At 64.7% G+C, this 49947-nt stretch carries 47 protein-coding genes and 1 pseudogene; 22 read left to right on the top strand and 26 right to left on the bottom strand.

What is annotated here, in order from left to right; genetic code table 11:
* Together HPA01S_RS17520 and HPA01S_RS17515 are read right to left on the bottom strand one after the other, a co-directional pair.
* Positions 1-250 (bottom strand): annotated as a pseudogene (locus HPA01S_RS17520) (enoyl-CoA hydratase/isomerase family protein); the annotation flags it as partial.
* A 64-nt stretch (positions 251-314) separates the two neighbouring features.
* Positions 315-950 carry a glutathione S-transferase family protein gene (locus HPA01S_RS17515; protein WP_066272061.1) on the bottom strand — a complete coding sequence of 212 codons (636 nt, stop codon included), beginning with the start codon at positions 948-950 and terminating at the stop codon, positions 315-317.
* A 99-nt stretch (positions 951-1049) separates the two neighbouring features.
* On the opposite strand from HPA01S_RS17515, the gene HPA01S_RS17510 reads away from it, so the two are divergent.
* Positions 1050-1937: a LysR family transcriptional regulator gene (locus tag HPA01S_RS17510; RefSeq protein ID WP_066272060.1), complete on the top strand. Its 888-nt coding sequence runs from the start codon at positions 1050-1052 to the stop codon at positions 1935-1937.
* 670 nt (positions 1938-2607) lie between these two features.
* Here the strand turns inward: HPA01S_RS17510 and HPA01S_RS17505 are convergent.
* The 12 genes from HPA01S_RS17505 to HPA01S_RS17450 all read right to left on the bottom strand — a co-directional run bounded on the left by HPA01S_RS17505 (position 2608) and on the right by HPA01S_RS17450 (position 14129).
* Positions 2608-3804, bottom strand: a complete 1197-nt coding sequence (locus HPA01S_RS17505) for an acetyl-CoA C-acetyltransferase (protein WP_066272059.1) — start codon at positions 3802-3804, stop codon at positions 2608-2610.
* Between the two features lie 19 nt (positions 3805-3823).
* Positions 3824-5041 (bottom strand): acetyl-CoA hydrolase/transferase family protein, encoded by a 1218-nt coding sequence (locus tag HPA01S_RS17500; protein WP_084360782.1) that lies wholly within the window; start codon positions 5039-5041, stop codon positions 3824-3826.
* 73 nt (positions 5042-5114) lie between these two features.
* The gene (locus HPA01S_RS17495) at positions 5115-6008 is read right to left on the bottom strand and encodes a MaoC/PaaZ C-terminal domain-containing protein (protein ID WP_066272058.1); all 894 of its coding nucleotides are present in this window, start codon (positions 6006-6008) and stop codon (positions 5115-5117) included.
* Positions 6009-6033: 25 nt separating this feature from the next.
* Positions 6034-6855 carry an enoyl-CoA hydratase/isomerase family protein gene (locus HPA01S_RS17490; protein WP_066272057.1) on the bottom strand — a complete coding sequence of 274 codons (822 nt, stop codon included), beginning with the start codon at positions 6853-6855 and terminating at the stop codon, positions 6034-6036.
* 53 nt (positions 6856-6908) lie between these two features.
* Positions 6909-7340 (bottom strand): Zn-ribbon domain-containing OB-fold protein, encoded by a 432-nt coding sequence (locus HPA01S_RS17485; RefSeq protein WP_066272056.1) that lies wholly within the window; start codon positions 7338-7340, stop codon positions 6909-6911.
* Positions 7337-8536, bottom strand: coding sequence for a thiolase family protein (locus tag HPA01S_RS17480; RefSeq protein ID WP_066272055.1), 1200 nt, complete (start codon positions 8534-8536; stop codon positions 7337-7339). The genes HPA01S_RS17485 and HPA01S_RS17480 overlap by 4 nt, the downstream gene beginning before the upstream one ends.
* 109 nt (positions 8537-8645) lie before the next feature.
* A complete protein-coding gene (locus tag HPA01S_RS17475; protein ID WP_066272054.1) occupies positions 8646-9428 on the bottom strand; it encodes a maleate cis-trans isomerase family protein in 783 nt (260 codons plus the stop codon).
* A complete protein-coding gene (locus HPA01S_RS17470) occupies positions 9425-10189 on the bottom strand; it encodes an SDR family NAD(P)-dependent oxidoreductase (protein WP_066272053.1) in 765 nt (254 codons plus the stop codon). Before HPA01S_RS17470 ends, HPA01S_RS17475 begins: the two co-directional genes overlap by 4 nt.
* On the bottom strand, positions 10186-11829 hold the full coding sequence (locus HPA01S_RS17465; RefSeq protein WP_066272052.1) for an AMP-binding protein: 1644 nt from the start codon (positions 11827-11829) through the stop codon (positions 10186-10188). The genes HPA01S_RS17470 and HPA01S_RS17465 overlap by 4 nt, the downstream gene beginning before the upstream one ends.
* Positions 11830-11854: 25 nt before the next feature.
* Complete coding sequence (locus HPA01S_RS17460) at positions 11855-12340, bottom strand: NIPSNAP family protein (protein ID WP_218005358.1); 486 nt, start codon at positions 12338-12340, stop codon at positions 11855-11857.
* A gap of 11 nt (positions 12341-12351) precedes the next feature.
* On the bottom strand, positions 12352-13290 hold the full coding sequence (locus HPA01S_RS17455) for an electron transfer flavoprotein subunit alpha/FixB family protein (protein ID WP_066272050.1): 939 nt from the start codon (positions 13288-13290) through the stop codon (positions 12352-12354).
* Between the two features lie 89 nt (positions 13291-13379).
* Positions 13380-14129, bottom strand: a complete 750-nt coding sequence (locus HPA01S_RS17450) for an electron transfer flavoprotein subunit beta/FixA family protein (RefSeq protein WP_066272049.1) — start codon at positions 14127-14129, stop codon at positions 13380-13382.
* A 274-nt stretch (positions 14130-14403) separates the two neighbouring features.
* Between HPA01S_RS17450 and HPA01S_RS17445 the strand changes: the two genes are divergently transcribed.
* Positions 14404-15558: an acyl-CoA dehydrogenase family protein gene (locus HPA01S_RS17445; RefSeq protein ID WP_066272064.1), complete on the top strand. Its 1155-nt coding sequence runs from the start codon at positions 14404-14406 to the stop codon at positions 15556-15558.
* Between the two features lie 60 nt (positions 15559-15618).
* Here HPA01S_RS17445 and HPA01S_RS17440 read toward each other — a convergent pair whose 3' ends face one another.
* From HPA01S_RS17440 to HPA01S_RS17430, 3 genes are all read right to left on the bottom strand, one after another.
* Positions 15619-16776 carry an acyl-CoA dehydrogenase family protein gene (locus tag HPA01S_RS17440; protein ID WP_281193148.1) on the bottom strand — a complete coding sequence of 386 codons (1158 nt, stop codon included), beginning with the start codon at positions 16774-16776 and terminating at the stop codon, positions 15619-15621.
* A 66-nt stretch (positions 16777-16842) separates the two neighbouring features.
* Complete coding sequence (locus HPA01S_RS17435; protein WP_066272047.1) at positions 16843-17829, bottom strand: Bug family tripartite tricarboxylate transporter substrate binding protein; 987 nt, start codon at positions 17827-17829, stop codon at positions 16843-16845.
* Positions 17830-17987: 158 nt separating this feature from the next.
* On the bottom strand, positions 17988-18737 hold the full coding sequence (locus tag HPA01S_RS17430; protein WP_066272046.1) for a beta-ketoacyl-ACP reductase: 750 nt from the start codon (positions 18735-18737) through the stop codon (positions 17988-17990).
* 256 nt (positions 18738-18993) lie between these two features.
* Between HPA01S_RS17430 and HPA01S_RS17425 the strand changes: the two genes are divergently transcribed.
* From HPA01S_RS17425 to HPA01S_RS17400, 6 genes are read left to right on the top strand one after another with little or no spacing between them, the layout of a single operon-like run.
* Complete coding sequence (locus HPA01S_RS17425) at positions 18994-20187, top strand: CaiB/BaiF CoA transferase family protein (RefSeq protein WP_084360780.1); 1194 nt, start codon at positions 18994-18996, stop codon at positions 20185-20187.
* A gap of 20 nt (positions 20188-20207) precedes the next feature.
* The gene (locus HPA01S_RS17420; protein ID WP_084360779.1) at positions 20208-21200 is read left to right on the top strand and encodes an IclR family transcriptional regulator; all 993 of its coding nucleotides are present in this window, start codon (positions 20208-20210) and stop codon (positions 21198-21200) included.
* Between the two features lies 1 nt (position 21201).
* Positions 21202-22026, top strand: a complete 825-nt coding sequence (locus tag HPA01S_RS17415) for an IclR family transcriptional regulator (RefSeq protein ID WP_066272044.1) — start codon at positions 21202-21204, stop codon at positions 22024-22026.
* A gap of 2 nt (positions 22027-22028) precedes the next feature.
* Positions 22029-23993, top strand: a complete 1965-nt coding sequence (locus HPA01S_RS17410) for an AMP-binding protein (RefSeq protein ID WP_066272043.1) — start codon at positions 22029-22031, stop codon at positions 23991-23993.
* Positions 23994-24003: 10 nt separating this feature from the next.
* Positions 24004-24786 carry an SDR family oxidoreductase gene (locus HPA01S_RS17405; RefSeq protein WP_066272042.1) on the top strand — a complete coding sequence of 261 codons (783 nt, stop codon included), beginning with the start codon at positions 24004-24006 and terminating at the stop codon, positions 24784-24786.
* Between the two features lie 20 nt (positions 24787-24806).
* Positions 24807-26006: a CaiB/BaiF CoA transferase family protein gene (locus tag HPA01S_RS17400; protein WP_066272041.1), complete on the top strand. Its 1200-nt coding sequence runs from the start codon at positions 24807-24809 to the stop codon at positions 26004-26006.
* On the opposite strand, the gene HPA01S_RS17395 is transcribed toward HPA01S_RS17400, so the two are convergent.
* Genes HPA01S_RS17395 through HPA01S_RS17385 form a run of 3 tightly spaced genes read right to left on the bottom strand, consistent with a single transcriptional unit; the run spans position 25943 to position 28684 of the window.
* On the bottom strand, positions 25943-26518 hold the full coding sequence (locus HPA01S_RS17395) for a peroxiredoxin (protein WP_084360778.1): 576 nt from the start codon (positions 26516-26518) through the stop codon (positions 25943-25945). The two genes, HPA01S_RS17400 and HPA01S_RS17395, sit on opposite strands and share 64 nt — an antisense overlap.
* A gap of 30 nt (positions 26519-26548) precedes the next feature.
* Positions 26549-27475 carry an NAD(P)-dependent oxidoreductase gene (locus HPA01S_RS17390; RefSeq protein ID WP_066272040.1) on the bottom strand — a complete coding sequence of 309 codons (927 nt, stop codon included), beginning with the start codon at positions 27473-27475 and terminating at the stop codon, positions 26549-26551.
* A 39-nt stretch (positions 27476-27514) separates the two neighbouring features.
* Positions 27515-28684, bottom strand: a complete 1170-nt coding sequence (locus HPA01S_RS17385; RefSeq protein ID WP_066272039.1) for an acyl-CoA dehydrogenase family protein — start codon at positions 28682-28684, stop codon at positions 27515-27517.
* Positions 28685-28934: 250 nt separating this feature from the next.
* On the opposite strand from HPA01S_RS17385, the gene HPA01S_RS17380 reads away from it, so the two are divergent.
* From HPA01S_RS17380 to HPA01S_RS17370, 3 genes are all read left to right on the top strand, one after another.
* Entirely contained in the window at positions 28935-29729 is a 795-nt protein-coding gene (locus tag HPA01S_RS17380) for a FadR/GntR family transcriptional regulator (protein WP_066272038.1), read from the top strand.
* Positions 29730-30074: 345 nt separating this feature from the next.
* Complete coding sequence (locus HPA01S_RS17375) at positions 30075-31154, top strand: porin (protein WP_169801550.1); 1080 nt, start codon at positions 30075-30077, stop codon at positions 31152-31154.
* A 90-nt stretch (positions 31155-31244) separates the two neighbouring features.
* The gene (locus HPA01S_RS17370; protein ID WP_066272036.1) at positions 31245-32165 is read left to right on the top strand and encodes a tripartite tricarboxylate transporter substrate binding protein; all 921 of its coding nucleotides are present in this window, start codon (positions 31245-31247) and stop codon (positions 32163-32165) included.
* 66 nt (positions 32166-32231) lie between these two features.
* Here the strand turns inward: HPA01S_RS17370 and HPA01S_RS17365 are convergent, their stop codons facing one another.
* From HPA01S_RS17365 to HPA01S_RS17350, 4 genes are all read right to left on the bottom strand, one after another.
* A complete protein-coding gene (locus HPA01S_RS17365; RefSeq protein ID WP_066272035.1) occupies positions 32232-33740 on the bottom strand; it encodes a class I adenylate-forming enzyme family protein in 1509 nt (502 codons plus the stop codon).
* A gap of 64 nt (positions 33741-33804) precedes the next feature.
* Positions 33805-34656, bottom strand: a complete 852-nt coding sequence (locus HPA01S_RS17360; protein WP_066272034.1) for an HpcH/HpaI aldolase/citrate lyase family protein — start codon at positions 34654-34656, stop codon at positions 33805-33807.
* Between the two features lie 54 nt (positions 34657-34710).
* Positions 34711-35880: an acyl-CoA dehydrogenase family protein gene (locus HPA01S_RS17355; RefSeq protein ID WP_066272033.1), complete on the bottom strand. Its 1170-nt coding sequence runs from the start codon at positions 35878-35880 to the stop codon at positions 34711-34713.
* Positions 35881-35884: 4 nt separating this feature from the next.
* On the bottom strand, positions 35885-36769 hold the full coding sequence (locus HPA01S_RS17350) for an HTD2 family dehydratase (RefSeq protein ID WP_066272032.1): 885 nt from the start codon (positions 36767-36769) through the stop codon (positions 35885-35887).
* Positions 36770-36859: 90 nt separating this feature from the next.
* Between HPA01S_RS17350 and HPA01S_RS17345 the strand changes: the two genes are divergently transcribed.
* Positions 36860-37774, top strand: coding sequence for a LysR substrate-binding domain-containing protein (locus HPA01S_RS17345; protein ID WP_066272031.1), 915 nt, complete (start codon positions 36860-36862; stop codon positions 37772-37774).
* Positions 37775-37872: 98 nt separating this feature from the next.
* Here the strand turns inward: HPA01S_RS17345 and HPA01S_RS17340 are convergent, their stop codons facing one another.
* Positions 37873-38646, bottom strand: coding sequence for an IclR family transcriptional regulator domain-containing protein (locus tag HPA01S_RS17340; RefSeq protein WP_245638690.1), 774 nt, complete (start codon positions 38644-38646; stop codon positions 37873-37875).
* A 152-nt stretch (positions 38647-38798) separates the two neighbouring features.
* Between HPA01S_RS17340 and HPA01S_RS17335 the strand changes: the two genes are divergently transcribed.
* From HPA01S_RS17335 to HPA01S_RS17290, 10 genes are all read left to right on the top strand, one after another.
* Positions 38799-40058, top strand: coding sequence for an aromatic ring-hydroxylating oxygenase subunit alpha (locus tag HPA01S_RS17335; protein ID WP_066272030.1), 1260 nt, complete (start codon positions 38799-38801; stop codon positions 40056-40058).
* Positions 40055-40531 (top strand): aromatic-ring-hydroxylating dioxygenase subunit beta, encoded by a 477-nt coding sequence (locus HPA01S_RS17330; RefSeq protein WP_066272029.1) that lies wholly within the window; start codon positions 40055-40057, stop codon positions 40529-40531. Before HPA01S_RS17335 ends, HPA01S_RS17330 begins: the two co-directional genes overlap by 4 nt.
* Positions 40528-41592, top strand: coding sequence for a 2Fe-2S iron-sulfur cluster-binding protein (locus HPA01S_RS17325; protein WP_066272028.1), 1065 nt, complete (start codon positions 40528-40530; stop codon positions 41590-41592). The genes HPA01S_RS17330 and HPA01S_RS17325 overlap by 4 nt, the downstream gene beginning before the upstream one ends.
* A complete protein-coding gene (locus tag HPA01S_RS17320; RefSeq protein WP_066272027.1) occupies positions 41589-42809 on the top strand; it encodes a cytochrome P450 in 1221 nt (406 codons plus the stop codon). Before HPA01S_RS17325 ends, HPA01S_RS17320 begins: the two co-directional genes overlap by 4 nt.
* 28 nt (positions 42810-42837) lie before the next feature.
* Positions 42838-43161, top strand: coding sequence for a 2Fe-2S iron-sulfur cluster-binding protein (locus HPA01S_RS17315; RefSeq protein ID WP_066272026.1), 324 nt, complete (start codon positions 42838-42840; stop codon positions 43159-43161).
* The gene (locus HPA01S_RS17310) at positions 43161-44336 is read left to right on the top strand and encodes an NAD(P)/FAD-dependent oxidoreductase (RefSeq protein ID WP_066272025.1); all 1176 of its coding nucleotides are present in this window, start codon (positions 43161-43163) and stop codon (positions 44334-44336) included. The genes HPA01S_RS17315 and HPA01S_RS17310 overlap by 1 nt, the downstream gene beginning before the upstream one ends.
* Positions 44337-44388: 52 nt before the next feature.
* Positions 44389-45144, top strand: a complete 756-nt coding sequence (locus HPA01S_RS17305) for an SDR family NAD(P)-dependent oxidoreductase (protein WP_066272024.1) — start codon at positions 44389-44391, stop codon at positions 45142-45144.
* Positions 45145-45158: 14 nt separating this feature from the next.
* The gene (locus tag HPA01S_RS17300; RefSeq protein WP_066272023.1) at positions 45159-46607 is read left to right on the top strand and encodes an NAD-dependent succinate-semialdehyde dehydrogenase; all 1449 of its coding nucleotides are present in this window, start codon (positions 45159-45161) and stop codon (positions 46605-46607) included.
* A 65-nt stretch (positions 46608-46672) separates the two neighbouring features.
* Positions 46673-47725: a TRAP transporter substrate-binding protein gene (locus HPA01S_RS17295; protein WP_066272022.1), complete on the top strand. Its 1053-nt coding sequence runs from the start codon at positions 46673-46675 to the stop codon at positions 47723-47725.
* Positions 47722-48663, top strand: coding sequence for a PdxA family dehydrogenase (locus HPA01S_RS17290; RefSeq protein ID WP_066272021.1), 942 nt, complete (start codon positions 47722-47724; stop codon positions 48661-48663). The genes HPA01S_RS17295 and HPA01S_RS17290 overlap by 4 nt, the downstream gene beginning before the upstream one ends.
* Positions 48664-48743: 80 nt before the next feature.
* Here HPA01S_RS17290 and HPA01S_RS17285 read toward each other — a convergent pair.
* Positions 48744-49947: IS3 family transposase (locus tag HPA01S_RS17285; protein WP_066272020.1), on the bottom strand; the 1204-nt coding region annotated here is incomplete at its 5' end.

Below are 49947 nucleotides of genomic sequence, written 5' to 3'. Positions count from 1 at the left end.
CCGAGTCAACTCCAAAGCCGTCGGGGCTGATCGTGTCCATGAATGCTTCGCCGGCACCCGTGAGGATCACGGCGCGAGTATCGGGATCGGATCCGATCTGATGAAACAATTCGACGAACTGTTCGTGGGTGTGGCCGTCGAAGACAAGCTTGTCTCCGTTGGTGTGCAGGGTGACTTCCAGCACGCCCGTGGCTGTGCGAGTCAGGCGGGCATTGGGGAACGCATTGCGATAGGTGTCGAAGCGGGACATGGTGATTCCTAGAACTAAGGGTTGGAGGGTGAAGGGGATCGGAGGAAAGGAAAGCGAATCTGGATCAGGCCGCCGCAAGTGCGGTGACGCGCTGAATTGCCCGTTGAACCGCTGGCCGCTCCAGCATTTGTGCGTGCCAGCGGGCGACGTGCGGGTAGACCGCGAGGTCAACACCAGGAAACTCGTGGCGCCAGAACCAGCCGAAGTGGGCGATGTCGGCGATGCTGTAGTCGAAGCCGGCAGCAAAGCGATGGTTGGCGAACCGCTGGTCCAGCAGCGCGGTGACGCGGTGCGCCTCGGTGGAGAAGCGCTCCAGCGCGAGCGGTTGAGACTGTGCTGCAAGCTTCCGATAGAAGCCAGCCTGCCCGAAGGCCGGTGAAACGGCAGACGCGTGAAAGAACAGCTGCTCGAAGACCTCGAAACGGGCTGCGCCCTCCCTCGGCAGCAATGCACCATGTACCTCGGCAAGGTGGACGAGGATGGCAGCCGATTCGGTCAACACCCGACGTTCACCGCCTTGCTCGTCCGAATGGACAAGCACAGGCACCTTTCCGTTGGGATTTAGCGCAAGGAATTCAGGCGCCCGCTGCGCACCTGACTTGACGTTGACTGCGTGGAGTTCATAGGCCAGCCCCAACTCTTCCAGAGCGATGGGCACTTTCAGGCTGTTGGGGGTGGCGAAGGCAAACACCTTGATCATTTCTGGCTTCCGTTGGATTCGATGGATGTAGTTTTCCTCTATTCGATCCGGCATGAAAGATAGACTAGAGCCATAATGTTCATTCCTTGAAGGAATAAAATGGATCGTTTCCAGTCGATGTCAATCTTCGTGCGGGTCGTCGAAGCAGGCTCGTTCTCGGCAGCGGCTCGGCTGCTGCACGTCGGCCAGCCAGCGGTTTCCAAGACAGTCGCGCAACTCGAAACCAAGCTGCAGGTACGGCTTCTCATGCGCTCGACAAAGGGTTTGACCCCGACGGAAGCGGGGCAGCGCTTTTACGAGCGTGCCGTTATGGCGCTACAGGAAGCCGACGAGGCCGACCTTGCTGCCCGTGGCGCCGGGCGCGGGTTGATTGGTGTACTCCGCGTGTCGGCGGCACCAACATTCGCGCGCCTGCACGTTATTCCCCGACTGGGAAACTTCATGGAGGAACACCCTGATCTCTCCGTGGAAGTGGTCTTGGACGACCGACCGATTGATCTGATAGCCGAAGGGATTGACGTCTCCCTGCGCATGGGGACGCTACCCGAATCCGGTGCTGTGGCCAGGCGAATCGGCCGTTCACGCCGCTCGGTGATTGCCACGTCCAACTACTTGGCGAAAGCGGGCCGGCCAATGGTGCCCGCCGACCTTGCGGCGCACGAGGCACTTCTCTTCTCCCAAACGACGCACGTCTGGAGCTTTAGTCGGAATGGCGCTGAGTCGTCCGTGGCAGTGAAAGGTCGGCTTCGCCTCAGCGCTGCCGAAGGCGTTCGTGCAGCAGTGCTGGCCAGCATGGGGCTGACCATCGTCTCTGACTGGATGTTTGCGCCGGAACTCGAGAGCGGTGCCGTAGAACGCGTCCTGGGTGATTGGTCATTGCCCGACATCGACTTGTGGGCGGTCTTTCCGAGTGGCCGTCTCGCAAGCGCGAAAGCCAGGGCATTTGCGAGTTTTGTCGAGGCGGGGTTGTCCGCGTGTGACGCATAACCCACGAAACGGCGCAGATCACAGCCGAGCCGCGTTTGACTTCGGGATAACCGGCCATACATCTCCGCGATAGCGGCCAACAGGATGGCTTCCACAGGCCCTTCTGTCACTATGACGCCACTTGCAAAGAAATGGTTGGCCTTCGCAGCATCAATAAATCGCCGCAGCAACGAATGGTCTGTCTGCTTTGGCTGCCAGGCATTGGTGGAAGGTGACGAGCGTGCTGCGCATCGGCGGACCTCCTTGGCCAGCGGCGCCATGGCCCAGTCCTTCGTCACCCTGTTTGGGTTGCTAACCGGCCCTGGCGCGAGCAAGTCCCGATCCGTACAGCGTATGGCTGAGGCTCTGAAGCTCCCCTGCCTATGGCCCTGGGCGGGCACACGGACAACAGTTATTGAGCGGCACGACGCTGGGCAGGCGGCGAACGGATCGAGATGCGCACGTTTGCCTCCCGAGGATGGTGAAAGGCAAGTTCATCTGCGCCGACGATTCAATGCACCGCCATGGCCTCGCTCCCTGGCCCGTGCGTTAGTCGATTTCAAGGTTACAGCACCGTGGTCGAACGCAAGACTCGCTTGACGTTGCTGCTGCGCCTACCTCAAATGACAAAGGAACGCCTACTATCGCCCCACAAGGCCTTCAATACTTTTATTGACTGTGCCCTACTAGCCTACGCCCGCTCGAACACCGCAGCAAGCCCCTGCCCCCCGCCAATGCACATGGTCTCCAGCGCGTACCGACCCTGCCTCCGCTGCAGCTCGTGCAGCATCGTCGCCAACATGCGGCCACCCGTGGCACCGACCGGATGCCCCAATGAGATGCCGGACCCATTCACGTTCAACCGGTCCATGTCCGCCCAGCCCCAGCCCTTGAGAACAGCGAGCACTTGGCAAGCAAAGGCTTCGTTCAGTTCCACCAGATCCATGCAATCGATCTGCAGGCCGAGCCGAGCCATCAGCCTGTTCACTGCGGGGACCGGTCCAAGGCCCATGTGGGAAGGTTCACATCCGGCAGCGGCCCAACCCACCAGGGTGGCCATGGGCGTCAACCCCAAGGCGGCCAGCCGGTCTTCAGCTACGACCAGGCAGGCGGCCGCCGCATCATTCTGTTGGCTCGCGTTCCCCGCAGTGACAGTACCGTCCTTCATCAACGGGCGCAGTGCGGCCAGTCCGGCCAGGCTGGCATCCTCGCGAACTCCCTCGTCGCGGGTCACAAGAAGTGGCTCTCCTTTTTTCTGCGGCACCGGCACCGGCACGATCTCTTGGCTGAAGTGCCCGGCTTTCCACGCCGCCGCCGCCCGCTGGTGGCTGCGCAGGGCATAGGCATCGGCGTCGGCCCGCGAAACCTGCCAATCCCGGGCAAGGTTCTCGGCAGTTTCGATCATTCCCGAGATCGCGCCAAAGCGCTCGGCGGGCTGAGAACGCTCCCGTCCCCGCTCCAGACGGTCATGCAAGCGCACTCCACCTGCCCGAGCCCCCCAACGCATGTCATTGCTGTAGTACTCGACATTGCTCATGCTTTCGACCCCACCCGCGATGACCACATCAGCCGCGCCGCTCTGGATCATCATGGCCGCGGTGGCCACGGCCTGCAGGCCACCTCCGCAGCGCCGATCCAGCTGCATCCCCGGCACTTCCACGGGCAACCCCGCCTGCAGTGCGGCCCAGCGGCCGACGCAAGGCGTCTCGCCATTGGCGTAGGACTGCGCGAAGACGACATCGTCCACTCGGCCGGGATCGATCCCGGTGCGCGACATGAGGGCGCGCACGGTGATGGCTGCGAGTTCCTCGACCGGAACGGATCGCAGACCACCGCCGAATGAGCCTACGGGAGTGCGCAAGGGTGAAACGATTGCTGCTCGGCGCATGAAGGAGTCCTTGGGATGTTCAATTTAACGGGGCACCCGCGCGCCGGAAGGCGTAGTGCGCCTCGTGCAGCAGGCCTTCACGATACGTGGGTGCCGCAACCTCGACAAGGCGTCGGACACGGTTGGACAGCGACTGGCCTCGCAAATCCGCGATCCCGTGTTCCGTCACGACAAAGCCCACATCGCTGCGCGAGGTGCTCACAGGCCCGCAGAGAGCCGGCACGATACGGCTACGGCCTCGCGCGGTAGTTGAAGGCAGGGCGATGATCGGCACACCGCCTCGGCTACGCGCGGCACCGCGAAGAAAGTCAGCCGCACCGCCCACGGCGCCGATATAGCATTCGTTGGCGACTTCGGCGTTGACTTGGCCGCTGAGGTCGACCTCAATCGCCGAATTGATGGCCACCAGCTTGTCAATGCTCGCGAGCACATCCGGATGGTGGGTGTAGTCAGTGCCGCGCATGCACAGCTTTCGATTGTCATGCGCCCATTCACGGACTGCGGCGCCGCCCAGCAAGAGGCCGGCCACTGAGACGCCTTGGTCGCGGGTCTTGCGCGCGTTCGTGAGCACACCCGACAGAGCCAAGCCGGCCACGCCGTCACCGGCCGCGCCGGTATGAAGACCCAGGTCGCGGTGGCCTCGAAGCGCGCCGGCCACAGCATCGGGCACAGCCCCTATGCCCATCTGCAGCGTAGCGCCGTCTTCGACGAGACCCGCGACATGGCGCGCGATAGCCTGTTCGACAGCCCCGGTGCGCAAAACCTCCTGCTGCGCCGGAGCGAACCGCGCCTTCACGAAAAGATCCGCATCACGCGGACCGAGACTGCACTCCCCGTGAGTCCAGGGCACATCCGCATTCACCTCCACGATGACCACTCGCGCAGTCGCCATCGCGGCCAGGAGGTATTCGGTGGCATAGCCAAGGCTGTGGCGTCCGTCCTTGTCCGGTGCCGAGACCTGTAGCAGCAGCACATCGACGGGTAGCACGCGCCGACGCATGAGGTCCGGCAACTGTGAGTAGTGCACAGGCAGGATGTCCAGAAGGCCTTCTTCGGCCAGGGCGCGGTGCGAGCCAGCAGCGCTGTAGCCGATGAAGTCGAACCCATCGGCGTGAGCGGGCTCCAGCGTCGGTGCCACGCCGATCCCCACGAACACGCGCAACCGTCCCAGCGCGGCCCGCTGCGCCACCAATGCGCGGGTGAGCGTAAGCGGTTCTGCGGTGGCTTGGCCCCACATGACGAGATCGCCGGGCCGCACGAATCGACGCAGGTCGGGCACATCTTCAGACCACAAACCGGCGCGCTCCACGTCAGCCACCCGCCAGTATCGCGCGGCCGTGGCTCATCACGACCCGCTCGCGGCCGGTGTCTGTCACCCGTGTCTGGAAGCGGATTTCAGCATTTTCTTCCCACACATCCGTGCACAGTGCCTCGCCGGGATAGACGGGCGCCGCGAAGCGCGCATCGAAGCTCAGAAGGCGGCGGGCGTCGCCCGCTGCGCAAGCGCGCAGGACCGCCCAGCACGCAATGCCATAGGTGGCCAACCCGTGCAGGATGGGTCGTTCGAAGCCAGCCGCATGGGCCACCACCGGATCGGCATGCAACGGATTGGGGTCACCCAGCAGCCGGTACAGGAGAGCCGCATCGGGGCGCGTTCGCTGGCCATGCCGATGGTCAGGCTCTCGCGCCGGCACCGGCTGCAAAGGGGTCAAAGGCTCATCGCTGGGCTGACCGCCGTTCAATCTGCTGAATCCCCCGTCGCTTCGGCAGAACACGACCTGCGAAAGCGTGGCGTATCGCAGACCTGTTTCATCTTCCAGCGTTCGCTCCACTGCCACCACGGCGCCCTTGCCTTCTCCCTTGTCGATGATGTGGGAGATGCGGTTGCGTCCCACAAGGAACCCTTCGACCGGCAGGGGCTGATGGATCGCAAGACGCTGTTCGCCATGGACCAAGCGAACCCAGTCGATGCCGGCATCCGCCTCGCGCGCCCAGAACCCGGGATAACCGAGAACCGCCGCCTGGGTGGGCATGACGCGCAGCCCGCCTGGAGCACCCTCGTACACGTGAGCGAGCGCCTGCGGCTCCAGGGGGTCCTCGCAAACGCCGATGGCCAGGGCGTACAGGATGGCGTCGCGCGGCGTGCAAACGCTTCGCACCTCGGGAAAGCAGCGGGCCTTCAGATGCCGGTAGTCAATGGTCAAGATCGTCCTCGGGGCGCCGGCGCATTCAGAGCGTCGCGGTTTCCGGAAAGCACGCCGGCCGCTTCTCCACGAAAGACGCGATCCCCTCGCGTGATTCCGGTCCGGAAAAGCCGAGGAATTCGTAGGCCAGGGAAGCTTCGAAGATCGACTCGGAGTGCTTGAGCCAGAGGTTCAAGGCGCGCTTGGTGAGCTTAATCGCGTTCTGCGGGCCTTCGGCCAGTCGCGTGGCCACCGCCAACGCCCGCGCATCAAGTTCCTCGTCGTCGACCGCCAGCGAGACAAGGCCGATCCGCTCGGCTTCCTCACCACTCAGGGTGTCGCAGGTCAAGAGGTAGTACTTCGACTTGGCCATGCCACAAAGCAGCGGCCAGATGATGGCGGCGTGGTCTCCCGCGGCCAGGCCGATCTTGGTGTGCCCGTCGCAAATCTTGGCCGTGCGGGATGCAATGGAAATGTCGGCCATGAACGCGCAGGCCAGCCCGCCGCCCACCGCCCAGCCCCGGATGGCGCTCACGATCGGCTTGCTGCAGTTGGCCATGCCCAGCACGATGTTGCGGGCCTCCTGCATGGACTGCATCACCAGCGCATGGTTGTCCTGCACCTTTTGTTCGTGAACCAGATCGCCACCCGCGGAGAAGGCTGTGCCCTCCCCCGTGATGATCACCACCGAGACGCTGGGGTCAGCGTCCACCACGCTCCAGACCTGCGAGACTTCGGTATGGAGTTGGGCATCCATGGCGTTGAGCTTGAGGGGGGATCGAAGCACGATGCGAAGCACGCGGGGATGCGGCCGTTCAAAGCCCAGGCGCTGAAAACGGGCGTACGGGGAGGACGAGGATGAGGTCATGGAGCAGCTTTTCAAAGAAAAAGGCGGAAGGTGGGACGGGGCGGCCGGGCGCCTCAGAGGGTCACGAAGTGAAAGTCGGCGATGGTCTTGACCGGCGAACGGAAATGGGCCTGCACCCGCGTGCCTTTGGCGAAGTTCGCGTCCCTGGAAAACACCATCGACTTGATACAGGTGTCCGCGCCGTCCACCCGGATCAGCGCGGACGCCACGGGCATTCCGATGTGCGCGAGGTTGTCCGGTGCCTGCGTCAGCACGAGAGCGGAGAGGATTTCACCCGTTGTGCCGAGTTCCAGGGTGTCTGCCTGCGCATAACACTTGGAGCACAGCGGCCGCAGCGGCAGCCAGACGAAACCGCAGCCGGTGCACTTGCTGCCGACCAGCCGGCCTTGCTCCAGTCCCCAGAAATAGGAGGACTGCCCGCCGTAGCTGAAGCGGTAGTTGTAGACGTCCTGCAGGTCGACTTCGAAAATATCCGTCGTGTTCATGAGACCCCCAGAACAATTGAACAGCTTTGAGAAATCGCCGGTCCGCCAATCGCCGAGAACAGCGCTTTGCCGTTGCGGATGGGCACCTGCGTGCCGCCCGCCTCGCCACGCAGCTGCCTGGTGATCTCCCCGATGCGCGAGATGCCGGAGCACCCGGCCACGTGGCCACAGCCGATCATGCCGCCCGAGGGATTCACGGGCAGTGCACCCGACTTGAGCGTGACGCCCTCGTCGATCAGGCGGCCGCCGTCTCCCGGCGCGCACAGGCCCAGTTCCGCATAGCTGATGAGCTCGATGCCCGACAGCAGGTCGTGGGTCTCGATGAAGTCGAGTTCGGCCATTGGGTTGCGGATGCCGGCCATCTGGTAGGCCCTTTGCGCACCGATGTGCTGGCACACCAGCCGACCCAGCTCGTCATGGTCGGGCATGTAGCTGCGCCGATTGGAACTGCCCACCCCTTCGATCCAGATCGGGTTGGGCGAGAGCTGGCGCGCACGCTCTTCCGACGCCAGCACCAGCGCGGCCGCACCTTCGCTGTAGAGGCAGCAATCGTAGAACTTGATGGGCCCCGCGACACGGCGCGACTTCATGACATCCTCCACCGTGAGGTCCAGGCCACTCTGCGCCAACGGATTGCTCAGCGCGTTGCCATGGTTCTTCACCGACACCTTCGCCATCTGCTCCTCGGTGGGCGCCCCGAAACGGTCGATGTGCGACTGAACGACGAAGGCGAAATTCGCGGCCGCCAGCGGCTCCACGGGCACTTCCCAGGTAGTGTCCAGATCCAGCATGATCGCTTTCAGAAAGGCCGTCGAGCGCTTCTGCGTGTCAGGGTCGTACAGGTCCATGCCTTTGCCCGAGCCCACCACCAGAGTGACGTCCGACATGCCGGAGAGGATTTCGATCATGCCCTGGCGCACCGCCATGGCGCCCGTGACCGCGCCCGCGCTGACGTGAACAGAAGGCTTTCCGGCCATGCCGATGTAGTCCTGCACGGTGGTCGCGGGACAGCACTGGCGCACCCAGGCCACCATCAGGTCGGACAGGCCGTACACCACGTTGTCCACTTCGGCGGGCGATATCTTCGCGTCCGCCAGGGCGGCCTTGGTGACGTCCAAGGCTAGTTCGTAGTAAGTCTTGTCTGGATAGCGCGACTTCCAAGGGATCAATCCCACGCCGACGATGCCGACTTTCATGCGATGGCCTTTCCGGTGTGCACCCGGGATGCGGCAAGAGGCCGGACATCTTCAGGTGGGGTAAGCGGTGGGTGTTGGGGCATATGTCTCCTATCGGCGTTGATGAGGCTCAGTGGTGTGAAAGCAACTGGCCATAACCGTGGACGGTGTCATTCACGCCGGCCATGCGCAAGAGCTTCCAGAGCGTGGCTGTGGTCGAGGTGATCGCCGGGTGGCCGGTGACACGCTCCAGCGCCGCCACGGCTCCGTGGGAGTTCATGTTCAGGCAACTGATGACGAGCACGTCGGCGGCATCGGACCAGGCACGCAGAGCAAGCTGGCGAATCTCCTCGGGCGTGGGCCGAGCCAACTCGAAGGCATCGGAGATGCCCAGGTGGGCCTCACCCACCACGCGGAATCCGGCATCCTCGAAGAACCGCCGCTCGGCATGGCCGATCACGTCGTTATACGGGGAGGCGATGGCGATGGCGCGCGCGCCCAGCAGCCGCAGCGCATCCACGAGCGCGCCCGCCGCTGTACAACAAGGTCGCGATGTCGCGCCTTCAAGCTCGTGCCGCAGCGCCTCGTCGTAGGCACTGCCCTGCACCACGCTCGACGCCGTGCAGCCATAGGCGATGGCGTGCGGCCTGCAGCTCGCCAGGCGTTGGGCGGCGGTCATGCCTTCGGTATGGTCCATACGGCGCAGGGCTTCGGCGGTGATTTCGCTGTCCAGCAGCATCCGCGTGGCGTGGAGCGACACGCCCTCGGGCAACATCTGGTTGAACCAAACCTCCACCACGGTGTTGACGCTGGGCAGGATCACACCCAGGCGCGCCCGACACACCACGTCCGGCAGTGGCTGGGGGCGCACGGCCCGATCGCTGGGCACCGTGGGGCAGGCTGCCTGGGTCATGCCATCGTCAGGCCGCCGCTGACGCTCAGCGCCTGGCCGGTGATGAAGGAAGCCGCAGGAGACACCAGGAACACCGCCGCGGCCGCGACCTCCTCAGGCTGTGCGGCGCGGCGCAGGGGGGTGGCGCGGATCATCCCGCCACCGATCTTCCCGCCCAGTTCGTCATTGGCCACCAGGTCCTGCCAAAGCGCGGTGTCGATGGGTCCCGGGCACACCACATTGACCAGCACCTTCTGGCGCGCGTACTCCCGCGCGATGGACTTGGCGAAAGCGATGATGGCGCCACGGCAGGCCGCCGAAACGGCTTCCCCGCTGGTGCCCACCTTACCGGAGTCGGAACCGATCAGCACCACGTTGCCGCCACCATTGGTGATCAGCGCCGGCAGCACCGCACGCATGCAGAAGATCGCGCTGCGCAGCTCGACGTCGATCGTCATCTCCATGGTCTCGTCGGAGGTTTCGAGAAACGGTTGGATGCGCAACGCGGAACCGACCGTGCTCAGAAACGCGTTCAGCTTACCGAAACGCGCGGTGCAGGCGGCCACCATGCCGTTCACATCGCCGGCGTTCGTGAGGTCGCCCCGGTGCAGCAACACCCGGTCGGGGTACGCGCTGGCCAGCTCCAGCAGGGCCGCTGCGTTCGTGCGGTAGTGCAGCACCACTTTGGCACCGCGGTCCAGCAGCGTGCGGGACACCACGCGGCCCACGCCCCCGCCGGCCCCGGCCACCAACACCACCCTATCCTTGAAATCCTGGTTCATGCGTTGACCTCCTTCTTTGTCTTTGATGTGTGCGCATCGCGCGATTGCAGTGCCACGCCAGCGGCCACGCGGTCCCAGGTGGTGGCGAGCAGGCCTTGCCCGCGCAGTTCCGCCTTGCGCACCTTGCCCGTGGAGGTCTTGGGCAGACCCGCGACCGCGTCGACGTAGCGCGGCACCGCGTAATAAGGCAGCCGCTCGTCGCAATGGGCGATGACGGCGGCCGGATCGAACCGAGCGCCCTCGGCCAGCACCAGCACGGCGCGGACCTCCTGCTCGTAGCCGCCCAGCGGCGACGGCGCGGCGATGACCGCGGCCTCCTGCACCGCCGGCATGTCCAGCAGCACGGACTCGACCTCCACCGACGACACGTTGTTGCCCCGGTAGCGGATCACGTCCTTGATCCGGTCCATGAAATGCAACCGTCCGTCCTCGCCGAAGAAGCCGGCATCGCCCGTGTGGAACCAGAGGTTGCGCCAGGTCTCCACGGTCTCGCGCGGCTTGCCCCAGTAACCGAGGAAGGTCACATGGGGACGGGCAGGCCGCACTACGATCTCGCCGACGGTGCAAGCGGGCTGGGGTTGGTCGTCGGCATCGACGACGCGCACGTCGAAGTCGCTGGTGCTGTGGCCGACGAGGCCTTCCTGCAGGGCGCCAACCGGTGTCAGCGTGACGACATTGGCCTCGGTCGAACCATAGCCCGTGCCAAAGGGCACGCCGAACAGCTCGGTGAACCGCGCGACCTGCTCCGCCCCCATGGAAATGCCCCAACCCGCGCGCAGCCGATGTCCCTGCGCCGCGCGTGGACCATCGGGGTCCTTGTTCAGCATCTCCAGGATGGCGCCCATGCCGAAGAAGACGGTGCACTGGTGGGTCACGACGTCGGGCCAGAAGCGCGTGCGCGAGAATCGGTCGACAACGAGCATTCGCGCGCCCGTCACCAGGGTGCTGCAGGCAATGATGCCCTGCGCGGTGTTGTGGTGCAGCGGAAAGAAGTTGTAGACGCAGTCGCCCGGCGTCAGGCCGATGCTGCGCGCAATGTTCTCGCCCAGCGTGATCTCGTGCTCATGACACAGGAGCACGCCCTTGGGCATGCCGGTGGTGCCGGAGGTGTACATGATGGCCAGCGCGTCGCTGGGTTGGACCGGCTTGGCGGCCGCCAGGTTGAAGTCGCGCGAGCACACCTCGGCGAAATGCTCCAGCGCCACCCGCCCAGCCGAAGCGGCGTCCGGCGGCCCATCGATCAGCAGGACGGTGCGCAGCCGCTCGCAGGCTTCCAGGGCGTCCTGGTGGGCGGCGTAGAACGCCAGGTCCGCGATCAGCACCTCGGCACCGGAATCCTCCACCACATAGCGCACCTGGGCCGACTTGAACTCGAGATTGACAGGCACTTCGATGGCGCCCAGGCGGCCGATGCCGAACCAACTGGCCAGCATGTCGATGCCGTTGGGCAGGGCCAGGCAGACGCGGTCGCCGTGCCGCACGCCCACGCTGCCCAGGCCCTGGGCCACGCTGGTGGCCAGGCGGTCGGCCTCGGCGTAACCCACCGTCTTCTGCTCGCACAGGACGAAGGGCGCATCGCCCTTGGCCCGCGCCTGCGCGGCCAGCAGCGCGCCGAGCGTGCGTGTGTCGGATCGGTTCATAGGTGGACTCCTTCGGTCATGAAGCTCATTGCGGCATGAACATCAGGGGCCCGCGCTGCCCGCCCGCCTGAGCGGCTTCCACGCTGAAGGGAGCGGCGCGCAGCAGTTCGATGCTCATGGACTGCAACAGCGGGCCGTCGCGTTCGGACTCGGCCACCGCGTCCTTCCATCGGGCATCCGCCGCGAAAGCTTCCCAGGTGGCCTCGCGCTGCGCCGCGGAATCCCACTCGAGCATGTAGCGCAGGACCCGGTTGTCAGCGCCGACCGCGACCGTGTACAGCGGGCTGTGCCGGATGCCGTGGTCCTTGAAGAGAGCGAGCGTCTTCGTCTCGAAGCGGGTCAGCAGGGCCGGGAGCTTGCCGGGCATGCAGGTGTAGGTGCGGAACTCGTAGATCATGTCGGGCGGTGCGCTGGGGTTCAAAAAGAGCTTGGACAGGAACGCTCGCGGGCTGCACCGGCGCAGCTGTAGCGCTGCGGGCCAGTGGCGGACGGTGTCGGCTTCGCGGGGCACGGCTTCATCCTTCAGAGTGCCTCGACCAGTGCCGGCACGGCGCCGAAAAGGTCCGCTTCGAGGCCATAGTCCGCGACTCCGAAGATGGGCGCTTCAGGGTCCTTGTTGATTGCAACGATCACTTTCGAATCCTTCATGCCCGCCAGGTGCTGGATCGCGCCGCTGATGCCGCAGGCGATGTACAGCTCGGGCGCAACGATCTTCCCCGTCTGCCCCACCTGCCAATCGTTGGGGGCGTAGCCGGCGTCCACCGCGGCGCGGCTGGCGCCGAGCGCGGCGCCGAGCTTGTCCGCCAGTGGTGTCAGCACGTCGTTGAATTGTTCGGTCGAGCCAAGCGCGCGTCCACCCGAGACGACGATCCGGGCGCCAGCGAGTTCGGGCCGGTCGCTACGCGCGATCTCCTGGCCGACGAAGCGCGACAGGCCGCTGTCCGGCACCGGCGCACCGGCCTCCACGGACCCGCTGCCGCCCTGCGCCGCCACCGGATCGAAGGCGGTGGTGCGCACGGTGACGACCTTCACGGGATCGATGCTGCGCGTCGTTGCAATCGCATTGCCAGCGTACACTGGCCGCTCGAAGGTGTCTGCATCCAGCACTTTCGTGATTTCGCTGATCTGCGCCACGTCGAGCCCCGCGGCCACGCGCGGCGCAACGCTCTTACCCTGCGAGGTCGCTGCGAACAGAATGTGCGTATAGCCTGGCGCAATGGTCAATACTTGCGCAGCTAAGTTCTCCGCCAGCCCGTGCGCCAGGTGCGCGGCCTCCACGTGGATCGCCTTGTCCACACCTTCGGCCTGGGCAGCCGCCGCGGCCGCAAGTGTCGCGTCTGCACCAACGACCAGCACGTGAACATGTGCGCCTGCGGCGCACGCGCGCGCCGCAGCGATGACATGTAGGCTTGCTGCCTTGAGAGAGGCGGAGTCGTGTTCCGCGATGACTAGTACGGTCATTGGTGGGTTCCTGATGTGTGGGTGTGACGTCGCCTTCATGGCCGGCGCGCCGGCCGCATGGGCGTGGCCGCAACGGGTGGGGCGCGCCGTCAGATAAGTTTGGCTTCGTCCCTGAGCCGGGCGACCAGCGCCGCGACATCCGGCACGCGGATGCCGGCACTGCGGCTCGGAGGCTCCTTCATGGCCACGACCGTGAGGCGGGGGCGCGCGTCCACACCGAGGTCTTCGGGCGTCAACGTGTCGATCGGCTTCTTCTTCGCCTTCATGATGTTGGGCAGCGTCACATAGCGCGGCTCGTTCAGGCGCAAGTCGACAGTGACGACAGCTGGCAGCGCAACGGAGATCGTCTCCAGCCCGGAGTCGACCTCGCGGGTCACCGTCGCCCGGCCATCGGCCACCTCCAGCTTCGAGGCAAAGGTGGCCTGTGCCAGTCCGGCGAGGGCGGCGAGCATCTGCCCGGTCTGGTTGCAGTCATCGTCAACCGCCTGCTTTCCCATGACCACGATCTGTGGCTGCTCCTTGTCCAGCAAGGCCTTCAGCAGCTTGGCCACGGCCAGGGGTTGCAAATCCTCATTGGTCAGCACGAGGATGCCCCGGTCTGCCCCGATCGCCATAGCGGTGCGCAGCGTCTCCAGACATGCGGCGGTACCGCAGGAAACCGCGATCACTTCCGTGGCCACGCCCCGCTCCCTCAGCCGCACTGCTTCTTCCATGGCGATCTCGTCGAACGGGTTCATGCTCATCTTCACATTCACGAGATCCACACCCGTGCCGTCGGACTTGACCCGGACTTTGACGTTGGAGTCCACCACCCGCTTGACGGGCACCATCACTTTCATCGGTATGTTTCCTGTAGTAAGTCGGCACGAAGGATGCACAAGCCGTGCTCGTTTTCTGCCATGCCATCAAGGATGCGCGCATGGGGGGCCCAGGGCAACGGATCGCGCCAGCCTGTTCCGTGCTGTGCAATCGGCGACCGGGATCCACGCGTCGACAGGCTGGGTGAGAACACCTGCTGCTGCGCAGCACGCAACATCGGTGACCCATGACTTGAAAAACCCAAGGCATGCATGGACGATGGGTTTCCCGCCCAACACGCGTTCTTTCCTTTCCATGATCCAAGATTCCGAAACCCTGAGCATCCTCCTGAGCACCATCGCCCGGTTCGTTCGCGAAAGGCTCATCCCCAACGAAGAAGTGGTTGCCGAGACCGACGAGATCCCCGCGGACATCGTCCACGAGATGAAGGCGACAGGCCTGTTCGGCCTCACGATTCCCCAAGCCTATGGTGGGTTTGAATTGACGATGGAAGAAGAGGTGTTGGCCATGCTTGAGCTGGGCCGGGCGTCGCCCGCGTTCCGCTCGCTGATCGGCACAACGCTGGGCATCGGTTCGCAGGGCATCCTGCTCGACGGCACCGAAGAGCAGAAACGCAAGTACCTTCCCCGGCTGGCCACGGGCGAACTCATCGCAGCGTTCGCGCTGACCGAACCGGATGCCGGCTCTGACGCGGTTTCGCTTCGTACTCGTGCCGTGTGCGATGGCGACCACTACGTCGTCAACGGTACCAAGCGTTTCATCACCAACGCGGCGCAGGCGGGCATCTTCACCTTGCTGGCGCGGACCGGTTCCGAACCGAAGGGCGCCGCTGGCATCTCCGCCTTCATCGTGGAGGCCGCAACCCCGGGCATCACCCTGGGCAAGCGCGACCGCAAGATGGGGCAGCGGGGCGCCCACACCTGCGACGTGATCTTCAACAACTGCCGCATTCCCGTCGCCAACCTCATCGGGGGCGTCGAAGGCCAGGGCTTCAAGACCGCCATGAAGGTGCTGGACAAGGGTCGCATCCACATCGCGGCGATCTGCGTCGCGGTGGCCGGGCGCATGCTGGATGAGGCCTTGCGTTATGCACTGGAACGGCAGCAGTTCGGCAAGCCCATCGCCGAGTTCCAGCTGATCCAGGCAATGCTCGCCGACAGCAAAGCCGAGATCTACGCTGCGCGCAGCATGGTGATCGATGCCGCGCGCCGGCGCGACGAAGGACTCGACGTGAGCACCGAGGCGTCGTGTGCCAAGCTATTCGCCTCGGAAATGTGTGGCCGCGTCGCGGACCGGGCGGTGCAGATCTTTGGTGGCTCGGGCTACGTGAGCGACCACGGCATTGAGCGCTTCTACCGCGACGTGCGGCTGTTCCGCATTTACGAAGGCACGTCGCAGATTCAGCAATTGGTCATCGCGCGTAACATGATCCGAGCCGAACGCGCCTGAAGGCGAATCGCCCTCGCGCATAGGCCCGCGGTCGTCGGCGCGCCGCGGGCCGGACGGGCATCAGTGAAGCTGGCCTGGGACCATACGAGACTCGCGCAGGTCGCTGAACATGCGCGTGAGCTGCATCTCGTCGCTGCCCTCGAAGATCCGCTGCACCCGCAGATCCCGGTACCAGCGCTCGATGCCTGTTTCCTTGGCAAAGCCCATCGCGCCGTGGATCTGCATGACCCGGTCCACCACGTTGTTGACCATGCGGGCGGTATACAGTTTGGCCGCACAGGCGGCGTAGCGGTAGTCGATCTCATTGGCACCCTGCCACGCACAATGCCAGACCATGAGTTTGGACGCGCGCAACTCGACCTCGGACTCGGTGATCATGAACTGGATGTTTTCCCGATCGGCCAGTTTCTTACCGAAGGTGGTTCGATTCTCCGCGTGGTCTAGCGCCATGCCGAGCAGACGCTGAGCCGCACCCACGTTCCGAGCGCCGAGCATCCAGCCGCGATTGCGGTACACGAAGCGCATCGCCAGGGAGAAGCCTTTGTTGATCTCGCCCACCCTGTTTCGGTCGGATACGCGAACGTTGTCGAAGTACAGCGAAGAGGTGTCGCCATGGCCCATGTTGCGCACGGGCGTGGCCGTCCAGCCGCACGAACGATCGACCAGGAATGCGGTCACACCATCGACGCCAGCCTCATCCCGCGTGCGCGCGAAAACCAGCGCGAAGTCGGCGTCCATACCCCAAGTGATCCATGTCTTCTCGCCGTTGATCACCCAGTCGCCCCCATTCTTGACGGCTGTCGTCCGCAGATTCCTCGCATCCGACCCTACCCCGGGTTCGCTCAAGGCGAAACAGCTCTGCCGCTCACCGCGTAACGTCGGAAGGAGGTATTCCTTCTTCTGCTCGTCGTTCACGAGGTACAACACATTGGGCACGCTGCCCGGAAGCAGGAATTTGATGAAGGACTTTCCCAACTCCTCGAACACGATGGCTTGCGAGATGGGGTCCAAATTCAGGCCTCCATGCTCCTCGGGACAGTCGATGCCCCACAGACCCGCTTCCCGCGCCAGGGCCTGCAGTTCGCGGGCGTCTTCGGGTTGGGTGATGCCGCTGCCGCCGGCGATTTCGCGCCGAATCATCAGCCGCTCGCGCGGGATCAGTTCCTTGTTGACGAAGGTCTGGACGGTATCGCGGATGAGCCGCTGCTCTTGGGTCAGGGAAAGATCGATAATGGAATCAGGTTCTAGGATGGGAGAGGAAGAATGCGGCGGGCCTCATGCCGCTCAATCGGCCGTGATGCGGTACTTGGTCACGGCCTCTTTCCAGAAGCGGTTTTCCTGCTCCAGCTTCTGGGTGAACAATTCCGAGGAGCTCTCGACCGTGCTGGCACCGAGTTTGTCGATGCGGGCCTTCACGGCCGGGTCGCGCAGCGCCCGGTTGAGGTGGGTGACCAGCTTGGCCACCACGTCCGGCGGCGTGCCTGCGGGCGCGAACACGCCGAACCAGCTCATGAGCGAGGGAACACCCAGTTCCTTGAGCGTCGGGATGTTCGGTGCATCCGGCATGCGCTGGTCACCGGCCACCGCCACGGCTCGGAACTTGCCCAGCGAGACGAGAGAGCGGTACGTGCCCTTGGAAATGGTCGTCGACGCGAGGCTGCCACCCATGATGTCGTTGATCGTGGGCGTCTCGCCCTTGTAGGGCACGCCCAGCAGGGTGACGCCCAGGTGTTCCTCGAGGATCTTGCTGTAGACGTGCGTGAGCGAGCCGCTGCCGGTGGTGCCGAAGGAGAGTGCCCCCGGGCCGGACTTCGCGTACTTCACGTAGTCGGCCCACGACTCGATGCCCGTGCCCGCACTGGCGATGAAGACCACCTCGTTGTTCGTTAGTTGCGCGACCGGCACGAAGCTCTTGATCGCGTCGTACCGGGGCTTCGGGTACAGCAAGGGATTCATGATGAAAGGGGTGTACGTCAGCAGCAGGGTGTAGCCGTCGGCGGGCGCCCTGGCTACGTACTGGGTCGCGATCATCGTCGAGGCACCCGGTTTGAATTCGACGACGATGGGCTGACCCATGGGCTGCAGGGCTTCCGCGACGATCCGCGCCATGGCGTCCCCCATCCCGCCCGGAGCAAGCGGCACGACGACCGAGATGGGCTTGGCGGGGTACTCCGCGGCGGCGCCGGTTGCGTGCAAGCCCGCGAGAGCCAGCCCCGAGGCCAGCCAGGCGGCCGCGCGCAGGCGGCGAGATGCAAGCGAAAAGAGATTCATAGGTGCTCCAGGATGTGGTGGTTGAAAGGGCATCGGACCGCGTTCAGTGCTGCCCGAAGTGAGCGCTGTATCGATGGGTTTTGGTGTTTCGGTGGTGGCCATGTCGGCCCCGGCCGGGGGTTTTTAGGGGCGTCTCCCGGGGCGGGGCGCGACGCCCCTCAACCGAAGCGGCCGCCGGTGACATGCAGCACCTCCCCGCTGATGAAACTGGCACATTCCGACGCGAGAAAGCTCACGGCATGGGCCACGTCGTCGGGTTGGCCCACCCGCTTGAGCGGTTGCAACCGCACGGCCTTGTCGCGGATGGCCTCGTAGGTCGGCAGGGCCTCGACCATTTCTGTCTGCATGAAGCCCGGCGCCACGCAATTCACGGTCACGCCGTAACGCCCCTCTTCCTGAGCAAGTGCCTTCGACATACCAATGAGGCCTGCCTTGGCCGCTGCATAGTTGGCTTGGGTGGGGTTGCCGAAGTGGGCGCGCGAACTGATCTGGATCACGCGCCCCCATCGCTGCTCGATCATCCTGGGCATGACCGCGCGAGCCATCAGGAAGGCGCCCTTTAGGTTCACATTCATCACGACGTCCCAGTCGTCCTCGGTCATCTCCACCAGATACCGATCTCGCGGGATGCCAGCGTTGTTTACCAGAATGTGGACACCGCCGAAGATGCCGATGGTCTCGTCGACAAGGTGCTGCACATCGGCGGCTCGGGTGACGTCGGTCACGACGGGGTGAGCTGACAGTCCCATCGCCTTGAGTTCGCTGGCCGTCTCGTTTGCCTTCGCCTCATCGATGTCGCTGATGACCACATGCGCGCCCTCCAGCGCGAGGCGGCGTGCGATGGCCCGGCCCAGTCCCCGGGCCGAGCCGGTCACGATGGCCGTTTTTCCTTCGATACCGAGGTCCATGCATTCCTTTCTGAAAGAGCCATGAAAAGGCAAGAGTCTTCACATTCGTAACTCCGATGGTATTACCATCGGACAGAAAAAATATAAGTAGTTGCCCTAGGAAATCGAGCGCCGTCGTGGGCTCGGGAAAGTACCTAGTTGGAAAATGCCTCGATGATTGGGATGTTGGTATTACCATCGCACCATACGCCAACATGAACAGCCCCCAGGGCTTTCGGGCGCACGCCATGCAAACCTGAACCTGGAGCCCCATCGAATGCCCGTCACCTCATCGCCGCCAGCACAGCACGACGCACTCAAAAACATCCGCGTGCTGGACTTCACTTTTGTCATGTCGGGGCCCCTGTGCACGCGAGCCCTAGCGGACGCCGGTGCGGATGTCATCAAAGTGGAGCCACCGGGTGGCGACGTCATGCGCCAGCAGGAACCTCTGTTGGGCAACTTCAGCACCTACTTTGGTGCGCTCAATTGCGGCAAGCGCAGCATCGTTCTCGACCTGGCCCGCCCGGAGGACAAGCTGGCGGCGCAGCAACTGGCCGCCACGGCCGATGTAGTCGTCGAGAACTTCCGCCCCGGTGTCATGGAGCGGCTTGGTCTGGGCCACGAGAAACTCAGGGCTGCCAATCCGCGATTGATCTACTGCTCGATTTCCGGCTATGGACAACAAGGCCCGAAATCGGGCGTGCCGGCCTATGCGCCTGTCATTCACGCCGCCTGCGGCTATGACGATGCCAGCATGCGCTTCCAGGCCGTGCAGCGGCCCGCGACCAGCGGAATCATGCTTGCTGACGTGCTGGCGGGCATCCATGCCGCCAGCGCCATCCACCTGGCACTTTTCGACCGCGAACGCACAGGCTTGGGCCAGCACGTAGATGTCGCGCTGTTCGATGCCGTTCTCGCCATGCTGGTGCGGGAGGGGCAGGAGGCCCAGACGCCGACCGCCTTTCCTTATGTTGGCTTCGAACCCGTCAAAGCCAGCGACGGGTACGTCATGGTCGCGGCTGTCACCGAACGCAACGGAACGGCGCTGTTCGACGTAATCGGCCGGCCGGAGTTGAAGACCGATCCGCGTTTCGCAACCGCGTCAGCCAAGGTGAACAACCGACCGGCCCTGTACGCGGAAGTGGAAGCCTGGACGCGCCTGCGCACCGCGGCCGAATGCGAGGACGCATTGATGGCCGCCGGGGTTCCAGTCTCACGATACAAGACCGTCGCGCAGGCGATGGACGACGTCCACACTCTCTCGCGCGGCACGCTGCAGACGCTGAGCTGCGCCGGTGGTTCCTTTCGCGTAGTCAACGCACCCTACAAGCTCTCGGCCGCACGGGTGCAAGCGCGTGCCAGACTGGCACAACTGGGCGAAGACACCGACACGGTGCTCAAAGAACTGGCGGCCGCCCCGGCGTCGCCGGACGACACCGTAACCGGGCCTCGGCGCGCCCGGGCTTGAATGGCACCACGGTGAACGCCATGCTCGAACACATGTCCTGGTTGGGTCCGCTGACCGGAACCTCCGACGCGAATCCCGTTGCATGGAAAGAGCGCGCGCAGCGCTACACCATGATAGAAGGCCAATGCCGGGCAACATCCGATGCAGCGCCCCGCCGACCGGCCATTAAACGGGCCTCGGCTCCTGCCGTCCGACTGGTAATGCGGCCGCGCGACGACACCCCGGCATTCTTGTCGAACGATACAGGGCGCCTCATCGAGCCGGTGTGCCGTGGCTTCTCGATCCTCGAAGCTTTCATCGGCGCGGTGCAATGGCTCGGCAACGAAGAACTGGCGGCGATTACTGGCATTCCCAAGGCCACGGTACCACGCCTCACCCGTGCGCTGGCAGCGCTGGGCTACCTGGAGTACCGTCCGGGCCTGCGCAAGTACGGCCTCGCGCCCGCGGTCCTGGCCCTGGGCTACAGCGCGGTGGGGAGTTGCGAAGCCGCAGGCTTCGCGCGGGCGCAGTTGCAGCAGTTGGCCGACAGCACGCAGACTTTCGTCTCGCTCGTCAGCCGAGACCTGCTGGATCTGGTCATGCAGGTGAATTGCCATGGCGCCACCACCGCCTTGACGCTGGGCCTGAGTGCCAAGTCCCGCCTGCCCATCTCCTCCTGCCCCATCGGATGGGCACTTCTGGCGGGCCTACCCGAGCGTGAACGCACCTACCTCATGTCGCATCTGCGAGACCGCGAGCAACGGCATTGGCCCTTTCTCCTGAGCCGTTTGACCCGCTCGACGCGGGAGGTCGAGCAGCACGGCTTCTGCATCTCCATCGGTGAATGGGCGTCCGACATCGCTGTCGTGGCTGCGCCATTGCAGATCGCGCATGGGCCGGCCATGGCACTGGCATGCGCCGGCCCGAAGGCCTCGCTCACGCGCGCCCACCTGAGTGAAACCGTTGGGCCGCGGCTGAAAGCGGTGGCGGACATCCTCCAGCTCGGCTCAGCCGCCTGTCCCGAGGCCCACTGAAATGCAGGCTCGTGGTGGTCAAAGGGAGCACGGCGAAGCACCGGAGGCAACGCAGACCCTGGAACGGGCCCTGAAGCTGCTGGTCGCCTTTCGCGCCGATTCGAAACCGCTGTCCAATGCCGAGTTGGCACTGCGCACGGGGTTCTCCAAAGCATCCGTGTCGCGCATCACGCATTCGCTGGTGGCGATGGGTTACCTTGACCGCTCGGCCGACCAGCTTCGCTTCCAGATCGGCCGCAAAAGCCATCTGCTGGGACAGGCCTTCCTCTGCGCCAGCCCCTTGGAGCAGGCCGCGCGACCGATCATGCAGGCGTTCGCCGATGCGCATGACGTCTCGGTGGCGCTTGCCATTCCGAACCAGTTGGACATGCTGTACCTGCAGTGCTGCAACAGCTGTCGCAGCGCCACGCTGCGACACGGAATCGGCAGCATGGTGCCGATAGGACTCACCTCGATCGGGCGCGCCTGGCTGAGCGCGCAAGACCTGGACACGCGCGAGCGCTACACCCGCAACCTCCTGTCGCGGGCGGCAGATGCCAAGGCCCTTGACATGGCTCTGGCGCGCGCGTTCCAGGAGTTCCAGTCCGGGCACTACTGCACCGCGCTGGGGGAATACCAGCGCGACGCATTCGGCGTCGCCACCGTGGTGGAGATCGGTGCGGCGTCCACCGTCATGGGGCTGAGCTTCGGCGCCGTGTCGGTGGCCCCCGATCTCACTCACATTCGGCAGGTTCTCGCGCGGGCGCTCATCGAGGCCGCGGCCGCGTTAAAGCAAGCCTGCCAGGGTCTGGGCGGAGCCGCCAAACACGAACCGGGAGAGACCTGAACATGCCATCGACGCATCCAACGGGTGCGCCGTCCTGCTGGGAGCCACGCGCCCGGGATCTCGACCGATCCCATGCCGCACAGATCATGCGGCTGATGGACACGGCCAGCTTCGACGAGCTGTACGCCCTGTCGGTCGAACGTCCCGGCGATTATTGGGAAGTGGTACTGCGGTACTGTGACATCGTCTGGGAGCGGCCCGGCGCCATCTACCTGGACGAGGCGCGCGGTGCACCGTTTCCCAACTGGTTTCCAGGCCGGCGCCTGAACTGGGTGAGTTCCGTCTTTGCATGGGCCGACCGCGACCAAGGCGGCTCCTGCCTCGCCGTGATCGCCGAGCGCGAGAACGGCACGACGGAGTCGATCGACCGCGCAGGACTGCTGCGGCAGGTGGCCACCTTCGCGGCAGGACTGCGCGGCCTGGGCGTGGCCCGCGGGGATCGTGTGGGGCTTCTGATGGAAAGCGGTATCGAGGCCTGCGTCGCCGTGCTCGCCCTGTCCTGGCTGGGCGCGATCGTGGTTCCGCTCTTCAGCGGCTTTGGCGCCGAGGCCATCGGCTCCCGGCTCGCGGGTTGCAAGGCGCGTGGACTGATCAGCACCACCGGGTTCCACCGGCGCGGCCAGTGGATCGACAAGACGGCAGCGGTGCGGGCGGCGACCGCGGACCTGGAGGCCTTCGCCTTCACCCTCTGGAAGGGACCCCACGCGACACCCTCGACCGGATCTGCGCAGCACGACTGGGACGAGGTCGCGCGCAATGCTCGGCCCCTGCGTGAGCCCGAGAGCATGGCCCCGGACGACCCCTTCATGGTCATCTACACCTCGGGCACCACGGGCAAGCCCAAGGGCGCGGTGCACACCCACGGCGGCTTTCCGCTGAAGATCGCCCACGATGCGGCCGTGCATTTCGACACGGGGCCGGGCGACGTGTTCTGCTGGCCCGCCGACATGGGCTGGATCGCAGGCACCCTGGTGATGACCAGCGCACTGATCCGGGGGGCCACGCTGGTCTGCTACGACGGGGCGCCGGACTTCCCCGATTGGTCGCGCATGTCCCGGGTGGTGGCGCGTCACCGCGTCACCCACTACGGTTCGTCGCCCACGCTCATCCGCGGACTCGCGTCCCATGCGCCCTTGTCGCTGGCGGGAGACCTGTCTTCACTGAAGCTGCTGATCACGGCGGGCGAAACCATCGATCCCGAGCACTTCGACTGGTTTCAACAGCATTTTGGCGACGGCACCTGCCCGGTGATCAACTACACCGGCGGCACCGAGGTGTCGGGCGCACTGCTGGCGAGCGTCGTCGTCAAACCGATCACCCCCGGTGGGTTCAATTCCCGCTCGCCCGGCATCGAGGTCGATGTGGTGGATGCGCAGGGCAACGCCGTCATGGAGCGCGCGGGTGAACTCGTGGTGCGTCGGCCCTTCGTGGGGATGACGCGCTCCTTCTGGGAAGACGATGAGCGGTACCTGCAAACCTACTGGAGCGCGATCCCTGGCATCTGGGTTCACGGTGACCTCGCGCAGCGCCACGCGAATGGTTCGTTCTTCATGCTGGGCCGGTCCGACGACACGCTCAAGCTCGCTGGAAAGCGGGTGGGACCGGCCGAGGTGGAAGCGGTGATGCTCGAGATGCCCGGCGTCGACGACGCCGCCGCGATCGGGGTGGCCGATCCGTTAAAGGGAGAGAAGCTGGTGGTTTTCGTGGTGGCCAACGCCGCGAAGGGCGCCACCGACGCTGAGCTGTCGCTCGGCGTGCAGGCTCGGGTGGCCGAACGTCTCGGCAAGGCCTTCCGCCCGGCGCGGGTGCACGTGGTGCAGGAATTGCCGAAGACCCGCACCGCCAAGACGATGCGCCGCCTGATCCGAAGCGCGTACTGCGGCAACCCCCTGGGCGACCTGACGGCTCTGGCCAACCCGGCGGCATTAGACGGCATTCGCGACGCCGCCAACGAATCTATTGATTGAGGAGAACGTGATGGAATTGGGTTTGAAGAACCGCACGGTGCTGATCACCGGCGCCTCGCAGGGCATCGGAGAGGGCCTGGCCATGGCCTTCGCGCGAGAAGGCTGCCGGCTCAAGCTCGTCGCACGCAACGAAGCCAAGCTCGGGCGCGTTGCGCAAGCCGTGTCCGCGTCGCATGGCATGCAGGCCGAGATTCTTCCGATCGACATGAGCGAGCCCGGTGCCATCCAGCGGGTCGCTGCCTTCGGTGGCGATGCAGACGTGCTGGTCAACAACGCCGGCAGCATTCCGGGTGGCGACCTCTGGAGCGTCACCGAGGACCGCTGGCGCGCGGGATGGCAGTTGAAGGTCTTCGGCTACATCGACCTCGTGCGGGAAATCTATCCACTGATGAAGGCCAGGGGCTCGGGTGTCATCCTGAACAACATCGGAAGCGGTGGCGAGAATCCCGACTTCGACTACGTTGCCGGCTGCACCGGCAATGCCGCCCTCATGGCATTCACCCGTTGCATCGGCGGGAAAAGCATCGGAGACGGCATTCGCGTGATTGGCGTCAACCCCGGCCTGGTGGCCACCGAGCGCATCTGGAAACTTTTCAAGGACCGGGCGAAGCCGGGCAGTTCCGATGAAGATCGCAACGCGCAGATGCTGGTGAACTACCCGCTCGGGCGGCCTGCCAACGTGCAGGAAGTCGCCGAACTCTTCGTGTTTCTTGCATCAGACTGCTCCAGCTACACGTCGGGGGCGATCTTCACCGTGGACGGTGGACACACTTCCCGAAGGTCCATCACCTGATCAACCGACATCCCATCGCCATGCCGAACGTCCTCTCAGGCATTCGCGTGATCGACTTCGGTCGATACATCGCGGGTCCGTATTGTTCAGCGATCCTGGCCGACTTCGGTGCCGATGTCGTTCGCGTCGAACCGCCCGCGGGTGGCGACGATCGTTTCCTGATGCCGGTCACGCCCTCGGGCGACGGTGCGTTGTTTCTGCAACTCAACCGGAACAAACGTTCACTAGGCCTGGACATCGGCACGCCCCGGGGCCGGCAAGTCGTTGAACGCCTGGTGAAAAGCGCGGATGTCGTCGTCGTCAGCATGCCGCTGCCAGCCCTGCGGCAACTCGGTCTGGACTATGCCAGCGTGGCCACGCTCAAGAGCGACGTCATCCTCACGGCGGCATCGGCGTTCGGACAGGACGGCGAAAGCAGTCACCGCGTTGGCTTCGATGGCATTGCGCAGGCCATGAGCGGTGGCATCTACATGTCCGGGACCGTGGACTGGCCCACGAAAGCCATGGTGTCCTATGTGGACTACGCCACCGGCCTGGCATGCGCGCTGGGCACGGTAGCGGCGCTATACGAGCGGCAATCGAGTGGCCTCGGACAGATGGTGGATGCGTCGCTGATGCGCACCGCTTTGAACATCGCCAGCGGCACCCTGGTCGAAGAGGCCGTGCTGGGCCTCGGCAGGCTGCCCACGGGAAACCGGAGCCCGCTCGCGGGTCCGTCCGACGTTTTCCGGACCCGCGATGGCTGGATCATCACGCAGGTCATCGGCGCGGGCCTGTTCCAGCGATGGGCATCGCTGGTGGGCCAACCATCGCTGGCGCAAGACCCGCGCTTTCGCGACGATCAATCGCGTGGCGACAATGGCCAGGCGCTCAGCGCGATCATGGCCGCCTGGTGCGCCGAGCGCACCGTCGCCCAAGCGCTTTCCACCCTGGAACAGGCCCGCATTCCGGCCGGACCTGTGCACTCGCCGCGCGAAGCCCTCCACGATCCAGACATCCTGGCCACGAAGGCATTCCGGCCGATGGCGTTTCCGGGCCTGGAGGCGCCGGTGCCTCTGATCGCACCGCCGGCGGAACTCTCGCGCACGGCGGCCACCATTCGCGTGCGCGCGCCGCTGCTGGGTGAGCACACCGACGAGATTCTCACCGAGCTGGGCTACGGCGCCGATGAAATCGCCTCATTGCGAAGCGATGCCATCGTGCGTACTGCCGCCGGATAACCGGTACAAGCCTCGGCTTGTGCCAGAAGCGTCTGCGCGTCGCTCACCTCGAACCGACCGGGGCTGTCCACGTTCAGCGCCGCCACCTTGCCGTCCTTCACCAGCATGGAGTACCTTGCGCTGCGCACACCCATGCCGCGCGCGGTCAGATCCACCGCCAGGCCCATCGCCTTGGCGAAGTCGCCGTTGCCGTCGGCCAGCATGCGCACTTTAGACGCGGTGCCCTGCGCACGGCCCCAGGCCCCCATGACGAAAGCGTCGTTGACGCTGACACACCAGATTTCGTCCACGCCCGCCTTCCTGAAGGCGTCAAACGCCTGCAGATAGCCCGGCAAATGCCGGTCCGAGCAGGTCTGGGTAAAAGCGCCCGGCAATGCGAACAAGGCAATCACCTTGCCAGAGGCCGCCTGCGCGACGGGAACGGGGCCCGGGCCGATGCTGCAGCCCTCGCCCTCCATTTCCAGGAATTCGTACAGCGTCAGGTCGGGAAGAGTGTCTCCGATGCGGATCATGATGCGGGTTCCAATCAACAAAAAGAATAGTCAAGGGGTGCGTTGCTTGTCCGGTGCGGCCGCCAACCGTGATGCTTCACGGATCAGCAGTTGCCACCGATCGAATACCTCTGACGTGACATCGGCCAGCGCGCCGGACACGCCATTGAGCAAGGGAAGATTCAGCTGCGCTTCCTGGGCCAGGCGCAAGGCAAGGCCCAAGTCCTTGCCGATGATCTGGGCGAGTGCGTCGAACTTCTCTTCCGTGTCGGCCCAGGCCGCGTAGTGCTCGCGGGCGAGCGAGAAGTCCCGCGAAAGGAAGTTGCGACCGGAGCTCTCCTCGAGCACGGCATTGAGCTTGTCGAGTGGGATGCCATGCAGGTGGGCCAGTTGGCATGCCTCGGGCACCAAGTACAGGTTGGTGATGCCGATCATGTTGTTGATGATCTTGGCGGCCTGCCCCGCACCGACATCGCCACAGTGAAAAACCGAGCGCCCCATGGCCTTGAGCAGGGGTGTCAGCGCTGCCACCTCTTCGGCACGTCCGCCCAAAATGAAGGAGAGCGTGCCCTCCTGTGCCCCGAGCAGGCCACCGCTCACCGGCGCATCGACCACGCGCGCGCCCAGCGGCTCCAGCGCGTCCCGAACGGCGCGGACCGTCGCGGGCATGACGGTGCTCATCACCACGACGAGGGGCGCGTGCGCGCCCGACCCCATCCGCTGGCGCAGCCCATCGCGGCCCAGCGCCACCTCCAGGAGTTGCTCGTCGTTCCCGACAAGCAACACGATGGCGTCGCAGTCCACGCAATCCCGCGGCCTTTCAGCGATCCGGGCACCTTGCGCCGCGAAGCTGTTAACCGCGTCGGCGCTGCTGTCGCAGACCGTGAGCTCGAAGCCATGCTCGGCCACGCGCCGCGCCATTCGTGCGCCCATGTTGCCCACGCCGATGAAGGCGACCGTGCGAATCGTGCTTTTCATGCCTTGCGCCGGTTGGAGGTGATCGTGTAATGTTGGCGGTCACATCTGGCCGATTTCCGTGCGACGGCTCTGCAGGTCCTTCCACATCCAGGCGAGGTTGATTTCATCGCTGCCTTCGTAGATGCGTTCGACGCGCAGATCCCGGTACCAACGTTCGATCCCCGTTTCCTTGGCGAACCCCATCGCGCCATGGATCTGCATCACGCGGTCGACCACCCGGTTGGACATCTGGGCCGCGTAGTACTTGGCCGCGCACGCGGCGTAGCGGAAATCCTGCTGCTCGCTCGCCTGCCAGGCCGCGTGCCATGCGAGCAGGCGCGCGGCGCGCAGCTCCACTTCGGACTCCGTGATCATGAACTGGATGTTCTCCCGCTCGGCCAGCTTCTTGCCGAAGGTGGTGCGGTTCTCGGCATGCTCCAGCGCCATGGCCAGCAAGCGGGTGGCCGCGCCCACGTTCTTGGGCGCGAGGTTGTAGCCGCGGTTGCGGTAGATGAACAGCATGGCCAGATTGAAGGCCTTGTTCACTTCGCCGATCAGGTAGCGGGCGGGCACCCGGACATTGTTGAAGTGAAGCGATGAGGTGCCGTCAAAACCCATGTTGGCGATCGGCGTCGCCGTCCAGCCCAGGCTGCGATCGACCAGGAATGCCGATACCCCCTCGGTGCCGTCCTCCGCCCGCGTGGTGGCGAAGACGACGGCGAAGTCCGCGTCCGTGGCGAGAGAGATCCAGGTCTTCTCGCCGTTGATGACCCACTCGTCCCCTTGCTTCACAGCTGTGGTGCGTGGCCTGCGCGCATCCGATCCTCCACCGGGCTCGCTCAGCGCGAAGGCGCCCTGCCGCTCGCCGGCGATGTACGGGAGCAGGTACTCCTTCTTCTGTTCGTCGTTCACGAGATACAGGACGCTCGGTGCCGTGCCGCCAAAGCGAAACTTGATGAAGGTGCGCCCGAGTTCTTCGTTGATCAGTGCCTGCGTGAATGGGCTGAGGTTCAGGCCGCCATAGGTCTCGGGGCAATCGATCCCCCAGATGCCAGCCTCCTTGCCCAGGCGCTGCAGCTGGCGCAGCTCGCTCAGCGGCAGGAAGCCGCTCTCGCCCTTGATGTCGCGCTGGATGTACTCGCGCTCGCGCGGAATGAGCTCCTTGTCGACGAATTTTCGGACCGTGTCCTGAATCATCCGGTCTTCGGTGGAAATCGCGAAATCAACCATGGGTGCTTCTCCTTGTGAAATGTTGAGATGTAGGTATGATGGTCCGACCATCATACATCATGAGAAAACCCAACAGCATCTAGGGGAAACACTTAGGAACGCCCGCACGCAGGGCGCGACACGTTGTCACTGTGGTGCCGCGCGGTCGGGTCAGGCGCCGCTGCCGCGCAGCGAGCGGCCCTAGAATGAGGACCGATCGCCGTGCAGCGCCTGCACCCTGCCAACCCTGATTCCGCACTCATCGAACATCATGAGCACCATAGAGTTTTCGACCATCCATGCACCTCGGACGTTCGAGCATGTCGGCGCGCAGATCCGCGATCTTCTGGCCTCGGGCGAACTCAAGGCCGGCGACAAACTGCCGCCCGAGAGGGAGCTGTGCGTCAAGCTGCGGGTGAGCCGAGGTGTCTTGCGCGAAGCCTTGCGTGCCCTTGAATACGCCGGCCTGATCGAGCTGCGCAAGGGCGGTGCGGGAGGCTCCTTCATCGCCAGGAACAATGAGAAGTTTGTGCGCAACGCATACTCCGACATGGTCCGGGTGGGATCGGTGTCGTTGGACGCGCTCACGGAAGCGCGCGTGCTCGTCATGATCGATGCCATCGAACTCGGGTGCGCAAGGGCCACGGAAGCGGATTACGCAGAGCTCGAAGCCAACATCGAAAAAACCACCGAAGCCATCCGGCTGGACGTGGGCTACGAGAAGCGGGTCAAGCTAATCATCGATTTCTATTCGATCCTCGCGCGCGGCTCCAAGAACCAGGTCCTGATGGCCACGGTCGATGCCATGACCAGTTCTTTCTACCAACTAATCCAGAATCTGACCCCGACGCCGTATCCCAATATGATCGAGCACCGGCGTCGATTCATGAAGCACTACCGCGCACGCGATACCGCCAAGGCCACCAAGGAGCTGGCATCGCACCTGAACTCGGTGCATGCACACATCCTGCTCAACCGGCAGGCCGGCGCCGCCAACAAAAAGCCCGGCAAAGCCAGCAGCGCCCCCGTCAAGAAATCCCGCAAAGCCGCCACAGCCGCGGCCTGAAAGGGGTTTGGGGGGCCTGTCTCACGCGCAGGAGCCCTCTCCCGCCCCGAACCTCCCTGCCAGCGCATGCTGGCCTGCGCATTCCGGTTAGCGCTCGCAGCCAGATGAGCCATGTCCGGAAGCCACCCCGCATCGCGACCCACTTCCCCACTGACCGTCCGCTCCCTCGCGCGCCGATGTTGCGTCCTTTGGCGCCTGCGCATGGATGTAGCGCGCCGATTGCAATGCACGGAACATGGTGCACCCGAATATCGACTCCGCAAGACCAGGTGCAGAGTATCTCGATCCAGCCGCACGCCATACGCGCCGCGGTTGAAGGTCCACAACAGAACGGAGACAAAAGAGATGAAAAAGGTATTGGCATTGGCAGCGCTCGCTGCATGCGGAACGGCTTCGGCGCAGTCGTCCGTGTCGATCTTCGGCACGATGGACACGTCGTATCAGAATTTGAAGGGTGAGGGTAACGGGAGCGTTTCACGGGTCACGGGTTCGGGTGCCAACTACCCGTCCCGCCTGGGCTTCAGAGGCGTCGAGGATCTGGGGGGCGGCCTCAAGGTCGGGTTCCTTCTGGAACTCGCCTACAACGCGGATGACGGCACCGGCGTCCCCTCCAACACCAACAACCAGCGCAACGGGTCCAGTGGCCAGGGCATCGCGTTCAACCGCGCTTCCACGATCAGTCTCATGGGAAGCCCAGGTGAACTGCGGCTGGGTCGCGATTTCACGGCCTCCTACCTGGTGCGACCGCAAGGCGATGTCTTCGGAAATATCGGTTCTGGCTCCGCCCTGTCGATGCTTCTGGGCCTGGGCACCGCCAACACCGTGCCGACCTCGGTGCGCGCCTCGAACCAGATCATGTACCTGACACCGTCGGGCCTGGGCGGGTTCAATGCGCGCGCGGCCTATGGCCTGGGCGAAAACCCCTCGAACGCGCCGGGCGGCACCGCCAAGGATGGCCGCTACGTGGGGTTCAGGGCCGGCTACTCGGTGGCTCCCCTGAACGTGTACGTGGGCTATGGCCGCACCACACTCGCCACCGGCGACTACGTGCAAAGCGGTATCGCAGCCAACTACGTCATCGGCGCAGTCACCCTCATGGGAGGCGTCTTCCAGGAACGCATCCAGGCTGCGGTCTCCGCTCGTTCCACTGCGTGGAGCCTGGGCACCAAAATCAAGGTTAGTGACACTGGGGAAGTGAAGTTTGGCCTCGCTTCCGCGAACCAGAACGCGGCCGCAGGCAACCGTGACGGCAGCCTGATGGCGGTGGGCTATGTCCACACGCTCAGCCGCCGCACCCTGGTGTACACCACCTTGGCGCGCATCAACAACAAGGGCACGGCCGCCCTGTACCACAATGGCCGACCCACCACTGTTCCAGGAGGCAGCACCAATGGCTTCGACATCGGCATCCGCCATGATTTCTGAGAACGTGGCCCCAGACCTGCGCCAGCCCGCAGTCACCCGACGCCGCGCGCTGACGAGGCTGGGTGCGCTCGCCGCCGTGCCGGCCGCGCCATGGCTGTGCCGCAGCGCGGGGCGGCCAACCAGTTTCCCGAACGACCGATAACGCTGGTCGTGCCGTACTCCGCCGGTGGCATTGGCGACGGGATTGCGCGGGCGGTCGCGGACAGCATGACCGAGGGCTTTGGCCGTCCCGTGATCGTGGAGAACAAGCCAGGCGCGGCAAACCTGATTGCCACTCAGCATGTAGCCAAGGCGGCGCCCGATGGCTACACACTGCTGCTGACGAACCAGAACTTCGTCATTTATCCAGCGCTCAACCCGCAGGCCAGTTTCGATCCCATCCGGGCATTCGTTCCGCTGGCCCACGTGGCCGATGGTTGCACGGTACTGGTGGTGGGCAGCCAATGGGGTATCAATTCCTGGGCGGATTTTGTCCGCTACGGCCAGGCGAATCCCGGCGGGTTGTCGTTCGGTATCACGGGCAAAGGGTCGGTCAGCCACATCTACAGTGCCTTGATGGCGGACAAAGGAGGCATCGACCTGCTCCCCGTGTCCTACAGGGGTGAGGCACCTGCGCTGACCGACGTTCTGGGCAGCACCCTGATGGCCACCGTGATTACGCCGGGCACCTTCCGAGCCAACGTGTCCAGCGGGAGAATCCGCGGCCTCGCCGTCGCCGCGCCTCAACGACATCCCGACCTGCCGGATATACCGTCTTTCGCCGAGATCGGCATTTCGGTCAGTCCGAACTGGTGGGGCATCTTTGCCCCGGCCGGAACGCCAGCCGACATCTCCGCGCGCATCTCCGCCCAAGTGAATCACGCGATGCAGCAACCCAAGGTCCGCGCGCGACTGACCCAGGCAGGGATGACACCTATCGTCGGCACCGCCACGCAGTTCGCCACTCTGGTTCGCGATGATCTCCAGAACTTCAAGAGCATGATCGCCAAGTACCGGATTACGGCCGAGTAACAGGTCCGCGCCACCGCCCTGCGGGAGCTAGGCAGCTGCCAGCTCCCGCAACGTTGGTTCCTTCCATCAAGCCGGCAGCAGCCGACGCTTAAGTACTTTGCCGGTGGCCGTCATCGGCAAGTCCTTCATGACGACGATCTGCCCGGGTTGCTTGTAGGGAGCAAGCCAATGCGCAAGGTGCGCGCGCAATGCGGGTTCATCGAGCACAGCACCCGGCACCAGCTGCACGTAGGCCACGATGTCCTCATTGCCGTCGGCAACTCCGTGCCCGACCACTGCGGAGCGCTCGATCGATTCGAAGCCATTGAGCACGGCCTCGATTTCCGCGGGATAGACATTGAAGCCGGAACGGATGATCATCTCCTTCAGGCGCCCAACCACGAAGAGCGCGCCATCCCGGCCAACCTCGCCGATGTCTCCACTCATGTACCAACCGTCCCGCATGACCGTGCACGACGCGCCCACATCGCGGAAATACCCCGGCATCAAACCCACACCGCGCAGCCATATCTCGCCGCGTTGACCGACGGGCACGTCGCTGCCGGTGGCGGGATCGACGATGCGCACTTCCGCACCCTCAACCGCGTGGCCACAGGAGGTGTCGTCGCGCCGCTCCCCTCGGCGCGTCATATACAGCGAACCCGCGTATTCCGACAACCCGTAGCCATGGTGCAAGGGAAGGTCGAACGCGGCCTCCACGCGCCTCTTGAGCGACATATCCAGCGGGCCGGCACCCGCGTACACATAGCGCAGGTCAGGTGCCGTGCACCGCATGTCACCATGCTGCTCCACGTGGCCCAGCAACCGCGCGAACAAAGCGGGTGGCCCCTGCAGCTGAGTGACGCCATGCCGCGCCAGATCGTTCAGCGCCACAGAGGGGTCGAACGACGTGCGCATCAGCAATGCAGCGCCCGCGTGAAGCGAGGCCATGAGCACGGTGCCCAGGCCAAAGATGTGCGTCATGGGCAGGTACGCGTACGACCGGTCGTCCTCGGCCAGCGCGCGGGACTGCGCGGACACGCGCGCGAAATGCGTCACACCTTCATGAGTCATCATCACGCCCTTGGGGCTGCCGCTGGTACCTGACGTAAAGATGATCGCGGCGACGCGCTCAGCCAGCGGGCCGGATTCTGGAATGGCCTCGCTCCGGACAGGACTGCGTGAGAGCCCTGCGACAGTCGATGGCATCGCGCAGGACCGGTCCGCATGTGCCGCGGCATATTCGGACACACCGGTTGTGAAATAGCAGATGCGCGCATCGGCCTTGGCAGCAAAACCATCGACCTCACCGGGCGCCATGCGTGCATTCACGCCGCAGGACCAGGCGCCCATCCGGCTGCATGCCAGGATCAACGCGATGTGTTGGGGGCAGTTCTCAGCCACGGCCATGACACGGTCCCCGGGGCGCACACGCTCACGCCGCAACTCCACTTCCAGGGCACGTGCCATGCCATCGAGCTGCGCATAGGTCATCGCGGCCGCGCCGGGCCCATTGGCGGGAAGGTGCAGGAACACGCGGTCCGGGCTGCGCCTCAGGCAGCGATCGAACAGATCGTGGATGCGCGCCGCCGTCATGCCCTACATGCCCGTACATTCCATCGACTCGCGTGGGCCGTGGCTGCGAGCAATTCTTCATTTGTCATCGGATCGAATCAACCTGCAGAAGTGTCCTTTGAGCCAACCGAACCACCGGCAGATCCACCATCTTTCCGTCGAGGCTGAAGATCTTTCCATTGCGTTCCTTCGCTTCAACCACGACTCGACGCGCCCAGTCGATCTCCTCGGCTGAGGGCGCGAGAATCCGCTCGATGGGGGCCACCTGAGAAGGATGGATACACAGCTTGCCAGAGAAGCCAAAGGCGCGGGCGCGCGTCGCGTCGGCCGCCATCCTTTTGGCATCCGTGATATCGACTGTCACGCCATCGATTGGAGCCGCAATCAGCGCGCGGCGTGATGCAGCTACAAGGGAAAATCGGGCTGGCGCGAGCTCGGACTCGTCGGCGCCGCAGCGCATCCCTAGATCGAGCTGGAAGTCGATGTGCCCAAACGCCAGCCGCGTGACCTGGGCTGCGTGGGCCAACAGGTCCACCGCATCGAGACCGACGAGGGATTCAACCAGCGGCACCAGTTCCGCTCGTGGGCCCAATGCGGCCGCAAGCGACTTGAGGACCGCTGGCGATTCTGCCTTGGGCAACACCACGCCAGCCAGGCCCTGTGCCACCCAGTCCTGCAGCAGCCTCACATCGTCGTCATGCCACAGCGACCCTACAGCGTTGATGCGCACCAAGGTGCGTGCGAGTTGTGGCGAAGTGCATCCGGCCAGCCATAGCGCGATCTGGTCCCTTGCCTGGAGCTTCTGCTCGGGCGCAACCGCATCCTCGAGATCCAGGATCACGCAACCCGCGCCAGCGTCCAGCGCCTTGCCGAAGCGATCGGGCCGCGAAGCCGGTGTGAACAGAAAGCTGCGCGCGCGCGCGATGGGTGAAAGCACGTCAGATCGCTCGCAAAGAGCGGTGATGCTGTTCGGGCGAAGGCGGAGCAGGCATCAGAAACTCCTCGGCAAACCCAGAAGGTGCTCGGCCACGTAGGAATAGATGAGATTGGTGGAAATCGGCGCCACTTGGTACAGGCGCGTCTCCCGGAACTTGCGCTCCACGTCGTATTCGTGCGCGAACCCGAAACCGCCGTGGGTTTGCAGGCAGACGTTCGCCGCCTCCCAAGACGCTTTGGCCGCAAGGTACTTGGCCATGTTGGCCTCACCCCCGCAGGGTTTGCCGGCATCAAACAGCGCGCATGACTTGAACCGCATCAGGTTGGCGGCCTCTGTTTCGATGTACGCGTCGGCGATCGGAAATTGCACGCCCTGGTTTTGACCGATCGGGCGATTGAACACTACGCGCTCGTTCGCATACAGACGCGCCTTGTTGACGAACCAATAGGCATCGCCTAGGCACTCGGCAGCGATCAACGTGCGCTCGGCGTTGAGGCCGTCCAAGATGTACTTGAAGCCTTGGCCTTCCGTGCCGATGAGGTTTTCGACTGGAATCTCGAGGTTGTCGAAGAACACTTCGTTGGTCTCGTGATTCACCATGTTCATGATCGGCCGCACAGTCATCCCCTGGCCGATGGCCTGCTTCAGGTCCACGATAAAGATGCTCATGCCCTCGCTCTTCTTCCTCACGTCCGACAGCGGCGTCGTGCGCGCGAGCAGGATCATCAGGTCGGAGTGCTGGATGCGGGAGATCCACACTTTCTGCCCGTTGACGACATAGCGGTCGCCCTTCTTCACGGCGGTCGTCTTGAGCTGCGTGGTGTCGGTCCCGGTGGTGGGCTCGGTCACCGCCATGGATTGCAGGCGCAGCTTGCCGCTGGCGATGCTGGGCAGGTATTGCTGTTTCTGCTCCGGTGAGCCGTGACGCAACAGCGTTCCCATGTTGTACATCTGGCCATGCACCGCGCCGGAGTTGCCGCCGGAGAAATTGATCTCCTCCATCACCACGGAGGCTTCGGTAAGGCCCAGTCCGGAGCCACCGTATTCGGTGGGAATCATGGCCGCGAGCCAGCCGGCTCCGGTCAGCGCATCGACGAACGCCTCCGGATAACCGCGCGCGGCATCCACCTCCTGCCAGTATTTGGCATCGTAGTTGCCGCACAGGCTACGCAACGCTTCGCGCATTTCCTGAAATTCGTCGGGCGTGGGGATCTGTGTTTTCATCGATTCACTCGAACTGGATATCGGCCTGCATGGTGAGCCATCCCTCATGATCCTGTGCCCAGAGCTGCGCGCTCTTGCCGTCCGACGAGGGTTTGCCGCACACGCGAAGGGGGTGAAGGTCGAAGGTGGGCCGAATGGCCTTGAAGCTGAAATGGGTCACGCGTGCCTCGGGCCGCTCCCGCCGCGCGAGGTCGGCCAGCAGCGTGGCGATCAGGGGTCCGTGCACGATAAGGCCCGGATAGCCTTCCACCTCGGTCACATAACTGCGGTCGTAGTGGATGCGATGCCCGTTGAACGTGAGCGCCGAGTAGCGGAACAGCAGCACTGGATCGGGTGTGACGTGCCGTGACCACGGCGCGTCGCATGGCGCGACTTGCGGCGGCGCAGAGGCATCGCCAGGTTGCGGCAGCGCGCGATAGACGATGTCATGCTCTTCCGTGAGCGCGACTTGGTCTCCGGATGAGATCTCGTGTCGCAAGACCACGAACACGAGGTCGCCCGTGCGACCCGCCTTGTGAGTGACGGACTCGATGCGCGAGATGCGACGCACGCTCTCGCCGATGCGAAGCGGCGAGAACCACCGCAGCCGCCCACCCGCCCACATGCGGCGCGGCAGTGGCACGGGCGGCAGGAACCCACCCAGTCGAGGGTGCCCGTCCTCGCCGAGTTCGCTCTGACGAGCGCGTGGCAGGAAGTACAGCCAGTGCCACAGAGGCGGAAGAGGGGTGCCGGGAGCGACTGCGATGTCCCTGTGATCGAGCGTCGCCGATAGCGCGGCGAACGGCACTGCAGTGATCTCGTCTGCAAGAACCTCACTGCGACCCTCCCAGGATCGCAGTCTCGAAACCACCTCATCGGTGATGCGCGGAGCGGCGGTTTTGAATCCCATGGCCCTATCGTCAGGCACTCGGCGTTCTTCCACAATGCGTCAATTCGGAATGAAGCCTACGGAAAATCCGAAGGGTGGTGTAATCAACTCATGGACTTCGACCTGCTTGATCTTCAGCTCTTCCTTGCCGTCGCCGAGCGATCCAACATTACCCGCGCCGCAGAATCACAGCACCTGTCGCTCGCGGCTGCGAGTGGCCGCATCAAGGCGCTCGAAACGCACTCGGGCGTGCCACTGCTCTACCGCGAAGCGCGTGGCGTGCGCCTCTCTCCTGCCGGCGAAGCATTCCTGCACCATGCGCGCGCGATCCTGCGCCAGAAGGAGCAGCTCCGCGCCGATCTGCATGAGTACAACCGAGGCTTGCGCGGGCACGTGCGCATCCATGCCAACACCACGGCCGTCACCGATATCCTGCCCGAAGTGCTGCCAGGCTTCCTGCGTGCCAACCCCAAGGTCAACGTGGAACTACAGGAGAAGCTCAACCCCGACATCGCACTTGGAGTGCTCAATGGCGTTGCGGACCTGGGCATCGTCTCCACCCGCATGGACATGCCGGGGTTGCGTGCCATCCACTTCTGCACGCACCGCCTAGTGCTGCTGGTGCCCCAAGGTCATAAGTTCGCGCGCCGCAAGGCCATCCGGTTTGTCGACACGCTGGACGAACCCCACGTGGGCATGCACCGAGCCAGCACGCTCAGCGACTTTCTGGGCAAAGTCACGTCGGGCATGGGCCGGCAGCTCAGGCTGCGGGTGGAGCTGTCCAGCTTCGATGCTGTCTGCCGCATGATTGGCGCAGGTGTGGGTATCGGCATCGTCCCGGAGACGAGCGCGCGGCGCAACCTCCCGATGCTGCCGATCGTGCAAGTGGAGCTGTCGGATGAGTGGCGTGTGCGCGAGCGGTATGCCCTGGTGAGGGAGGGCGAGAGAACGCCCGCATACGCGCAGGCGCTGATCGATGCGCTCGTGCAGTTCTACTCTGAGCCGCCCGCACGTGAAAGCGCTTAGCGCATTCACCGCGCAGATTCTCAGCAGTTTCGAATCGCCGCACTCCCAATGATTGAAATTTCCAGTCGATTCACGTTGCGTCAATAGATGCATACGGACTACAACTGCATCGAGAAAGTACGTCGTGCCACCTCGAGCTCAGGCAGTAGCTTGTTTACCAGGTCGTCTCGCGACATGCGCGAGGTGGCCACGGCCAAGCTCATGGCACCCAGAAGCTCGCCTTTGCCGTTGCGCACGGGCACGGCAATCGAGCGCAGACCGAGTTCCAGTTCTTCATCGCTGACCGCGTAGCCACACTGCCGCGCTGCGTGCACTTCCTGCATGAGCACCGCCAGTTCGGTCTTGGTCTTGGAAGTGAGGGCCTGTCGGCTCATGCGCTGCAGACGGAACTCGACCTCTTCGTCCGCAAAGCCCGATAACAACACGCGCCCAGTGGCTGAGCAATAGGCCGGCAGCCGCGCGCCAATGCCCAGGCCAAACGACAGGCTGCGCCGCTGCGTGGAGCGCGCCACGAACACCACGAACTGCGAATCCAACACAGCTAGCGACGCCGACTCGCGAGTGCGCTCGCTCGTGATCTCCAGGATGGGCTGAGCCACCTTGGTCAAGGGCGTGGAGTTCACGTAGGCGTGCACCAACCGCAGCGTGCGCGGCTCAAGTGAGAACTGCCGGCCCGAGGCACGTGCGTAGCCCAGCTTGACCAGCGTCAACAGGGCGCGACGCGTGGAGGCCTTGCTGTGGCCGGTGATCTCGGCCGCCTCGCTCAGCGTCAACGGCGAGTTGCTTACGCCGAAAGCCTCGATGAGCAACAGGCCTTTCTCCAAGCCCATCACGTATTCCTTGTCCACCCCTTCATGCGTTTCCGTATCCATGTGCGCTCCTCCTTTGATGGCCGAAAGTTCGGTATGCGAAAACTTTACCGGATTTCGTTGACGCTTATCAAGGCAAAAAATACAGTCATGGTTCACTAAACGGTCAAAAGTTCGATATCCGAATTTTTCCAAGACACGAAACCCACCAAATCATGAGCGTCACCGCCCCCGCGAACAGCGCCCCTCTCACCTTCTGGCCACCCGGAAACCTCACCCGCGTGCCGTACTACCTGTACCAAGAGCCGGCGGTACTTGACGCCGAGCAGCAGCGCGTCTTCGAGGGGGCGACCTGGAACTACCTCTGCCTCGAAGCCGAACTTCCCAAGCCCGGCGACTATCGCACCACCTTCCTTGGGCGCATGCCGGTGGTGGTGGCGCGCGACAGCGACGGCGAGGTCTATGCCTTCGAGAACCGTTGCTCACACCGCGGCGCGCTGATCGTGCTCGATGACGGCGGCAGCGCGCGCGACTTCCAGTGCGTCTACCATGCTTGGCGCTACGATCGCCAGGGCAACCTCAAAGGCATCGCCTTTCAGAACGGCGTGAACGGTGAAGGTGGCATGGATCCGGCTTTCTGCATGAAGAGCCATGGCCCGCGCAAGCTGCGCACCAGTGTGTTCTGCGGCCTGGTGTTCGGCAGTCTGAGCGACGAGGTGCCGGATCTGGAGGACTATCTCGGCCCGGAGATCGCGCGCGGCATCTCGCGCGTGCTCTGCAAGCCTGTGCAGATCCTGGGTCGCTTCAAGCAGACGCTGCCCAACAATTGGAAGCTCTATGTGGAAAACGTGCGCGACACGTACCACGCGAGCCTGCTGCACGTGTTCTTCACCACATTCCGGCTCAACCGCCTTTCGCAGAAGGGCGGCGTGGTAGTCAGCGAATGCGGCGGCAACCATATCAGCTTCTCGGCGATCGACCCCACCGCGGAGAAGGGCGAGGACTACAAGACCGAGGAATTGCGATCGGACAAGGACGACTTCAAGCTCAAAGATGCCAGTCTCTTGCAAGGCATGGATGAATTCGGGGACGGCGTTACGCTTCAGATCCTCTCGGTATTCCCGGGCTTCGTGCTGGCGCAAATTCAGAACACCATCGCAGTGCGCCAGGTTCTCCCCGAAGGCCTGGAGACCACCGCCCTGAACTGGGTCTACCTCGGTTTCCAGGACGACACACCCGCGCTACGCACCATGCGCCACAAGCAGTCCAATCTGATTGGCCCCGCCGGTTTTGTCTCAATGGAGGACGGTGCGGTCGGTGGTTTCGTGCAACGCGGCATCGCCAGCGCAGGGGCCCGGGAAGCGATCATCGAGATGGGGGGCGACAGCGTGCGCTCCCAGAGCAGCCGCACCACGGAAGCCTCGGTGCGCGGTTTCTGGAAGGCTTATCGCCTGCACATGGGAGCGGACGCATGAATGCGGTCATCGACACGTCAAGCGCCCTGGAGCTCAACGCGCACTGCGCGCGCTGTATCGACAACGACGAGCTCGAGGCCTGGGCACAGCTCTTCACCGAGGAATGCCTCTACCGCGTAACCACAGCCGACAACCACGCCCAGGGCATGGAAGCGAGCCTGATCTACGCCGACTCGCGCGCCATGCTCAATGACCGCGTGCTCTCGCTTCGCACGGCCAACGTGTACGAGAAGCAGCGCTACCGCCACCTGTTGGGCCTGCCCGCCCTGCTGGAGGACACGCCACGCGGTCGCCGTAGCGAGACGCCCTTCGTCGTAGTGCGCGTCATGCGCGGTGGCGAAACCACGATCTTTGCCACCGGGCGCTACCTCGACGAGCTGGTAATCGACGGCAGCGACACGCTGCGACTGGCCAGCCGCGTGGTGGTCTGCGACAGCCACAACATCGATACGCTGCTGGCGATTCCGTTGTGAACACCACGCACCTTATCCACATAGCAGGGCTTGACACCACCGTGCCATGCGCCGAGGGCCAGACCGTGCTTGATGCGGTGCGTCAGGCCGGCTATGAGATGCCGTTCTCGTGCAACTCGGGCGTGTGTGCAAGCTGCAAGGGCCGCGTGGTCTCGGGCCGGGTGAACCCCGGCGCGACGGGCGACCACACGCTCACCACCGACGAGATAGCACAGGGGCAGGTGCTGTTCTGCCAGGCCCGGCCACTCACCGATATCCGGATCGAACCGCGCCAGATCGAGAAGACCGACCCCACCACGCGCCGCCAACTCGACGCCAAGGTCATGCGCATCGACTATCTCGCCAGCGACGTGGCGCGGCTCAAGCTGCGCTTTCCCGCTGGGGAGAAGGTGAAGTTCAAAGCCGGCCAGTACCTGCAAGTGCTGCTGCCGAGCGGCCAGCGCCGCAGTTTTTCCATGGCCAATCCGCCGCACCAGAACGACGGCGCCGAACTGCACATCCGTCTGCTCGAGGGTGGCGCGTTTTCGCAATGGCTCACGCAGGAACTCAAAGTGGGCGACACCCTCCCGGTGGAGTTGCCGCACGGCGACTTCCACTTGCGCGAGGACAGCGACGCGCCCATCGTCATGGTGGCCAGTGGCACCGGGTTCGCGCCGATCAAGTCCATGGTGGAGGACGGCCTGCGCAAAGGCCAGCGGCGCGAGATCGCGCTGTACTGGGGCGCGCGCACCGAGAAAGACCTGTACCTGCTCGACCTCGCGCGCAGTTGGGGCCAACAGGTCGGCTTGCGCTTCGTGCCAGTGCTTTCCGAGCCGGATGCCGGCTGGACCGGCCGCACCGGCTTCGTGCATCAGGCCGTGCTGCAAGACCACGACACCCTCGCCGACCACCAGGTGTATGCCTGCGGCGCGCCCGCCATGGTGAGCGCGGCGCGCAGCGATTTCTTTGCAACCCGTGGCCTGCCGCCCGACGCGTTCTTCTGCGACGCGTTTGTGGTGGCCCAACCCCGCATACCCGCGCTGGCCGACTTAAGCGCACCAGAAGAGGAGACCCACGCATGACCCACCCCAACCCCTACGCCGACGTCCCCACCAGCGACTTCGATCCCTACACCACCGAGGTGCTGGCCAACCCCTACCCGCACTACGCACAACTGCGCGACCTCGGCCCTTGGGCCTGGCTGGAAAGGTACGGCGTGCTGGCCGTTGCGCGCCACGACGAGGTGCAGCGCATCCTGTCCCAGCCCGACGTGTTCTGCTCCAGCGCAGGCGTGGGCCTGGCCAACTTCCACACCGAGACCCCGTGGCGCAAGCCCAGCATCATCCTCGAGGCCGACCCGCCCGACCACAGCCGCACCCGCAAGGTAGTGGCGCGCGTGCTCTCACCCGCCTCGATCGGCCGCCTGCGCGCTACGTTCGAGGACGTGGCTGCGCGCATGGTCGACGGACTTGTGGAGCGTGGCTCGTTCGACGCTGCCAAGGAACTGTGCGAGGCCTTTCCCATCAAGGCCTTCGGCGACGCGGTGGGCCTGCCTCCCGACGGCCGCGAACACCTGCTGCCCTACGGCGACATGGTGTTCAACGGCTTTGGCCCGATCAACGAGCGCTTCCAGGCACGCATGAACAGCTCGGGCGAGGCGGTGAACTGGATCGCGAAGGTCTGCCAGCGCGACGCGCTCACCCCCGATGGCTTGGGCGCCCAACTGTTCGCCGCCGCCGACGCGGGCGAGATCGGCCACGACGAAGCCGGCATGCTGGTGCGCACCCTGCTCTCCGCCGGGCTGGACACCACCGTGTTTACGCTCTGTAACGCCATCACCAGCTTCGCGCGTCACCCCGAGCAATGGGCGCTACTGCGAGACGACCCGTCGCTCGCACGCCAGGCGCTCGAAGAGGTGCTGCGCTACGACAGCACATTCCACTCGTTCTACCGCACCAGCACGCGGGACGTGGAGCTCGGCGGCATTACGGTAAAGGCAGGCCAGAAGATCGTGGTGTTTATCGCCTCGGCCAACCGCGACCCGCGCCGCTGGCCGGACGCCGATCATTTTGATGTCACCCGACGCGCCACTGGGCACATGGCATTCGGCACCGGCATCCACGGCTGCGCCGGTCAGATGATGGCCCGCCTCGAAGGCGAGATCGTGCTCACCGCGCTGGCGCGCCGCGTGGCCTCGTTCCGCCTTGACGGCGAGCCTGTGCAGCACTTCAACAACACGGTGCGCGGGCTCAAGAGCATGCCCGTCACGGTCGAGCCTCTGCTGGCCGCCGTGCAATGACGCCACCCACCCACGAAGAGATCCCCCAATGCCCCAAATCGTCTATGTTCAACCCGACGGCTCGCGCGAAGCCGTGCCCGCCAGGCCTGGCACCACCGTCATGGCGACCGCAGTCAACCACGGTGTTGCCGGCATCGTGGCCGAATGCGGCGGCTCCGCCATGTGCGCCACCTGCCATGTGTATGTGGATCCGGCCTCGGCCGGTTTCCTGCCGCCCACCAGCGAAGTGGAAAACGAGATGCTGGCCAGTGCCGCCAGCGAGCGCCGCGACAACAGCCGGCTCGGCTGCCAACTGGTGCTCGCACCCGGCGTGGACGAGCTGATCGTGCACATCCCAGAGCGCCAGATCTGATGGCTCACGGCGTCGTCATCGTCGGCACCGGTCAGGGCGGCTTCCAGCTCGCGGCCTCGCTGCGTGAATCGGGGTTTTCTGATCCCGTCACCTTGGTGGGCGACGAGCCCGGTTTGCCGTACCAGCGCCCGCCACTGTCCAAGGCCTTCCTGCAAGGCAAGGTGGACGAGACCGGTCTGCTGCTGCGTCCCCCGTCGTTTTACGAGCGCATCAACGCGCGCGTGATCGGCGGTATGCGAGTGGAGCACATCGATCGAGCAGCGCGCTGCGTGCGGCTCACCAGCGGAATGGTTCTGCCCTACGACCACCTTGTGCTGGCCACTGGCGCGACGGCCCGCACGCTGGCCGTGTCGGGCTCGGATCTATCGGGGGTCTGCGTGCTGCGCGGGCTCGACGATGCGCGGCGCATCCGCGAGCGGTTGGCGCGTGCCAGCGCGGTAGCGGTGGTCGGCGCCGGCTTCATCGGACTGGAGCTCGCGGCCGTGGCGCGCGGCATGGACCTGCCCATACACGTCGTCGAGGCTACAGCGCGGCCCCTGCTGCGCGCGCTCTCCGAGCCCATGGCGCGGCACCTTCAGGACTTCCATGAATCCCTGGGCACGCACTTCCATCTCTCGTCGCAATGCGATGCCATAGAGGGCGAGAGCGGACAGGCCACGGGTCTGCGCCTGCGCGACGGCAGCCACATCGCAGCCGATCTCATCGTAGTCGCGGTAGGCGTGCTGCCAAACGACCGGCTGGCGCGCGACGTCGGGCTGGCGGTAAGCAACGGCATCGAGGTCGACGAGCTGCTGCTCACCACCGACCCGGCCATTTCCGCACTCGGCGACTGTGCGAGTTTTCCTTTCGCCTTAGGCGGCGGTGCCCGCGTGCGCATCGAATCGGTGCAGAACGCGGTCGACCAGGCGCGCTGCATCGCCGCGCGCCTGTGCGGTCAACCCTTGCCTTACGCCAAAGTGCCCTGGTTCTGGAGCGAGCAAGGCCTCTGCCGGCTGCAGATGGCGGGTTTGGCGCACCCCGACGACCGCAGCGAAATCGAGGGCGATCCGAACAGTGGCCGCTTCTCGGTTCTGCGCTTCCGCGGCGACCAGTTGAGCGCCGTCGAATCCCTCAATGACCCGGCGGCGCACATGCGCGCGCGCAAGGCTCTCGCTCCTGCGCTGGCGCCGGCCTGAAGCGTCGCCCCATTCCTTTTAAAACCCACCCTTTCATAGAAAGAGACAACACATGACAGCAGCATCCCGGGTCATCGCAGTCACTGGCGGCGCCAGCGGCATCGGCTTCGCCTTCTCAGAAGCGCTCGCGCGCGCCGGCCACAAAGTCGTCATTGCCGACCTGCGCGGCGCCGCCGAAGCAGCCGACCGCCTCAAGACCCAGGGCCTCCAAGCCATCGGCACACAGACCGATGTGGTTAAGCCCGTCGACGTGGCGAGCATGGTCCAACAGGCCGTGAAGGCATTCGGCCGGCTTGACGTGCTGGTGAACAACGCCGGCCTGTTCACCACGCTCGCCCTCAAGCCGTTCGACCAGATCAGCGACGCCGAGTGGATGCGCGTGATGGAAGTCAACACCCTCGGCCCCTTCATATGCGCCAAAGCAGTCGTGCCCGAGATGCGCAAGAACGGTTTCGGCCGCATCGTGAACATCGCGTCCACCACGCCGATCAAGGGAACGCCCAACATGCTGCACTACGTGGCCAGCAAAGGTGCGGTGATCGCGTTCACCCGCTCGCTGGCACGCGAGCTGGGCAAGGACGACATCACCGTCAACGCCATCGCACCTGGCTTCACGTTGAGCGACGGTGTGCTCGAGAACGACATGCACAGCAAGATGGGTGACGTGGTACGCAAGACCAGCCGATCGCTACAGCGCGACCAGGTTCCCGACGACTTGGTAGGTGCCCTGCTCTTTCTGGCCAGCGACGGTGCTGGCTTTATCACTGGCCAGACCATCGCCGTCGATGGCGGCTCGGTGTTCATCTGATCAGCTGGACCGCCATGATCAACACCGCTTACGGCAAGCCGTTCCTCTACATCGATGGTGAATTCATCGAGGGCGGCGACCGCCAACACCAGGACATCGTCAACCCCGCTAACGGAGAGGTGATCGGCTCGTTGCCGCACGCACGCCGCGACGATCTGGACCGCGCGCTGAACGCAGCGCAGCGTGCCTTCGAGAGCTGGCGCAAGAGTTCACCGCTCGAGCGCTCGAAGGTGCTACGCCGCGTGGCCGAGCTCACGCGCGAACGCGCACCGCAGATCGCACGCCAGATCACGCTCGACCAAGGCAAGCCGCTGAGCGAGGCGCTGCTGGAAGTAACCACCTGCGCCGAGCACGCGGAGTGGCACGCCGAGGAATGTCGACGCATCTATGGCCGCGTAATTCCCGCGCGCCTGCCACATGTGCGCCAGCTGGTGTTGCGCGAGCCGGTCGGCGTGTGCGTGGCCTTCACGCCGTGGAACTTTCCGTTCAACCAGGCCATTCGCAAGATGGTGGCGGCGATCGGCGCGGGTTGCACGCTGGTGCTGAAGGGACCGGAGGATTCGCCCGGCGCGGTGATCGCACTCGCGCGCATGTTCCACGACGCGGGGCTGCCGCCTGGCGTGCTCAACGTGGTGTGGGGCGTGCCGGCCGAGGTGTCGGACCACCTGATCCGCTCGCCGATCTCGCGCAAGGTGTCGTTCACCGGCTCGGTGCCGGTGGGCAAGCAGCTGGCATCGCTCGCCGGCCTTCACATGAAGCGCATCAGCATGGAACTGGGCGGGCACTCGCCGGTGGTGGTGTTCGACGATGCCGACGTGGACGACGCGGCGAACCTGCTGGCGCGCTTCAAGGCGCGCAACGCGGGGCAGTTGTGCATTGCTCCCAGCCGCTTCTTCGTGCAGGAAAAGGTGTACGACCGCTTCCTCGACACCTTCACGAAAGCCTACGGTGGCTTGAAGGTGGGTGACGGCATGGACAAGGACACGCAGATGGGCCCCCTGGCGCACCTGCGCCGGGTCGATGCCATGGAAGGCTTCGTCGCCGATGCGCTGGAGCGTGGCGCGAGGCTGGCCAGCGGCGGCACGCGGCTCGCCGGCCCGGGCTACTTCTACCCGCCCACCATCCTCACCGACATCCCCGACGACGCGCGCCTGATGGTCGAAGAACCCTTCGGCCCGGTCGCACCGATCACGCGCTTCAAGGACACCGACGAGGTGTTGAAGCGCGCCAATGCCCTTCCCTTCGGCCTCACCGGCTTCGTGTTCACCGGCTCCATCAAGACCTCGGAGCGCATGGTCGACGGGCTGGAGGTGGGCATGGTCAACGTGAACCACTTCGGCATCACGCTGGCCGAGACACCGTTCGGTGGCGTCAAGGACAGCGGCATCGGCAGCGAGGGCGGCAGCGAGACCTTCGACGGCTACCTCGTCACCAAGTTCGTCACGCAGGCCAGCCCGGCCTGATCCCATCACCCACAAGCACCGCGCAGGGGCCCGGCCTTTTCCCTTCACTCACGGAGACAAACACCATGATGCAACGCAGAACCCTGATCAAATCGGCCGCCGCGGCGGCCACCCTCGGCGCGCCGGGCCTCGCCGCCCTTGCCCAGCAGGCGGTGACCCTGAAGTTCCACACCTTCATGGCACCGACCTCCAACGTCTACCTGAACGCCCACAAGGCCTGGATGACCAAGGTCGAGAAGGACTCGGGCGGCCGCATCAAGTTTGAGGGCTACCCGGCCATGCAGCTGGGCGGCTCGCCCGGCCAGCTGTACGACCAGGCGCGCGACGGCGTGGTCGACATCGTCTGGACGCTGGCCGGCAACACGCCGGGCCGCTTCCCGCGCACCGAGGTCTTCGAGCTGCCGTTCATTACGGTGGACGCCATCGGTGCTTCGCGCGCGGCCTGGGAATACCTGCAGACTCATGCCGCCGACGAGTTCAAAGACGTGCAGCCCCTGGCCTTCCACACCCATGGCCCGGGCGTGCTGCATTCCAGGACCAAGCCCATCATCAGCGCCGCCGACCTGCGCGGCATGAAGGTGCGCGGGCCGACCCGCCAGGCCACCAAGCTGCTCACCGCCGCCGGGGCCTCGGCCGTGGGCCTGCCACTGCCGCAGATCCCGGACGCGCTGTCCAAAGGCGTCATCGAAGGCGCGGCCCTGCCCTGGGAGGTGATCCCCTCGGTCAAGGTGCATGAGCTGGTGACGCAACACAGCGAGTTCGCGCCCGGCAAGCCGGCGCTCTACAACACCGCCTTCGTGATGGTGATGAACAAGAACCGGTACGCCGCGCTGCCGCCGGACATCAAGAAAGTGATCGACGACAACTCCGGCCTGGAGACCTCGGCCTGGTTCGGCAAGGTGCAGCAGGACCAGGACCCCATCGCCCGCAAGATGGCGACCGACCGGGGCAACAAGGTGCACGTGTTCACCGACGCCGAGGCCGCCGAGTTCGTGCAGCTCACCGGCAACATCGCCAACGAATGGGTGCAGGAGATGAACAAGCGCGGCCATGACGGCGAGAGGCTGCTGGCCGGCGCCAAGGCCCTCATCGCCAAACACAAGCCGAAGACCGCATGAGCGGTGGCGCACGCCTGGCCATTGCGCTAGGCGATCCGAACGGCATCGGGCCGGAGATCGCTCTCAAGGCGCTGGCCGCGCTCCCCGCGCAAGATCGCGAGCGCTTCACGCTGTTCGGCCCAGGGGCCGTGCTACGCGACACGGCCACGCGGTTGGGCCTCGGTGACGGGCCACCCGGGATGCACCACCGCGAGGCCGGCACGCTGGACGCTGCCTCGGCGCGGCCGGGTCGCATTGATGCAGCGGCCGGCACCTCGGCGGTGGCCAGCGCCACCGCCGCCATCCAGGCCGTGCAGGCGGGTGAATGCGATGCCGTCATCGCATGCCCCCACCACGAGACCGCGATCGCGCAGGCGGGCATCGCTTTCAGCGGTTACCCCTCGCTGGTGGCGCGTGTGTGCGGCCAGCCAGCCGACTCGGTATTCCTCATGTTAGTGGGGGGAGGCCTGCGCATCGTTCACGTCACCCTGCATGAGAGCGTGCGCACCGCGCTCGACCGGCTCAGCACGGATCTCATCGTGCGCGCCACGCATGCCGGCATCGTTGCGTGCCGGCGCATGGGTCTGGCCGCGCCGCGCATCGGTGTGTTCGGCATCAACCCGCATGCATCGGAAGGCGACCTGTTCGGTTCCGAAGACGCGCGACTGGTGGTACCCGCAGCGGCGCAACTGCGGGCCGAGGGCTATGTGGTGAGCGAGCCAGCTGGCGCGGATGTGCTGTTGGCTCAGCGCAAGCACGACCTGTATGTGGCAATCTTCCACGATCAGGGGCATATCCCCATCAAACTGCTCGCGCCGAACGCCGCGAGCGCGCTCAGCGTGGGCGGGAGCGTAGTGCTCTCCAGTGTGGGTCATGGCAGCGCCATGGACATCGCGGGCCAGGGCGTTGCCAGTCCAGAAGCGCTGCTGCGCACCATCGGCCTGCTTAGCGCAACCTAGTCCTGAGAAAATTGATCCGGCTGTTGAACTACACCGACCTCTGAACCGGGAGGGGGTGCGGACAAATACTTGGACTGGTTTTATGCCGCAAGTCCAAGGCTCACCCGGTATTCGATAGGGCTGAGAGAGCCAAGAGATATCTTGATCCGCTTCTCGTTGTACCAGCGGATGTACAAGTCGACCGCCTCGATGAATTGCTCAATGGTGGCGTTCTTCCAGTCCTGAGGATAGAACAGCTCGTTCTTCAGCCTACCGAAGAAGCCTTCACAAGCGGCGTTGTCAGGTGAGCATGCCTTGCGGGACATCGAGCGGGTGAAGTTCGCGTCGCTCATTCTTGATAGCCAACCAGGCCAGCGGTAGTGGCCGCCCCGATCGGAGTGAACCACAGGCCGGTCAGTGGTTTCGGCCACTGTCTCGATGGCTGCATCCAGCATCGTGTTGACCAACTCGGCGTCCGGACTGGTCCCAATGGTCCAGCTGACGACCATTCCATCGAAGCAGTCGATGATGGGCGAGAGGTACACCTTGCCAGCCGGGATCTGGAACTCCGTGATGTCCGTGAGCCATTTCTCGTTGGGGACCGCGGCCTGGAAGTCGCGGTTGATGAGGTTCTCAGGCGCCGGACTGATCTCGCCAAGGTATGACGCATACCTGCGCTTCCTGGGCTTTGGAACAACCAGGCTTTCCTGCTTCATCAATCGCTGCACGACCTTCTCGGAGATCGTGACGTCCTGTCTGGTGAGCGAAGCTTGCAGCCTGCGGTAGCCATAGCAGCGGTGGTTCGACTCAAAGATGTCGGTGATGGTTTGCCGCACCTCCAGGTATTTGTCGCCCACCGCTGCACGGGCCCGATGGTAGAAGTACGAACTACGCGCAAGATCCAACTGTGCAAGGAGCTCTGGCAGGCCATAGTGCTCCCTGAGGGCGTCAATCAGCAGTGTCTTCTCCCGGTTGGACAGGAGCTGCAGGTCGACGCCCAGGCCTTTTTTTAACAGTTCGTTGGCCTTGTTCAATAGGTCCTGCTCAAGGCGAAGTTGCTTGACTTCGCGGCGCAGCGAATCAACCTGGCGCTCGAGCTCGTCGCGCTCTTGCGACGGCGAAGATGGATTGGTGCGTTTCATGGATGCGGGTGCCTCACGTCCTAGAAGTTGGTTCTTCCAGTTGTACAGCGTTGGACGGCACACGCCGAACTTGTCGGCTACAGCCTGCGCACTTTCCTCGCGCGTGCAAAGCTCCATGACGCCCGCTTGCATCAGCTTCCTAGAACACCTTCGTCGGCCCACA

The organism is Hydrogenophaga palleronii NBRC 102513 (assembly GCF_001571225.1).
GTDB lineage: Bacteria > Pseudomonadota > Gammaproteobacteria > Burkholderiales > Burkholderiaceae_C > Hydrogenophaga > Hydrogenophaga palleronii.
Note: the sequence above shows the minus strand (reverse complement) of the source record. Positions and strands in the feature narration are given on the sequence as shown.

What these genes read in the sequence shown, in the direction of transcription:
- HPA01S_RS17515 (WP_066272061.1), bottom strand. Translation starts at nt 950, where the DNA reads ATGATCAAGGTGTTTGCCTTCGCCACCCCCAACAGCCTGAAAGTGCCC.
- HPA01S_RS17510 (WP_066272060.1), top strand. Translation starts at nt 1,050, where the DNA reads ATGGATCGTTTCCAGTCGATGTCAATCTTCGTGCGGGTCGTCGAAGCA.
- HPA01S_RS17505 (WP_066272059.1), bottom strand. Translation starts at nt 3,804, where the DNA reads ATGCGCCGAGCAGCAATCGTTTCACCCTTGCGCACTCCCGTAGGCTCA.
- HPA01S_RS17500 (WP_084360782.1), bottom strand. Translation starts at nt 5,041, where the DNA reads ATGTGGGGCCAAGCCACCGCAGAACCGCTTACGCTCACCCGCGCATTG.
- HPA01S_RS17490 (WP_066272057.1), bottom strand. Translation starts at nt 6,855, where the DNA reads ATGACCTCATCCTCGTCCTCCCCGTACGCCCGTTTTCAGCGCCTGGGC.
- HPA01S_RS17485 (WP_066272056.1), bottom strand. Translation starts at nt 7,340, where the DNA reads ATGAACACGACGGATATTTTCGAAGTCGACCTGCAGGACGTCTACAAC.
- HPA01S_RS17480 (WP_066272055.1), bottom strand. Translation starts at nt 8,536, where the DNA reads ATGAAAGTCGGCATCGTCGGCGTGGGATTGATCCCTTGGAAGTCGCGC.
- HPA01S_RS17475 (WP_066272054.1), bottom strand. Translation starts at nt 9,428, where the DNA reads ATGACCCAGGCAGCCTGCCCCACGGTGCCCAGCGATCGGGCCGTGCGC.
- HPA01S_RS17470 (WP_066272053.1), bottom strand. Translation starts at nt 10,189, where the DNA reads ATGAACCAGGATTTCAAGGATAGGGTGGTGTTGGTGGCCGGGGCCGGC.
- HPA01S_RS17465 (WP_066272052.1), bottom strand. Translation starts at nt 11,829, where the DNA reads ATGAACCGATCCGACACACGCACGCTCGGCGCGCTGCTGGCCGCGCAG.
- HPA01S_RS17455 (WP_066272050.1), bottom strand. Translation starts at nt 13,290, where the DNA reads ATGACCGTACTAGTCATCGCGGAACACGACTCCGCCTCTCTCAAGGCA.
- HPA01S_RS17450 (WP_066272049.1), bottom strand. Translation starts at nt 14,129, where the DNA reads ATGAAAGTGATGGTGCCCGTCAAGCGGGTGGTGGACTCCAACGTCAAA.
- HPA01S_RS17445 (WP_066272064.1), top strand. Translation starts at nt 14,404, where the DNA reads ATGATCCAAGATTCCGAAACCCTGAGCATCCTCCTGAGCACCATCGCC.
- HPA01S_RS17435 (WP_066272047.1), bottom strand. Translation starts at nt 17,829, where the DNA reads ATGAATCTCTTTTCGCTTGCATCTCGCCGCCTGCGCGCGGCCGCCTGG.
- HPA01S_RS17430 (WP_066272046.1), bottom strand. Translation starts at nt 18,737, where the DNA reads ATGGACCTCGGTATCGAAGGAAAAACGGCCATCGTGACCGGCTCGGCC.
- HPA01S_RS17425 (WP_084360780.1), top strand. Translation starts at nt 18,994, where the DNA reads ATGCCCGTCACCTCATCGCCGCCAGCACAGCACGACGCACTCAAAAAC.
- HPA01S_RS17420 (WP_084360779.1), top strand. Translation starts at nt 20,208, where the DNA reads ATGCTCGAACACATGTCCTGGTTGGGTCCGCTGACCGGAACCTCCGAC.
- HPA01S_RS17415 (WP_066272044.1), top strand. Translation starts at nt 21,202, where the DNA reads ATGCAGGCTCGTGGTGGTCAAAGGGAGCACGGCGAAGCACCGGAGGCA.
- HPA01S_RS17410 (WP_066272043.1), top strand. Translation starts at nt 22,029, where the DNA reads ATGCCATCGACGCATCCAACGGGTGCGCCGTCCTGCTGGGAGCCACGC.
- HPA01S_RS17405 (WP_066272042.1), top strand. Translation starts at nt 24,004, where the DNA reads ATGGAATTGGGTTTGAAGAACCGCACGGTGCTGATCACCGGCGCCTCG.
- HPA01S_RS17400 (WP_066272041.1), top strand. Translation starts at nt 24,807, where the DNA reads ATGCCGAACGTCCTCTCAGGCATTCGCGTGATCGACTTCGGTCGATAC.
- HPA01S_RS17395 (WP_084360778.1), bottom strand. Translation starts at nt 26,518, where the DNA reads ATGATCCGCATCGGAGACACTCTTCCCGACCTGACGCTGTACGAATTC.
- HPA01S_RS17390 (WP_066272040.1), bottom strand. Translation starts at nt 27,475, where the DNA reads ATGAAAAGCACGATTCGCACGGTCGCCTTCATCGGCGTGGGCAACATG.
- HPA01S_RS17385 (WP_066272039.1), bottom strand. Translation starts at nt 28,684, where the DNA reads ATGGTTGATTTCGCGATTTCCACCGAAGACCGGATGATTCAGGACACG.
- HPA01S_RS17380 (WP_066272038.1), top strand. Translation starts at nt 28,935, where the DNA reads ATGAGCACCATAGAGTTTTCGACCATCCATGCACCTCGGACGTTCGAG.
- HPA01S_RS17375 (WP_169801550.1), top strand. Translation starts at nt 30,075, where the DNA reads ATGAAAAAGGTATTGGCATTGGCAGCGCTCGCTGCATGCGGAACGGCT.
- HPA01S_RS17370 (WP_066272036.1), top strand. Translation starts at nt 31,245, where the DNA reads ATGGCTGTGCCGCAGCGCGGGGCGGCCAACCAGTTTCCCGAACGACCG.
- HPA01S_RS17365 (WP_066272035.1), bottom strand. Translation starts at nt 33,740, where the DNA reads ATGACGGCGGCGCGCATCCACGATCTGTTCGATCGCTGCCTGAGGCGC.
- HPA01S_RS17355 (WP_066272033.1), bottom strand. Translation starts at nt 35,880, where the DNA reads ATGAAAACACAGATCCCCACGCCCGACGAATTTCAGGAAATGCGCGAA.
- HPA01S_RS17350 (WP_066272032.1), bottom strand. Translation starts at nt 36,769, where the DNA reads ATGGGATTCAAAACCGCCGCTCCGCGCATCACCGATGAGGTGGTTTCG.
- HPA01S_RS17345 (WP_066272031.1), top strand. Translation starts at nt 36,860, where the DNA reads ATGGACTTCGACCTGCTTGATCTTCAGCTCTTCCTTGCCGTCGCCGAG.
- HPA01S_RS17340 (WP_245638690.1), bottom strand. Translation starts at nt 38,646, where the DNA reads ATGGATACGGAAACGCATGAAGGGGTGGACAAGGAATACGTGATGGGC.
- HPA01S_RS17335 (WP_066272030.1), top strand. Translation starts at nt 38,799, where the DNA reads ATGAGCGTCACCGCCCCCGCGAACAGCGCCCCTCTCACCTTCTGGCCA.
- HPA01S_RS17330 (WP_066272029.1), top strand. Translation starts at nt 40,055, where the DNA reads ATGAATGCGGTCATCGACACGTCAAGCGCCCTGGAGCTCAACGCGCAC.
- HPA01S_RS17320 (WP_066272027.1), top strand. Translation starts at nt 41,589, where the DNA reads ATGACCCACCCCAACCCCTACGCCGACGTCCCCACCAGCGACTTCGAT.
- HPA01S_RS17315 (WP_066272026.1), top strand. Translation starts at nt 42,838, where the DNA reads ATGCCCCAAATCGTCTATGTTCAACCCGACGGCTCGCGCGAAGCCGTG.
- HPA01S_RS17310 (WP_066272025.1), top strand. Translation starts at nt 43,161, where the DNA reads ATGGCTCACGGCGTCGTCATCGTCGGCACCGGTCAGGGCGGCTTCCAG.
- HPA01S_RS17305 (WP_066272024.1), top strand. Translation starts at nt 44,389, where the DNA reads ATGACAGCAGCATCCCGGGTCATCGCAGTCACTGGCGGCGCCAGCGGC.
- HPA01S_RS17300 (WP_066272023.1), top strand. Translation starts at nt 45,159, where the DNA reads ATGATCAACACCGCTTACGGCAAGCCGTTCCTCTACATCGATGGTGAA.
- HPA01S_RS17295 (WP_066272022.1), top strand. Translation starts at nt 46,673, where the DNA reads ATGATGCAACGCAGAACCCTGATCAAATCGGCCGCCGCGGCGGCCACC.
- HPA01S_RS17290 (WP_066272021.1), top strand. Translation starts at nt 47,722, where the DNA reads ATGAGCGGTGGCGCACGCCTGGCCATTGCGCTAGGCGATCCGAACGGC.